This window comes from Paraburkholderia sp. 31.1, from assembly GCF_014397645.1.
GTDB classification, from domain to species: domain Bacteria; phylum Pseudomonadota; class Gammaproteobacteria; order Burkholderiales; family Burkholderiaceae; genus Paraburkholderia; species Paraburkholderia tuberum.
Window position 1 is genome coordinate 1 of record NZ_VZQN01000043.1, and the last position, 57,671, is coordinate 57,671.

Sequence of the window (57,671 nt, forward strand, 5' to 3'; positions counted from 1 at the left end):
ACTCTCCGCTTCTGCAAAGCTGATCTGCCGCTTCATCACTATTGGTCCGTTCCGTGAACTTCCTTCTATAACGTACTCGAACACGTCAGCGATGACGGCCGAGCCTGATAAATCAGTGTTTCCCTAGTCGCATCAATTGCCAGGAGTTAGATTAACAGCAGTGGCATATCGCCCCGACGATACCGACGAGGAACGGTCATGGAATTGAAACGCGCGGGCTTCCAGCCCTCGAAGAAAGGCCCTGAAGAATGGTTTACGGGCACGGTGCGGCTCGACCCGCTGAACGCTCCGCCTCCGCCGGCACGCGTTTCGTGCGCGAGCGTCACTTTTGAGCCGGGAGCGCGGACTAACTGGCATACCCACCCGCTCGGCCAAACTTTGATCGTTACGGCCGGCTGTGGCTGGACCCAGTGCGAAGGCGAGCCGCGCGTCGAAATCCGGGCTGGTGACGTGATCTGGTGCCCGCCTGGCCACACGCATTGGCATGGCGCAACTTCGACGACCGCGATGACACATATCGCCATTCAGGAAGCGCTCGACGGCAAGAACGTCGAATGGCTGGAGAAGGTCACGGACGAGCAGTATGGAAAGGACTGGAAACATGCAAGATCCATTGTCACAAGTTGATCTCACTCTCGTTTCTCCGGCATTCGCGCGTTATACGAGCCAGACCGTGCTCGGCGGCCTCTGGAAGAGGCCGCAACTGTCACCGCGAGACCGGAGCATCGTGACGCTGTCGGTGCTCATCGCCCGCAACCAGACCATCGAGATGCCGTTCTATTTCCGGTTGGCGCTGGATAGCGGTGTGAAGCCTGCCGAGATTTCGGAAATGATCACGCACCTCGCCTTCTATTCCGGCTGGGGAAACGCGACCGCAGCGGCTGTCGTCGCGAAGTGCATCTTCGATGAACGTGGCATCGGTATCGATCAGGTCCCTCGGGCCGAGGTCGAGCCGCTACCACTGAACGAAGTCGCAGAGCAGCAGCGTGCGCAGGCGGTCGAGCAAAGCTTCGGCTCGGTCGCTCCCGGCGTTGTTCAGTACACGACCGATGTGCTTTTCCGCGACCTTTGGCTGCGTCCAGGACTCGCTCCACGCGACCGGAGCCTGGTCACGGTGAGCGCCCTGGTTGCCAGCGCTCAGGTCGCGCAGATTCCGTATCACCTCGGCCGTGCCATGGACAACGGTCTGACGAAGGACGAGGCGTCCGAAATGCTGACGCAGCTCGCCTTTTACGCAGGCTGGCCGAACGTCTTTTCGGCGATGCCCGTGTTCAAGGATGTATTCGCGAAGCGAGCGGCATAAACGTCGATGCCGGATCGTCCACCGGTTGGGAAGCCGCGTTTTTCCAACCGAGGTGGAAGCTCGTCGGCCCGGATGCTGCACTGGCACCGCGGAAGCTCGAACAAACATCAGTTAGGGACCGCGTCTTCACTTCGTCGAGGGCCCTGATGGCCCGGTCGACGACGTCGCGGTTGCGGCGCGCGCCCGCGAAGCGGGGCTCGCCGTTCTGCCGCTCTCGGTCTGGTACGCGAATGCTCGCACGCGAAGCACGCCGCGTGGCGTTGTGATGGGCTTCGCAAACATCGCCAATGCAGGTGAAGCGGGCCACCTCGCGCGGAGCCTGCGCGCCTGTCTGGACGGCTAACGAGCGGCGAAGGTCCAGGTCTCTACCACTCCTCACGCTCGCGCGCGGCGCTGTACCCAAAATGAGGACAGCCGCGCGCGAACGCTGACGCATACTGCACCGATAACGCAAGCAAACTGGAGACACGCATGACCCGCCCGTTCAAGCCCTATCCGTTCGCCCCGCGCCGCTATCCGGCCGTGATGCCGCCGCTCATCGACGGACGCGATCCACAAGCGCGCGCCGTCGCGATCGTCGGCGGCGGTCCGGTCGGCATGACGCTCGCGCTTGCGCTCGCGCGCCAGGGCGTGCGCTCGGTGCTGATCGAGGCGGACGACAGCGTGTGCACCGGCAGCCGCGCGATCTGCATCTCGCGACGCAGCCTCGAAATCTTCAAGCGGCTCGGCGTCGTCGACGGCTTTCTGCAAAAGGGGCTGGCGTGGACCGGCGGGCGCAGTTTCTATCGCGACACCGAGGTGTTCCGCTTCGCGATGCATCAGGACGACGAGCAGTCGCTGCCGCCGATGATCAATATCGCGCAGTATCAGATCGAGCAGTTGCTGCTCGACGAGATCGAACGGCATGCCGATCTGATCGACGTGCGCTGGCAAACGCGTGTGACGGGCCTCGAGCAACGGCCGCAGGGCGGCGCGAGCTTGACCTTGCGCAGCGCCGATCCTGCCGATCCGCAAGGCAAAAGCTGGCAGATGGACGCTGCGTGGGTCGTCGCCTGCGACGGCGGACGCAGCACGATCCGCGACCTGCTCGGGCTGAAGCTCACAGGCACGACCTACGAAGGCCGCTACGTGATCGTCGATATCGAACTCGACAGCACGCGCGCGACCGAACGGCTCGCGTACTTCGATCCGCCGTCGAATCCGGGCTCGACGGTGCTCGTGCACAAGCAGCCTGACAACGTGTGGCGCATCGACTATCAGTTACGCGACGACGAAGACCCCGACGCCGCCGTGCTGCCCGAGAACGTGATACCGCGCGTGCAAAACCTGCTCGACTCGATGGGCGAAGCCGGCGCGTGGTCGCCGATCTGGATCACGATCTACAAGGCCAATGCGCTGACGCTCGAACGCTATCGGCATGGCAGCGTGCTATTCGCGGGCGACGCCGCGCATCTGGTGCCGATCTTCGGCGTGCGCGGCGCGAACTCCGGCATCGACGACGCCGACAATCTCGGCTGGAAGCTCGGCTGCGTGATCAATGGGAGCGCGTCGCCAGCGCTGCTCGATAGCTATAGCGACGAACGTGTGTACGCGGCGCGCGAGAACCTGAGCTACGGCATGAAAAGTACCGAGTTCATGGCGCCGCCGACCTTCGCGTTCGACTTGCTGCGCACGGCCGTGCTCGGGCTCGCCGAGCGGCATGCGGCGGTGCGGCCGCTGATCAATCCGCGCCAGACGCATGCGATCGCGTATCGGCAATCGCCGCTGAACTTCGCAGGCGACGGAGCCGATGCGTTCGATCGCGGCCCCGCGCCGGGTACCGTGCTGCCCGAGGGCAGGCTGCTCAAACAATCGCAAGATGGCGCACGGCTCGGCATTCATCTAACCGATCTGCTCGGACCGTGCTTCGCGGCGCTGCGCTTCGAAGCAGACCACGCGAACGATGGTGACGCGTGGCAGCAACTGCAAAGCACGCTAGCCAGCCGGGGCATTCCGTTCAACGTGATCGATATCGTCACGGCCGAAGCGCAATCGGCAAACAGCCCGCGAGCGATCGACCCAACCGGCCGCCTGCACGACATGCTCGACGCACGGCCCGGCACCGTCTATCTGATCCGCCCCGACGGCCACGTACTCGCGCGCTGGCGCAACGGCAGCGCGGCGGCCATTCTGCGCGCGCTCGATGCCACGCTGGCACAGCAGAACTAACGCGCAAGGACCTTCGACATCATGACCGATTCCGATCTCGACCTCGTCTATACGACGCTGTGCATCACGCTGACCCACGAAGGCGAGGCGCAGGCGTCGCTGTATCTCGCGCGTCTCGCGCTCTTGTGCCTGACCGAACTCGACGACTCGCGGCGCGCGTTGTCGTTGATCGAAGCGGCGAAGCTGCCGGCTGCCGCCACGGCCTGGCGCGGGTAAAAAAACCGCCTCCCTGGAGGCGGTTCGCTAGAGGCGGTAACGGCAATGCCGCAGCAGTGCGAGGGAATTACAGCCATCACAACAAAACGGGCGCGGGCAGACCGACCTCACTGCCTCGGATACAAGCCCAACGTACTCGCATGCAGCCGCGCGAGTCCGAGCAACGCATCCGTATAGGGCGTCGGCACGCGCGTCAGTTGCCCGAGTTCGCGCACCGCGCCGACCAGCGCATCGAGTTCGACCGCCTTGCCGGCCTGCACGTCCTGCAACATCGATGTTTTCATCGCGCCGAGTTTCAGCGTGACCGCGTGACGGTCGTCGGGCGCCTGGTCGATCGGGATGCCGAAGCGCGCGCCGATTTCCTTCGCCTCCAGCATGATGTGCGTGACGAAACCGCGCACGAGTTCGTCGCCGAGGATCCGGTCGGTCGTCGCACCGGTGATCGCGCTGACCGGGTTCATCGTCATGTTGCCCCACAGCTTGAACCACACGTCGCGCTGGATCTGCGCCGAAGCCGTTGCATGGAAGCCCGCCGCCTGCAACAGCGCGGCGAGCAGTTCGACACGCTCGCTCGGCTTGCCCGACGCCTCGCCGACGATCAGTCCGTTGCCCTGGTGATGCCGGACCACGCCGGGCGCGTCGATCAGGCAACTGGCGTGCACGACGCAGCCGACCGTCTGCGCGGCCGGGATCGCGGCGGTGATCGCGCCGTCGGGATCGATCGTCTTCAGGCGCTGGCCGGCGAGTTCGCCGCCCAGGCCGTCGCAGAACCACCACGGCACGCCGTTCATCGCCGTCAGCACGATCGTCTCGGGGCCGAGTAGCGGTTTGATATGCGCGGCCACGGTCGCCATCGCCGGGCCCTTCACCGCGATCACGACGAGTTCCTGCACGCCGAGATCGGCCGGCTTGTCGCTCGCCTTCACCTGCTCGGCGTAGATCACGCCGCCTTCGATCAGCCGCAGACCATGCTGGCGCACCGCGTCGAGCGTCGCGCCGCGCGCGACCACACTGACCCGATGGCCCGCCTGCGCGAGCTTCACTCCCATCCAGCCGCCGATCGAGCCGGCGCCGTAGATCGCTACTTTCATCGCCTGAGTCCTTGCCTGTTGCTGTGATTATTGCAGCGTTGATTGTCCCGCTCTTTTACGCGTGGCTTCAATCATTGCCGGAAACTCGCATCGATCCGGTCGACCCGCCGCACCAGCGCATCGAACACGTCCTGTCCGGCGCCGTGGCGCGGATCGAACTGCAGCGCGTCGCGCGAGCAGCGAATCGCGACCTCCTCCGGCACCGGCCGAGCGCGGCCCATCGAGAACGTCGCCACCTGGACTTCGCACGCGCGATTCAGCGTCCACAGAATCGCGAAGGTCTGCGGCAACGTCCGGCCCCACGATAGCAGACCGTGGTTGCGCAGGATCACCGCCTGCCTGTCGCCGATATGCGCGAGCAGCCGCGGCCCCTCTTCCGCATGAATCGTGATGCCTTCAAAGTCGTGATACGCGATCCGGTCGTGCAACTGCGCGCTATAGAAGTTGGTCTGCTGCAGGCCCTCTTCGAGGCAGGCGACCGCGACGCCCGCCGTCGTATGCGTATGCATCACACAGTGCGCGTCGGGCAAGCCCTCGTGAAGCGCCGCATGCACCACGAAGCCAGCCGGATTCACCGGATACGGCGAGCCGTCGAGCACGCGCCCCTGCGCGTCGATCTTCACCAGATTGCTCGCGGTCACTTCGCTGTAGTGCAGCCCGAACGGATTGATCAGGAACTGGCGCTCGGCGCCGCCGACGCTTTCGGGCACGCGCAGCGTGATGTGGTTGTAGATCATCTCGGTCCAACCGAGCAGATCGAAAATCCGGTAGCACGCGGCAAGTTGCACGCGCGCCTGCCATTCGTCCGGATGGATCGCGGCCGATCTGGGCGGGCTCGCCGGTTGCGCTTCGAGGGTCGTGGCCATCGTCGGTGTCTCCAAAATTGTCGTTGTGACGGCGCGCCCGTGCGCGCCGCCCATCATATTCACGCGTGCCGCAACAGCGGCCCGAGCGCCGGAGCGCTTCAGGCGCCCGACACCACCGCCGCGATCGACGACGCGACATAGTCCGCGTTGCGCGCGTTCAGCCCGGCAACGCACATGCGGCCCGAGCGCAGCACGTACACCGCGTATTCGTTGCGCAGACGCTCGACCTGGCTTTCGGACAGGCCCGTGTACGTGAACATGCCGCGCTGCGCGATATAGCGCGCGCGCATCACTTCATCGACGCGTCCGTCGAGCCCGGCGTGAATCACCTTGCGCATCGCCAGAATGCGCTCGCGCATCGCGCCGAGCTCGGCTTCCCACGACGCGTGCAGCGTCGCATCGGCGAGCACGTTGGCGACGAGGCGCGCGCCGTGCGTCGGCGGATTGCTGTAGTTCGCGCGCACCGCCGACATCAGTTGGCCCGCCACGCGCGCCGCTTCGTCGGCGCTCTTGCAGACCACGCTCAACGCGCCGACGCGCTCGCCGTAAAGCGAGAAATTCTTCGAGAACGAGTTCGCGACGATCAGCGGCACGTTCGCGTCGGCGAGCAGGCGCACCGGCTCGGCGTCTTCTTCGAGGCCCGCGCCGAAACCCTGGTAGGCCATGTCGACGAACGCGATCAGCTTGCGGCGCTGCAAAACCGGCACCAGTTCCGCCCATTGCGACGGGCTCAGATCGACGCCCGTCGGGTTATGGCAGCACGCGTGCAGCAGCACGATGCTCTTTTCCGGCAGCGTGTCGATCGCGGCGAGCATGTCGGCAAAGCGCAGGCCGCCCGTTTGCGCGTCGTAGTACGGATAGGTGTTAACCGTGAGGCCCGCGCCTTCGAACACCACGCGATGGTTTTCCCAGCTCGGATCGCTGATCCACATTTGCGAGCCGGGGAAATAGCGCTTCAGGAAATCGGCGCCGACCTTCAGCGCGCCCGAGCCGCCGAGCGTTTGCAGCGTCGCGATCCGGCCTTCGGCGCGCGCCGCGCTGTGGGCGCCGAACACGAGCGCCTGCGCGGTGTCGCGATAGAGCGGCAGACCCGCCATCGGCAGATACGAGCGCGGGCCGATCGCGTCGAGCAGCGCGGTTTCGGCGCGGCGCACCGCGTCGATCACCGGCAGCTTGCCGGCGTCGTCGAAATAGATGCCGATGCTGAGGTTGACCTTGTTCGGCCGGGGGTCCAGCTGAAAGTCTTCGTTCAGGCTCAGAATCGGGTCGCCCGGATAGGCGGGAATATGGTCGAACATGACGGGTCCTTGAAGACGGCCTCTGCAGGCCTGTTGTAGCGGTCGTCCGCGCGCCGCGGGACGACAGGGCAAACCTTGAGTCTAAGCGGGTTTGCCGGGCCAAGTCGACCCGCACGAGTGTCGGTCGTCGACGCGCCGCGCACAATCATATCCGCAACTGCGCGGCCGGCATCGTGCGCCGCCGCGTGCAGTGGCAGCATCTGCGCGACGTGCCGATCGTCGCGACCGGCCGCGACCACGAGCGCGCGGTCGACCAGATGCTCGCCAATCTGCCGGTCGAGGCGCGCATCATTCCCGTCGATGTCGTCGACAACGTGACCACCGCGTTCGGCCTCGCCGCGCAAGGGCTGGCGGTCACGCTCGCGCCAGCCTATGTCGCACCGCTCGCGCGGACCTTCGGCCTCTTGATGAAGCGCATCGTCGATCCTGAAACGATTCGCGAGGTGTGCGTGTATCGGTCGACCGAGCGTGCGCTGTCGCCATCGGCCGACGGCTTCGCGGATTTCGTGATGCCGTGGTTGAAACGCTGGGATCGGGAGACGCAGGCCGAGGCGCGGGGTAAGCGGAGTTGAAGCGGACTCGAAGCGCGATGTGACGCGCGCTGCGGCGCGAGTTTCGACAGATGTGCAGCTAGGGCTGCATACACAACGCGAACAGTTGCCGCTGATTTGAAATCCCGAGCCGCGCGTACGCGCGCTTCTGGTACGTGACGACGCTCGCTGGCTTCACGCCCATCTGCCCGGCGATCTCGGCCGCGCTCGCGCCATCGAGCGTGCCACGCAACACGTCGAGCTCGCGCGGTGTCAGCGTCGGACATGCGCGCCGCACGCGCGCGAGCATCGCCGCACCGGTGCCCTGCTGATGTTGCCCGTTCAGCGCGTATTGGCCCTTCGCCGCATGCGCGAACAGCGGCGCGACGCTTTCGATCCGCTCCAGTTCGCCCGGCGCGAACACGCCGTACGCGCGGTCGCGATACAGGTTGATCGACAGCCACACGCTATCCGCCGGCTGCACGAGCAACGACAGCCGGTCGGACACGTTCGGCTGCGCGTAGCAGGCCGCGCGGTACGCTTCGTTTTCGATTTCGTCGCCGCGCTGCTGATGCAGCACCAGCGCATCGCGCAAAGCGGTGCGCCGGCTGTGGTTCGATTGACCGATGACCGCGCGATTGCCGTCGAGCGCATAGAAATGCGCGGCGTAGCGTTCGGCGACGTCGCGCAGAAAATGCCCGCCGCGATGGTCGGCCGCCGACACCGTACGGGGCCGCGCGTCGAACTCATACGCGAAGATCGTGCACTGCGAGACGGGCAGCGACAACGATTCGCCAACCGTCAGCAGAATGCTCGCGGCGAGCGCGTCGGCATCCGGGTGGGAGATTGCCATGACGAGGTCGGTGGCGCGCGCGGTGCTGATCTGACCGCTGCGCTGCGGTGATGCGAGGCGCCAGGAACGCATGATGGGGATTCGTGCTTGCGCTGCGTGAATTGGGTTGCGGCAAGCGTAGCACAGCGGGCACGCGGTGGCCCACCGGCGTGATCGCGGGCCTGGCGATGCTTTATCGCCGGGTAAACGACCCCCGCTGCAACGCCACCGTCCTCGGCAATTCGATCGTAAAGGTCGTGCCGGACTCGTCCGTGGATACGACGCTGACGTCGCCGCCATGCATGCGCGCGATCTGCTGCACGATATGCAGACCGAGCCCGAGCCCTTCGCGCGAGCGCGCGCCGTTGCCGTTCGACACGAACGCCTTGAACAGATGCGGAAACAGCTCCGCCGGAATCGTGCCGCGATTGGACACCTTCAGGCGCACGCAATCCTCGGCGTCGCCATCGACCTCCACGCCGATATCGCCCTCCGGCGCGCCATGATGCAGCGCGTTGCTGACGAGATTCGACACCGCCTGCCACACGAGATCGGTATCCCACGCGCCGGCCGTATTGCCGGTGCAGGTGAACACGATCTGCTTGCCGCTCTTCTGCGATGCGAATTCGTCGATGACCGAGCGGCACAGCGTCGCGAGTTCGATCGAGCGCGGCTGCAACGGCAGACGTCCGCCTTGCAGGCGCGCGAGGTTCAGCAGTTGATCGACCATCCGCGCCATGCGCAGGGCGCTGTTCTTCACGCGCGCGGCGACGGTTGCGGCCTGCTCGTCGGCGGCCGTGCGCATCAGGTATTCCGCCGACGCCAGCACCGCGCCGAGCGGCGTGCGCAGATCGTGGCTGAGCACCGCCATCAGCATCTCGTTCGCTTCGAGCATCTGGCGCGTCGTCACCAGTTGCGCGGCGAGCTCGCGCTTCTGCTGCTCCAGCTGCACGAACACGTCGACCTTCGACTGCAGGATGCGCGGATCGAACGGCTTGTACAGAAAGTCGACCGCGCCCGCCTCATAGCCACGGAACGTGCGCGACGCGTCCTGCGCGGTCGCGCTCAGGAAGATGATCGGAACGTGCGACGTGCGCGGGCTGCCGCGCATCAGCGCGGCCAGCTCGAAGCCGTTCATGCCGGGCATATTGACGTCGAGAATCGCCAGCGCGACTTCGTGCTTGAGCAGCAGATCGAGCGCGGCGGTGCCGCAGTCGGCGACCAGCACCGCGACGTCGGGCCGCGCGAGCAACGCTTGCAGCGCGGTGATGTTGTGGACGATGTCGTCGACGATCAGGATGTTCACAGGTGAGTTCGTAATGGCACCGGATCAGAGGGAAGTCGGCAGCGCGGCAAGGCGCTTCGCCAGGGTTGCGGGATTGTAGATCGCGTCGGCCGCGCCGCGCTCGATCGCCGCGCGCGGCATCTCCGGTGCACCGGCGCTGCCGGGATCCTGCACCCACGCGGTGCCGCCGAGCGCGCGCACGCGTTCGAGCCCGTGCGCGCCGTCGTCGTTGGCGCCGGACAGCAGGATCGCGAGCAGCCGCTCGCCGTACACCGCGGCGGCCGATTCGAACAGCACGTCGATCGACGGCCGCGAGAAGCGCACCGCCGCGGCGGTCGACAGCGCGACCGTGCGGTCCACTTCGACGAGCATGTGATAACCGGCCGGCGCGACGTACACGCGGCCCGGCAGAATCAGCTCCCCCGCATCGGGTTCGACCACCGGCAGCGCGCAGCGATGCGCGATCGCCGGCACCAGATAGCTCGGCGAATCGGGCGGCAGATGCGCGACGATCATCACGGCTGCCGCGAAGCGCGCGGGCAGCGCGGCGAGCAGCACCTTGAGCACCTCGATGCCGCCCGCCGACCCGCCGATCACGACCAGTTGATAGCCGCGGCGCGCGTGCGTCCGCGCGGCGCTGGCGTCGGCGGCCTGGGTGGGCGGGGGTTCACTGGTCGAGCGTGGCATCGCGACCTCGCTAACGCTTCTGATAAATGCGTTCGGCCGCGCGAAACTCGTCGAACGCCGGGTAGTGACGTGAAAACCGCAGGGTTTCCTTGCTGCCCAGGCCGAGAAAGCCGCGCCGCACCAGTGCGTTCTCGAACAGCCCCAACGCGCGATCCTGCAAGCCGCGATCGAAATAGATCAGCACGTTGCGGCACGACACCAGATGCGCTTCGAGGAACACTTCGTCGGTGGACAGGCTGTGATCGGCGAACACCACGCGCTCTTTGAGCGAGCCGGCAAAGCGCGCGCCGCCATACGCTGCATGATAGTAGTCCGACAGCGAACGCGTGCCGCCCGCCGCCAGATAGTTCTGCGTGAAGCCCTGGATGCGTTCGAGTGCGTAGATGCCCGCCTCCGCGCGCGCGAGCGCGTCGGGGTTGATGTCGGTCGCGTAGAACAGCGTGCGCTCGGCGAGACCCTCCTCGTCGAACAGGATCTTCAGCGACCACAGCTCCTCGCCGGTGCTGCATCCGGCGACCCACACCTTGATCGACGGGTAGGTGCGCAAACGCGGCAGCACGTGCTCGCGCAGCGCGAGGAAATACGACGGATCGCGAAACATGTCGCTGACCTGCACGGTCAGGTAGCGGAACAGCCGCGAAAACTCGTAGCCGTCGCGCATGATGCGGTCCTGCAATTGCGACAGTGTCTCCACGTTGAATTCATCGAGCGCCTGCGTGAGGCGGCGGCGCAGCGACGACATCGCGTAGTAGCGAAAGTCGTGCTGATACTTCAGATAGATCGCCTCGAGCAGCAGCCGCAGCTCGATGTCGAAATCGCTGATGCGGTGCGGTACCTCAGATGCGGACGGTTTCATCGCGTTGCTCGCTTGCGTGCCAATGCTCGCGCCGTCAGCGCTGCCGCAGCCACACGCGGCACAGCGCGACGAGCTTGTCGACGTCGATCGGTTTCGACACGTAGTCGTCGGCACCCGCTTCGAGGCAGCGCGTGCGATCGTTCGCCATCGCCTTCGCGGTCAGCGCGATGATCGGCAGATGCGCGAAGCGCGGATTGCGGCGAATCTCGCCCATCGCGGTCAGGCCGTCCATCTCGGGCATCATGATGTCCATCAGCACCAGATGCACTTCCGGCCCGTTCTCCAGTTCGTCGAGCGCCTCGCGGCCGTTGCGCGCGATCAGCAGTTTCGCGCCGAGCGGCTCCAGCACGTGCGACAGCGCGAAGATGTTGCGCACGTCGTCTTCGGCGAGCAGGATCGTGCGGCCCTCGAACGCATTGTCGCGTTGCCGCACGGTGCGCAGCATGCGCTGCTGCTCCGGCGCGAGCGACGACTCGACGCTATGCAGAAACAGCGTGACTTCATCGAGCAGACGCTCCGGCGATTTCGCGCCCTTGATGATGATCGACTTCGAGTAGCGGCGCAGCCGGTGCTCCTCTTCGTCGGACAGCATGCGGCCCGTGTAGACGATCACCGGCAGCGATGCATGCGCGCTGTTCGCGGCGAGGCGTTCGAGCAGATCGTAGCCGGTGCCGTCCGGCAGCGCGAGATCGGTGACGACGCAGTCGAACGTCAGCGCCGACAGTTGCTCGAATGCCTCGGCGAGCGTCGCGACCGCGACGATCTCGGTGTTCTCGCTTTGCAGCAGCGCGCGGATGCTCTCGCGCATCGGCGCGTCGTCCTCGATCACCAGCACGCGCTTCAGGCGCTGTTGCAGCCGCGCTTCGAGGCGGCGGATCGCGGCCTCCATCGTCGAGCGCGCGGTCGGCTTCAGCGTGTAGCCGATCGCGCCGAGATGCAGCGCCTTGTCGGCATGATCGGTGGCCGACACGATATGGATCGGAATGTGGCGAGTCAGCGGATCGTTCTTCAGCCATTCGAGCACCGTGAGGCCCGAGCGGTCCGGCAGACCGACGTCGAGCAGCACCGCGGCCGGCCGCATGTCGCGCACCAGCGCGAGGCCGCTCGCGGCATCGCTCGCGTGCACGAAGTCGAAGTCGAGTTCGTGCACGAGATCGCGCAGAATCGCGGCGAACGGCGGATCGTCTTCGACCGCGACGATCAGACGGCCCGCGCGGGTGCGATGGTCGCGATCGTCGGTTATCGACGCGGCGGCGGGCTCGGCGGCGCCGGGCAGCAAGGCTTCGCGCGACGCGGTGGGCGGCGCCCGGCTTGCCAGACCATTCGCTGGCGGGATCACCGCGGCGGGTGCGGTGTCGAGCGGCAGCCACAGCGAAAACACGCTGCCCTTGCCGACTTCGCTCGCCACCGTGATGCGCCCGCCCAGCAACCGCGAGAACTCGCGCGAAATCGACAGCCCGAGGCCGCTGCCCCCATATTGACGGCTCGTCGAGCCATCGGCCTGCTGGAACGCCTCGAAGATCAGGTCGAGCTTGTCGGCCGGAATACCGATGCCCGAATCGCGCACGTCGAAGCGCAGCACGTTGTCCTCGACCCTGGCGACCTCGAGCGTGACCTCGCCGCGCTCGGTGAACTTCACCGCGTTCGACAGCAGGTTGCGCAGGATCTGCGTGAGCCGCTGGCCGTCGGTGACGAACGTATCGGGCGTGCCCGGCAACTTGTCGAAGGCGAGACGCAAGTGCCTGGTCGCCGCGATCGGACGAACCATTTCTTCGAGCGATTGCAGCGTCGCCTCGATCGACACCGTTTCGTGCTCGACCGTCAATTGACCCGCCTCGACCTTCGACAGGTCGAGAATGTCGTTGATCAGCACGAGCAGATCGCTGTTCGACGCGTGGATCGTCTCCGCGTAGCGCACCTGCTCGTCGGTCAGATTGCCGCTGCGATTCTGCTGCAGCAGCTTCGCGAGAATCAGCGAGCTGTTCAGCGGCGTGCGCAATTCGTGCGACATGTTCGCGAGGAACTCGGACTTGTAGCGGCTCGACTGTTCGAGGCGCTCCGCATTGGCCGCCAGATCGTTCTGCACGCGTAGCAGATCCGATTTTTGCCGCTCCAGCCGCAGCGCGTATTCCTCGAGCCGCACGTTGGTCTGTTCGAGCTCGGCCTGCTGCGCTTCGAGGCGCCGTTGCGATTCCAGCAGCGCGCGGCCGCGTTCCTCGAGCCCTTCGTTGGAGACCCGCAACTCCTCCTGCTGGACCTGCAACTCCTCGTTCAGCTGCTGCGTCTCGGCGAGCGCATCCTGCAGGCGTTCGCGATACAGCGCCGCCTCGAGAAAATTGCCCATGCTGTGGCGGATCAGCTCCATGAACTCTTCGTCGCGCGGCGTCACCTCGCGCAGGAAGCCCATTTCGACGACGCCGTTGACCTGGCCGTCGTTGTCGATCGGCAGGATCAGCAGATTGCGCGGCGCGCCGCTGCCCGTCGCCGACACGACCCGCACGTAATCGGCCGGCACGTCGCGCAACACCAGCGTGCGGCGCGAGCGCGCGGCCTGGCCGACCAGCGTTTCACCCTCCTCGAAACTCGGAGCGGCCGTCTGCTCGCTGTCACGGCTATAGCCGTACGCGGCGATGCGGCGCAGCGTGCCGCTCTGCCTGTCGCGCACGTACAGCGCGGCGACGAGCGCATCGAGATATTGGGCGAGAAACTCGAGCATCGCGCGGCCGACGAGCGGCGCGCTCGTCTGCCCGACGACCTTGTCCGCGAGCAGGCGCTGGCCCGATCGCAACCAGACCTGCTGCTCGAGCAGCGCGGTCTGTTCGGCCTGACGGCGCAGCACGTCGTCGTAGGTCCCGGACAGGTCCAGCAGTTCGCGACGGCCTCGCCACGCTAGCAGGCCGCTGACGACGAGGCTGAACAGCAGGAACACGCCGACCAGCGTCGCCGTCACGTTGCGCGTCGCTTCGACGCGCTGCTGGCGCAAGCGCAATTCGACGTCGAGAAAATCGCCGAATTCGCGGCGCGTTTCGTCGAATTCGAGCTTGCCGCGCCCCGCTGCGATCGCGCTCTCATAGTCCTGGTTGCGGCGGCGCGCGTCGATGATCTGTTCGGCGAAGCGGCTCCAACGCTCCTGCGAGGCCTCGATCTGCTTGAGCCGCTCGATTTGCGGCGGGTTGTCGGCGACCTGCTTTTTCAATGCTTCGAGCTGTGCCTTGAATTTCGGGCCGCCGTTTTCATACGGCGCGAGGAAACTCTCGTTACCGGTGATCAGAAAGCCGCGCATCGACGATTCGCGATCCACCGCGAGCCGCAGCAATTCGTTGGCGTCGCCGATCACGCGCCCGGAGTGCTCGGCCCAGTTCATCGTCGACACGAGATACGCGATCAAGCCGACGAACAGCGCCATCGTGACGAGGCCGACGCCCAAAGGCAGCGCGATATTGCGGCGAAGGATGCGGCGGAAACGGAGTTGATCGACGGCCGGCGATGCGGTCATTTTTTCTGTAAGTGGCATGGCGAATCGGGTCGATGCGGAATATCTTTCGGGTCTGCGCACGGTGTCGAGTGCCGCGATGCGACCGCTGTCATCATACAAGGACGACCCGCACGCGCGCGACGCGGAATGCCAAAAAGAGCCTGGCCGGCTAACACCGGCCAGGCTCCTGCATCGACGCGTATCGACGCGCCGCGTTTCAGCTACGCTCAGCACCGTTCAGCGGCTAACGCGGCAGCGCATCAGCGCAACCGGCTCGGCCCGCTCAGGCCGGCACCGATTCCGCCTGCGCCGCGCGCGACCACACGCGATGCTGTCCGGCGGCCTTGATGAACGCCTTCAACACATCGGCGGACTGCGAGTCCTCGCCGGTCGCCACGCCGTCCGGCTGCGCGGGCAACTGCGCGGCCGCGAGCAGGTCGCGCCCCGCGCCGAGCGCCGCGATCGCCTTCAGATGCTTGAACGCTTCGAGCACGAAGTGCCGCGCATCGCCCGATTGCGACAGTGCCTTCGCCCCCTTCTCGCCGCCGACGACGATCACCGCGTCGAACATCACCGATGGCAGCCCGGCGATCGTCGCGTCGGGCGCGAGGCCATCGATCTCGGCGAGCGTCGGCGCGATCAGCATCGGCGTCGCGCCTTCGCCCTTGAGCGCCTGCTGCAACTGTTTGATCGCCGCGCCATCGGAGCCGGGTGCGGCGAGCAGAGCGATCTTGCGGGTCTTGATGCCGGGCTTCACGCGATTGAGCAGACTCAACGCCGGCGACGTCTTCGGCCCGACGAGTTTCGCCGTGCCCTTTTTCGGCGCCGGCAAGCCGAGTCCTTCGGCGACCTTCGCGGCGAGATCGGCGTCGAAGTTCGCGAGAATCTCGTTGACCTGGCGCGCGCGAATCTCGGGCTTCGTCACCTTGCCGAGCTCGAACTGATAGGCCGCCGCGATATGGTCTTTTTCCGGCTGCGACATGCTGTTGTAGAACAACGCGGCCTGCGAGAAATGATCGGCGAACGAGTCGCTGCGCACGCGAATCTTCGTGCCCTCGACGCGTTCCTGATGGCTGTCGAAGCCGCCATCTTCAGCGGCCGGATCGGTTTCCTTCGGCCAGCCCTCGTTCAGCGAGTTCGGCTCGTACGACGCCTGGCCGACATGGATCGCCTGCCGATGCATCGCATCGCGCTGATTGTTGACGGATGGACAGACCGGCCGGTTGATCGGAATCTCGTGAAAGTTCGGGCCACCGAGGCGGCTGATCTGAGTGTCCGTGTACGAGAACAAACGCCCCTGCAGCAACGGATCGTTGGTGAAATCAATGCCCGGCACGATATGCCCCGGATGGAACGCGGCCTGTTCGGTCTCGGCGAAGAAGTTGTCCGGATTGCGATTGAGCGTCATCTTGCCGATGATTTTCACCGGCACCAGCTCTTCCGGAATCAGCTTGGTCGGATCGAGCAGGTCGAAATCGAACTTGTGCTCGTCGGCTTCCTCGACGATCTGCACGCCCAGTTCGTACTCCGGATAATCGCCGCGCTCGATCGCTTCCCATAGATCGCGGCGGTGAAAGTCCGGGTCCTTGCCCGCGAGCTTCTGCGCTTCGTCCCACAGCAGCGAATACGAGCCGAGCACGGGACGCCAGTGGAACTTGACGAAACGAGCTTTGCCCTGCGCATTGACGAAGCGGAACGTATGAACGCCGAAGCCTTCCATCGTCCGAAAGCTGCGCGGAATCGCGCGGTCCGACATCGTCCACAGCACCATGTGCGCCGATTCGGGCACGAGCGAGACGAAGTCCCAGAACGTGTCGTGCGCGGACCCGCCGGTCGGCATTTCGTTCGGTGCTTCCGGTTTCACCGCGTGCACGAAGTCAGGAAACTTGATCGCGTCCTGGATGAAGAACACCGGCATGTTGTTGCCGACCAGATCGAAATTGCCTTCCTGCGTGTAGAACTTCGTCGCGAAGCCGCGCACGTCGCGCACGGTGTCGGCAGAGCCGCGCGGACCTTGCACGGTCGAGAAACGCACATAGACCGGCGTTTCGGCGGCCGGGTCCTGCAAAAACGCGGCCTTGGTGTACTCGCGCATCGATTCGTAGACCTTGAAGACACCATGCGCGGCCGAGCCACGCGCGTGCACGATCCGTTCGGGAATGCGCTCGTGGTCGAAGTGCGTGATCTTTTCACGCATGATGAAATCTTCCAGCAGCGATGGACCGCGCGGTCCCGCCCGCAACGTGTTCTGGTTGTCGGCGATCTTGACGCCCTGATTGGTCCTCAGGGCCTCGCCTTGCGGCTTCACGCGATTGCGTTCGAGATCGTTCGATTTCGCGTCGTTCGACTGCGCGGCCCCGTTTGCCTGGGCCGCGGCCTTCTGGGTATTCGCTTTACCTGCCATGGGGATCGACTCCTTGTGTTCAGGCGCGCGGCGACGGAGGCGTCGCGGCGCGCGATCACAGAGTCAGCAAGGGCTATACCCACCAAGTCACGGCGCAATGGCTGCGCGGCGGCGGTGCGTCAGAACCGGTAGTTGATCGACACGTCGGCGACGCCGGTCGCGCGGCTGCGCGTGATCGGACTGTTGCCCGCGCTGCCGACGAGCTGCTCGAACGCGCCGTCGGCGGTCGCGAACCAGTGCTTGCTGAACAGCCAGATCGCGCTGACGCCGAAACCCACCGACTTGAAGCCCGCGCTCGCGTGGTACTGCGGATACTGCGAGTGCGCGGCCTGCTCCTGATTGACGCCGAACCAGCTGTTCATGTAATTGGAGTCCGCGAGCACCACGTTCGGGCCGGCGAACCAGAAGAACTGCCTGGTGCTGCCGGGCATCGGCATATAGGCGCCGAGATCGCCGATCCAGCCGTTCGATCCGCCGAAATAGCGGCGGATATCGGCGCGCAGGACGAGCGGAAAATCCTTCGACACGACGTACTCGCCCGAAAGCTTCAGACCGGGCGCCGGGTTGATGTTGCCGAGCCCGTTGAGTTCCTGCGGATCGTTCTGGCCGCGTCGCCCGAGGTCGTAGACCGCGGCGAGACTCATGCGCCAGTTCTCGCCCTGCGCGAAATTCACGCCGAAACCTTCGCCGCTCGACAGAAAGAACAGATCCTTGTAGCGCACGTCGATGCTCGGGCCGGCCACCAGGTGATAGCGGTCCGATCCTTCGAAGCGCGGCTGGAACGATGTGGCCACGCCGAAGCGCAGTTGCCAGTCGGGAATGTTCGGCTGCCACATCTTCTGCAGCGGAATGCCCGCCGAATATTGCCATTCGCCGAGCGGCGACGGCGTCTGCGCGAAGACCACACCCGGCACGCAGGCCATCGCGCCCAAGGTCGCGGCGACGAGCGAGCTCGCCGCGATGCCGGTTTGTTTATGGCGAGGCATGGCGCCCCGCTTCTTTCTACGGCTGTTGACCACCGGAAGCCTCCAATTTCGCTCGTCGCGATGAGGTTAGGTTTTCGCCCGGGGTCTAGCGCGGACCCAAACACGCGGACGACCGCCGCGCTGTTACTTACGGCGTGTAATTTTTCCAATCGATGAAGCGGGCAGCGCGATGTGCACGAGGCGCGGCGAGCCCGCATGACCCACGCGCTAGCGTGGTGGCCACTGCGCATAGTCCTTGCGCGCCGCGGTGACGCGGACAGTGGCCAACGGAACATTGCTGCGCAAGATATGCGCCAACCCTGTGGAAGATTGGTGACGAGCGCGACCCAAGGGGTAAGCCGAAGACGGTCCGGCGCTGCGGCGGCGCCGCTGGCGCCGCCGTTCGGAGGGGTTATTGCCCTGCTTCGACGAGCACCGGCTTGTCGCGATACAGGTTGGGGAACAGGCGTTTCAGGTTGGCGATTTTCGGCATGTCATTGAACACGATGTAGGCCGAATCGGGATGCAAGGTCAGATAGTTCTGGTGATACGACTCGGCCGGATAGAAGCCCTTGTAGGGCTCCGTCTTCGTGACGATCGGCGCGGGGAACACGTGCGACTTGTCGAGCTGCGCAATGTAGCTTTGCGCGACGTGCCGTTGCGCGTCGTTCAGCGGAAAGATCGCGGAGCGGTATTGCGTGCCGCTGTCGGGCCCCTGACGATTCAGCTCGGTCGGGTCCTGAACCACCGAGAAATACACCTGCAGCAACTGGCCGTAGGTGACCTTGCCAGGATCGAACGTGACCTGCACCGATTCGGCGTGCCCCGTCTCGCCGCCGCTGACGGTCTCGTACTGCGCGGTGTCGCGTGAGCCGCCCGAGTAGCCGGACACCGCGCGTGTGACACCGCGCACATGCTGGAACACCCCCTGGACGCCCCAGAAGCAGCCACCCGCGAACACCGCGGTTTCCTCGTGCGCGGTGCTGGCCGGGATCGGTTCGTCGAGCGCGGGCGGCGCGATCACGACGGCGCTCTCCGCCGCGAACGCGACGCGCTGCGCGAGCGGCAACGCGAGCGCGGCCGCGCCTAGCAGCAACGACAACACGGCCGCGCGTGTGCGTTTCGAGCTGCCGCCGAACGATGTAAGGAATTGCGGTCTGTTGCGAGTCATGATGGTCGCTCCGGAAAAGTGCCGGCGCCCGCCCGCGTTGGCACGGTGCTGCCACGGCCGCATGCGGGTGCGCCGAAGCTTGGTCGCGCGGGCGCGGCGTTTATGACAGCATGCGCGCTTTCGCGGCCGGCGGCGCGGCCGCGCGGCTCACAGCGGAAATTTCGTGGTCGACAGGATTTCCTTCAGCACCATGAATGAGCGGATCTGCCGTACGCCCGGCAGATACAGCAACTGCTCGGCGTGGAGTCGATTGAAGCTGTCGCTGTCGCGCGTGCGGATCACCATGAAATAGTCGAACTCGCCGGTCACCACGTGGCACTCCATGCAGCCGGCCACTTTCTGCGCGGCCTTCTCGAACTCGGCGAACGACTCGGGCGTCGAGCGATCCAGTACCACGCCGATGATCACGAGCATGCCCGCGCCGGCCGCCTTTGGATCGAGCAGCGCGACCACGCCGCGAATCAGCCCCGATTCCCTCAAGCGTTCGACGCGCCGCAAACACGCCGGCGCGCTCAGCTTCACTTTCGCGGCGAGCGCCACGTTCGAAATCGACGCGTCGGTTTGCAACTGCCGCAGGATCGCGCGATCGATGCGATCGAGCGGGTGGTGAATCGCGCCGATGCCCGAAGGTGGCGCTCCAGCACGAACTTTCGTTGCGCTCATGACCATGTGTACGAAGTTTTGTTAGGAAACTGACATTCTTTGATTTCGAAAAATACGTCTAAGCGATTTTTTTCGCAAGCTCATTTCTGGCGGTTTTTCCTAACATGTACTCACGGAAATCACCCCACCACGGAGCCGCGATGAACCTGCAACGATTCCCCCGCTACCCGCTCACCTTCGGACCGACGCCAATTCAACCGCTCAAGCGTCTGAGCGAGCATCTCGGCGGCAAGGTCGAGCTGTATGCCAAGCGCGAGGACTGCAATAGCGGCCTCGCGTTCGGCGGCAACAAGACCCGCAAGCTCGAATATCTGATCCCCGACGCGCTCGCGCAGGGCTGCGACACGCTCGTGTCGATCGGCGGCATCCAGTCGAACCAGACGCGCCAGGTCGCGGCGGTTGCCGCGCATCTGGGCCTGAAGTGCGTGCTCGTGCAGGAGAACTGGGTCAACTACTCGGATGCGGTGTACGACCGCGTCGGCAACATCCAGATGTCGCGCATGATGGGTGCCGACGTGCGGCTCGTGCCGGACGGCTTCGACATCGGCTTTCGCAAGAGCTGGGAAGACGCGCTCGACAGCGTGCGCGCGGCCGGCGGCAAGCCGTACGCGATTCCGGCCGGCTGCTCGGACCATCCGCTCGGCGGCCTCGGCTTCGTCGGCTTTGCCGAAGAGGTGCGTCAGCAGGAAGCCGAACTAGGCTTCAGGTTCGACTACGTCGTCGTGTGCTCGGTGACGGGCAGCACGCAGGCTGGCATGGTCGTCGGTTTCGCCGCCGACGGCCGCGCCGATCGGGTTATCGGCATCGACGCATCGGCGAAACCGGCGCAGACACGCGAGCAGATCACGCGCATCGCGAAGCGGACCGCCGAGAGCGTCGAACTGGGCCGCGACATCACCGCGAAGGACATCGTCCTCGACGAGCGCTACGGCGGCCCGGAATACGGTCTGCCGAACGACGGCACGCTCGAGGCGATCCGTCTGTGCGCGCGGCTCGAAGGCATGCTGACCGATCCGGTGTACGAGGGAAAGTCGATGCACGGCATGATCGACAAGGTGCGTAACGGCGAATTTCCGGCCGGCTCGCGCGTACTTTATGCGCACCTGGGCGGCGTGCCGGCGTTGAGCGCGTATAGCTTTATCTTCCGCAACGGTTGATAGGGTTTAGGGGATTAGCCGACGGGCGTCCGCGGTTCGGTCGCGAGCTTCTTCCTTAGATGCCTGCGCAGAAACTCGACGAATGCCCGGATCGTGACCGAGCTTTGCCGATGCTGCGGATACACGGCATAGACGCCCGTCGCCGACGGCAGGAACGCTTCGAGCACGGGCACGAGTTGTCCGCTTGCGAGCGCATCGGCGACGATGAAATCCGGCAGCCGAACGATTCCAAGTCCCGCGACGGCCGCATCGCGAATCAGATCGCCGTTATTGGCGCGTAACGGCCCGCGCACCTCGACGCTCTTCACCACGCCCTCGACGCTGAAGTCCCAGCTCACCGCGCCGCCGTGGCCGTACAGCAGACATTCGTGGTTCGCGAGATCGCCAGGCACGGCCGGGCTGCCACGCCGGCGCAGATAACCGGGGCTGCAGCACGCCACCATCTTCACATCGATCAGCTTTTGCGCGATCAGCGACGAATCCGCCAGCGTGCCGATACGGATCGCCATATCGAAGCCTTCGCCGACCACATCGACGGCGCGGTCGCTCAGTTCCATGTCGAAGCGCACGTCGCGATGCTCGCGCAGAAACGCCGCGACGAGCGGAGACAGATGCATCATGCCGAACGACATCGGCGCGCTCACGCGTAGCAGCCCGCGCGGCCCGGCGCGGCGCAGCGACATGGCCTGCTCGGCGTCCTCGACCTCGCCGAGGATGCGCTTCGCGCGCTCGTAGAACTCCTGACCCAGATCGGTCACCGCCAGCTTGCGCGTGTTGCGGATCAGCAGTTGCACACCGAGTGCTTCCTCGAGCGCCATCACACGGCGGCTCACGAACTGTTTCGACAGCGACAGCCGGTTCGCCGCGGCGGTGAAATTGTGGGCGTCGACGGTCGCGACGAAGATGCGCATGTCATCGAGTTGCATCGTATTGTCCACTCCAATGCGACAGTGTTTCCGGTTTTATCATGATTATAGCCATCCGGATTGACTTAAACTGTCGTTCATGGATCGCAGCCAAACATCTGGCCCGGATCGCACGACAAAACTCAAGGAGAAAGAGCATGCTCGAAATCAGACACGCCAACCAACGTGGCCGCGCGGAACACGGCTGGCTCAGTTCGCGTCATACGTTTTCGTTCGCGAACTATCACGATCCGAAGCAGAACGGCTTCTCCGACCTGCTCGTGATCAACGACGACCGTGTGGCGCCGGCGCAGGGCTTCGGCAAGCATCCGCATCGCGACATGGAGATCCTTTCGTACGTGCTCGAAGGCGCGCTCGAACACAAGGACACGATGGGCACGGGCTCGGTGATCGTGCCGGGCGACATCCAGTTGATGAGCGCGGGCACCGGTGTGGCGCACAGCGAATACAACCATTCGAAGAGCGAGCCGGTGCACTTTCTGCAGATCTGGATCGCGCCGGCCCAGCAAGGCACGAAGCCGCGCTATCAGCAACTGCACTTCGGCGCGGCCGACAAGCGCGGTGTGCTGCGGCTCGTGCTGTCGCCGGACGGTGCGAACGGTTCGCTGCAGTTGCAACAGGATGCGCGCGTGTATGCCGGTCTGTTCGACGGCGAGGAAACCGCGCGGCTCGAACTCGCGAAGGACCGCTATGCATATGTTCAGGTGGCGCGCGGCAGCGTCACGGTGAATGGCGTCGAGCTTGGCGAGGGTGACGGCGCGCGGGTGCGGGGTGAAGAAGCGCTGACGTTCACGCAGGGCCGCGATGCGGAAGTGCTCGTGTTCGACCTGCGTAATATCGAAACCTCGGCGTTGTGGGCATAAGCGCTCCGCTTGCGCCGCTATTGACTCAAACCTGAACGCGGCTCGCTGGACGACGATTTCCAGCGAGCTTCATCGCTCGACCCTATCGGGAAAAATCATGCGCTACACACTGTTTGAAAACCAGAAAGACTTCGTCGTTCTCGTCGCTCGAATCCTGCTGATGGTGCTGTTCGTGATGTTCGGCTGGTCGAAGCTGACCGGCTTTGCCGGCACCGTCGCTTATATGACGTCGACCGGCGCGCCCGTGCCGGAGTTGTCGGCTGTTATCGCGGTGGTGATGGAGCTTGTGGTGGGCGTCGCGCTGTTAGTGGGATTTTTCACGCGACCGCTGGCGCTGCTGCTTGCGGTGTATACGCTCGGCACCGCGATCATCGGCCATCACTACTGGAACATGACCGGCGCGATGCAGTACGACAATATGATTCATTTCTACAAGAACATCGGCATCATCGGCGGGTTGCTGCTGTTGTGCGTGACCGGCCCCGGCAAGTATTCGTTCGACCGGCGGTGATACCGATTCCCGTGCTTTAACGACAAAGGCCCGCACGAATGCGGGCCTTTGTTGCATGCGCAAACTGAAACGGCGGCCCGCGGGCCGCCGTTTGCCTCTCTGAGCTACCGAATCAAACCGCTGCTTCGGCTTCCGCTTCCGCTTCGCTGACCGCCGCGACTTCTTCGCTGTTGCGGATCAGGTGATCGAATGCGGACAGCGATGCCTTCGCACCCTCGCCCACCGCGATCACGATCTGCTTGAACGGCACCGTGGTCACGTCGCCGGCGGCGAACACGCCCGGCACCGACGTCGCGCCGCGCGCATCGACGACGATCTCGCCATGCTTCGACAGCTCGACCGTGCCCTTCAGCCATTCGGTGTTCGGCACGAGACCGATCTGCACGAACACGCCTTCGAGTTCGACCGTCTTCACTTCGCCCGAAGCGAGGTCCTTGTAGACCAGACCGTTGACCTTCTTGCCGTCGCCGGTGATTTCCGTGGTCTGCGCCTGCGTGACGACCGTCACGTTCGGCAGGCTGCGCAGCTTGCGTTGCAGCACCTCGTCGGCACGCAGCGTCGCACCGAATTCGAGCAGCGTCACTTCGCGCACGAGACCCGCGAGGTCGATCGCGGCCTCGACGCCCGAGTTGCCGCCGCCGATCACCGCGACGCGCTTGCCCTTGAACAAGGGGCCATCGCAGTGCGGGCAGTACGCGACGCCATGATTGCGATACTCGCGCTCGCCCGGCACGTTGATTTCGCGCCAGCGCGCACCGGTCGCGAGGATGATCGTCTTCGCCTTCAGCACCGCGCCGTTGGCCAGACGTACTTCGATGATGCGCCCCGGAATCAGCGCTTCGGCGCGTTGCACGTCCATGATGTCGACGTCATAGGTCTTCACGTGCTGTTCGAGCGCGGTCGCGAACTTCGGTCCTTCGGTTTCGGTCACGGAGACGAAGTTCTCGATCGCCAGCGTGTCGAGCACCTGGCCACCGAAACGCTCGGCCACGACACCGGTCGCAATGCCCTTGCGCGCCGAGTAGATCGCCGCCGCCGCGCCCGCCGGGCCGCCGCCGACGATCAGCGTGTCGAACACCGGCTTGTTCTCCAGTTGCTTCGCGGCGCGCGCACCGGCGTTGGTATCGAGCTTCGCGAGGATTTCCTTCACGCCGCTGCGGCCCTGGCCGAAGGTTTCGCCGTTCAGGAACATCGTCGGTACCGCCATGATCTGGCGCGCGTCGACTTCGTTCTGGAACAGCGCGCCGTCGATCGCGACGTGACGGATGCGCGGATTGATCAACGCCATCACGTTCAGCGCCTGCACGACTTCCGGACAGTTCTGGCACGACAGCGAGAAATACGTTTCGAATTGATAGTCGCCGTCGAGGCTGCGGATCTGTTCGATCACCGCATCGTCGAGTTTGACCGGATGGCCGCCGACCTGCAGCAGTGCGAGGACGAGCGACGTGAATTCATGCCCCATCGGAATGCCGGCGAAACGGATGCCGGTTTCCTTGCCCGCTTCGCCAATCGAGAACGACGGCTTGCGTTCGTCGTCGCCGCGACGCTCGATCACCGTGACGCGCTCCGACAAGGTCGCGATGTCGTTCAGCAGGGCCAGCAGCTCCTGGGACTTCGCGCTGTCATCGATCGACGCGACGAGCTCGATAGGCCTGCTAACTTTTTCGAGGTACGACTTCAGTTGAGTCTTGAGATTGACGTCGAGCATGGCGTTGCGATTCCGTGACGAGGGGTGTGGGTGTCCCGGCGCCGCACGCATCCGGATAGGACGTGTTGGGCCCGGGGACGCGCGAAGCGCCGTATCAGGCGATTCGCGCGGTGAAGCGCCGGGAAGATCCCGGCAGATGCAGACTGCGGGGTGCAGCGTGAGCTGCGCGGACCTTAGATCTTGCCGATCAGGTCGAGCGACGGGGTCAGCGTTTGCGCGCCCGGCGTCCACTTGGCAGGGCACACTTCGCCCGGGTGCTTGGCGATGTACTGAGCGGCCTGAACCTTGCGCAGCAGTTCGCCAGCGTCACGGCCGATGCCGTTGTCGTGGATTTCGCACAGCTTGATCTCGCCTTCCGGGTTGATCACGAACGTGCCACGCAGCGCGAGGCCTTCTTCTTCGATCAGCACGTCGAAGTTGCGCGAGATAGCGAGCGTCGGGTCAGCCAGCATCGGGTACTTGATCTTGCGGATCGTATCCGACGTGTCGTGCCAGGCCTTGTGCGTGAAGTGCGTATCGGTCGACACGCTGTAGATTTCCACGCCCAGCTTCTTGAAATCTTCATAACGATCGGCCAGGTCACCGAGTTCGGTCGGGCACACGAACGTGAAGTCGGCCGGGTAGAACACGAAAACCGACCACTTGCCCTTCAGGCTTTCTTCAGTGACGGTCTGGAAATCGCCGTTGTGAAAAGCCTGTGCTTTGAACGGTTTGACTTGACTGTTGATGATCGGCATTTGCTAAATCCTCTCTTTGAGGGGGTTGGAAAGTAGAGCCAGTATGTCAGACTGCGCTTAATAGGTAAAGCGGATTGTGTTAATGAGTTCGATAGTCTCGCGCTATTCATTTCCTCAGTCGAAACTATCGGACTATTTGCCGGGCGTTTCAGCCCTTCAGAAGCCGCCACAGCGTGGTTCTGCCGATGCCGAGCGCTCGGCTCGCGGCGGCGCGATTGCCGCCCGATTGTTCGAGAGCGCGCAGCGCAGCCTCACGGCTGGGGGTAGCGCGGGGCGCCGTACTGCCGGGCGCAGGGCCCGGAGGCGCCTGGGTGATCTGCTCGACCTCGACCGCGCTGATCCGGAAGAACTCGGGAAACACGGCCTGCCGGTCTGGCAAGGCGTCGGCAATCAAGTTCCCGGACATCTCGTTGGTTGGCTCACCGATATAAATCGCCGCGCGGGCCAGGAGATTTTCCAGTTCACGGACGTTACCGGGCCACGCGTAATCCGCAAAAAGCGGGGCGAGAAACACGAGCACCCGCTCGAGCCCCGCCGCCGACAAGCCGTACTGCAGCGCGCTGCGCTCCAGCAGATGCCGCGCCAGCGGCGCGATGTCGGCACGGCGTTCGCGCAGCGGCGGCAATTTTATCTGAAGCAGATTTAATCTGAAATACAGGTCCGCGCGAAACGCGCCCTCCTCGACGAGCGCGTGCAGATCGCGGTGCGTCGCGGCGATTACCCTCACGTCGACCGGCGTCGCGCGGCCCGCGCCGAGCTTCATCACCTCGCGCTCCTGCAGCACGCGCAATAGCCGGCTTTGCAGCGCGGCCGGCATTTCGCCGATCTCATCGAGAAAAATAGTGCCGGTGTGCGCGATTTCAAACAACCCCGGCTTGCCGCCGCGCCGCGCACCCGTGAACGCCCCTTCCTCGTGTCCGAACAGTTCGCTTTCGATCAGCCCCTCGGGCACCGCCGCGCAGTTGAACGCGACGAACGGATTGCCGCGCCGCCGGCTCGCGTTGTGGATGCCCTGTGCGACCAGTTCCTTGCCGGTGCCGCTTTCGCCGCTCAGGAGCACGGTCGCGTCGTGAGCGGCGCCGGCGCGCGCGAGCCGGCGCACGCGCTCGAGCGCCGCCGACGCGCCGATCAGATCGTCGAGCCGGTGCCGCGCGACCAGATGCCTCGGCCGCTGGCTGGTGCGCAGCGAACGGTCGATCCGCTGCGCAACGAGCGCGTCCTGCGCCGTCACGACGAAACCGGCGCGCGCGCCCTGCTCGACGATCGGCACACAGCCGACGATCAGTGCGCGGCCGCCGATCTGTTCGATGCGTTCGTCGACCGGCTGGTCGGCGGCGCGCGTCTCGCGCAGCAGCGGCGCGAGCGCGCGCGCGACTCGTGCGGGGGTGTCCTCGTCGTCGTTTGGGACCGCCTGCGCGGCGCCTAGACCGAGCAGTTCGAGCATTGCCGGGTTGACGGCTTCGAGCTGGGCTGCTTCGTCGAACGCGGCGACGCCGTCGCGCAGATGCGCGACGATCGTGTTCAGGCGCACCCGCTTCGATTCCTTCTGGCGGCTCACCCGCGCCAGTTCGACCGAGCGCTCGAACGCTTCCTCGACCGCGGCAAGCGAATACAGGAACACGCTTTCCATGCCGGCCTGCTGCGCCAGATCGCAGGCCATGCCAGCGCCGACCACCACGTGGCAGCCCTGCGCGGCGAGTTCATCGACTGCGAGCCGCACTTCGTCGATCGACCGATACGCGCGCTGCCGCAGATCGACGTTCAAGAGCGGGCTCAGGTCGGCCAATTCCTGCGCGATTGCTTCGTGCAGCACGAGCCCGATGCGCGCCTGCGGCCATGTGGCGGTCGCGCGCGTGATCGCGCTCAGCACGTCGAAGCCATTCACCTTGACCATTACCACCGGCACGCTGAGGTTCTCGCGCAGGTACGCGCCGTTCGAGCCGGCGGACAGTACGACGTCGACCGAACCTGCGTCCACGTAAGCCTGCAACGCGGCGACGGCCGCGCCGTAGCCCTCCCGCACCGTGAAGAACTTCGCCCGGCCCGCGTAGCGCGGCGCCACCGCCTCGCAAAGCGACTGCAGTCGGCTGATACTGACGAGTGCGACACCGGGCCGCCCGGTATCGACGGCGGGGCCAGGATTGGCGACAAATGGGGTGAACGTGGACACGCGGCTCTCCTTGATTGAAACGTTCCTCGAAACGTTTCATGAAACGTTTCACCGATTGTGCCATGAACGTCCAGGCAGGAGTTCATATCGCGCAAACCCTTGTTCCAGCGGCACGACCGGCGAACTGCCGTTCAATGGCACGCTTCCTGCAGAATGTCGGCCGCGTTCCCTTACCGATTTCCCTTCTGGAGACCTGCATCATGACCACCACTTCCGCCACCCGCCGCGCCGCGTTCCGCGCCAAGGTCAATCAGCGTCAGGGCCTGCTCGTGCCCGGCGCGTTCAACGCGATGAGCGCGCGCGTGATCGAGGACGCCGGCTTCGAGGCGGTCTACATCACCGGCGCGGGCGTCACCAACATGTCGCTCGGTCTACCCGACCTGGGCTTCATCGGCCTTGCCGAAGTCGCAGAGCACACCGCGCGCATCCGCGACGCGGTCGCGCTGCCGCTGATCGTCGATGCCGACACCGGCTTCGGCAACGCGCTGAACGTGCGCCAGACCGTGCGCGTGCTGGAGCGCAGCGGTGCCGACGTGATCCAGTTCGAAGATCAGGTGATGCCGAAAAAATGCGGCCACTTCTCGGGCAAGGAAGTCGTCGCGGCGAGCGAGATGGTCGGCAAGATCCGCGCGGCTGTCGACGCGCGCGAAGACGCGAACCTGCAGATCATGGCGCGCACCGACGCGGCCGCGGTCCACGGCATCGAGGACGCGATCGAGCGCGGTCATCGCTTCATCGAGGCGGGCGCCGACATCCTGTTCATCGAGGCGACCGAATCGCTCGCCGACATCGAGCGTCTGCCGGGGCTGTTCAATGTGCCGCAACTGATCAACATCGTGATCGGCGGCAAGACGCCGGTGCAGTCGCGCGACGCGCTCGCGAAGCTCGGCTACGGCATCGTGCTGTACGCGAATGCGGCGCTGCAGGGCGCGGTGCTCGGCATGCAGCGCGCGCTCGGCACGCTGCAAAGCAACGGCCGCCTCGACGAGGACGCGACGATCGTCGCGCCGTTCAGCGAGCGCCAGCGGCTCGTCAACAAGCCGCTGTATGACCGGCTGGACAAGGAGTACGCGGGGAAGGACTGACGCTCGGGCGGCGGCGCGGCGGTGCGACGCGCTGCATGCCTGCGCGATGTGGAACCCTTTATTGCGTTAGGATTCAGGGCTGGCAATCGGGCACGCTGATGTTCGCGGCGCCGGCCTCGTCCGCGGGGCCGCTCTCCCGGCTGCCGGCAGAAGCACAAAAACGCAAACGAAAGGTAGTCGCAAGCACCATGAAGTCAAACTCTTCACGCGCCCCGCGCGGGCTCGTCAATTGTCTTTCAGCGCGCACGCGCGCAGCACGGGAGCTCGCCCGATGAGCGGCACCCGCACCGCGCACGTCGGCTGGCTGCCGTACATCGTCGCGGCTACCTTCTTCATGGAGTACCTCGACACCACGGTGATCGCCACCGCGCTGCCGCAGATGGCGCGTTCGTTCGGCGTCGGCCCGAACAGCCTGAGTCTCGGCATGACCGCCTACATGCTCGCGCTCGCGATCTTCATCCCGGCGAGCGGCTGGGTCGCCGACCGCTGCGGCGCGCGCACCGTGTTCGTCAGCGCGATCGGCGTGTTCACGGTCGCGTCGGTGCTGTGCGGACTGTCGCAGAACGTGCCCGAGTTCACGGCCGCGCGGCTGCTGCAAGGCATCGGCGGCGCGATGATGGTGCCGGTCGGCCGTCTCATCGTGGTCCGCAGCACCGAGAAAGCTCGCATGATGCAGGCGATCTCGACGATCACATGGCCGGCCATCGCGGCGCCGGTGGTCGGCCCGCCGATCGGCGGCTTCATCACGACCTACGCATCGTGGCGCTGGATCTTCCTGCTGAACGTGCCGTTCGGCCTCGCGGCGATTGCCGTCGCGCTCGCCATCGTGCCGAACCTGCGCGGCACCGAACGCAAGCCGCTCGACGTCGTCGGCCTGCTGCTGAGCGGCGTCGCGCTGACCGCGATTCTGTACGGCGCGGAACTCGCGAGCCAGCCGGCCACCAATCCGTGGCTCGCGGTCTCGATCGTGGCGGGCGGCCTGCTGGTCGGCGCGCTCGCGTTCCAGCATGCGAAGCGTCATCCGTATCCGCTCGTCGACGTATCGACGCTGAAGGTGCCGACGTTTTCCGTGACGGTCATTACCGGTTCGTTCACGCGCATTGGCATTGGCGCGGTGCCCTATCTGATGCCGCTGCTGTTCCAGGTCGGTTTCGGGCTGTCGGCGTTCCGCTCGGGGCTGCTGCTGCTCGCGAGCGCGCTCGGCAATCTCGGCATGAAGGCGCTGACCACGCGCATCCTGCAGCGCTATGGATTCCGGATGGTGTCGATCGTCGATGTGGCGGTGGCCGGCATTTTCATCATCGCGTGCGGACTGCTGACGCCGGACGCGCCGCTCGTGTTCGTGCTGATCGTCGTGTTCGTGTACGGCGTCGCGCGCTCGATGCAGTTCTCGACGCTCGCGACGCTCGCCTATGCCGACATCCCGCAGCCGCAGATGAGCGCGGCGAGTACGCTGTGGAGCGCGGCGGCGCAGATGACGATCGGTCTCGGCATCGCGTTCGGCGCGGTGTCGCTGCGCGTCGCGGCGCTGTTCAACGGCGAGACGACCGGCCACGTGTTCACGCTCGACGATTTCCGCCTCGCGTTCCTGTTCGCGGGCGTGCTGACGCTGCTGTCCGTGCTTGGATATATGGGGCTCGCCCGCAATGCTGGGCAGAGTATCGGTGGGGGTTCGCGCGGCGGTGAAACTCCGGCGAAGAGCTAGGGGACGCGCAAGCGCAGCGCGATCAAAAGGAGACGTGCCGTGCAAGCAGGCGAACTGACGATTTCCAGCCGCATCGACGATCTCGACCTCGACTTCGTCTACACATTCCTGTCGCAGGAAACGCCGTGGGCGCGAGGCATGCCACGCGCGACCTTCAAGCGCGCCGTCGCCGGGTCGCTCTGCTTCGGCGGGTTTGTCGACGGCAAGCAGATGGTGTTCGCGCGCCTCGTCACCGACGAGGCGACCTTCGCCTACCTATGCGACGTGTTCGTGCTGCCCGCGTATCGCGGCCAGGGCTATGCGTCGGCGTTGATGAAACATATCTTTGCGAGCCCTTCGCTCGTCACGCTGCGCAGAATCATGTTGGTCACGACCGACGCGCATCACGTCTATGCGCCGCATGGGTTCACGTCGCTCGAGAACCCCGAGCGGTATATGGAGCTGCATCGACCGGATGTTTACAAAGCGGCCGAATAGGCCCCGCCTCGGCACGCCTCCCACTGATGTGACCCAGCCTCAGCCGTACGCGCGCTCGCGCATCCACTTCGTCATGATCCACTTATCGCCGGCAAGCACCGGCGCGCCGCCGTGCAGAGTCGACGGATCGAGCTGGCGCTGGCCGTTCATGTCGCGGAAATACACCGCGCCGCCCGCACGCGCCTAGTCGTGCGTCAACTGCCCGCGATAGTGCAGCAGCCCTCGGCGCGCCTGCTGCCGGAGCATCCGCTGCACGAACGGCGACCAGCCGAACAGCGTGCCGCGCACGCCCATCGCCTGGCGCATCCACAGCCACAGATCGAAGCGGTCGCGATGCTCGACGATGAGCCCATCGCGGAACACGAAACGCGCCTCGATCCGGTTCACGACGTCGCGCCCCGTCTGGACGAAACGGTAGCGCGCCACCCACTGCGCGCGGCCGGTATGGTCGTCCGCCTCGATGTCGCTGAAGCTCAGCGTGAAGTCTTGCGCATGCTTGACGAGCATGCGCCACATGTCGCGCGCTTCGTCGCCGACCAGCTCGCCGAAAGCGGGGTCGCTGAAGACGACGTCGTCGGCATAACAGGCGACCATGGTCTCGGCGTCGCGTTGCTGGAAGGCGGTGTAGAAACGTTCGATCAGCTCGGTGTTGGGATGGCTCATTGATGTCGTATGGTGTATTGCGGGAGCGCGTCATGCACGCGCAGCGTCGCGCCGCGCACCGGAAAAACAGCCCGCGCGCGGTAGGCGGCGGGGATGGCGCACACGATATCGGAAAACGGCGTGAAAGGGGGGCCGGCGCGAGCCGACGACGGCTTTTACCCTTCCGATATCGCTCCCTTGAAGCGCACCACCTCCGCCCGCCCGGCGAGCTTCCACACCACCGCCGCCACCGACGCCGCGACGAGCGCCGCTACCCCCAGCGCCGCCGCAAAACCCGTGGCGAAGCTGCATTTCGCGTGTGCCGCGCAGCGCGCGTTGCTCGCCGGACGCGGCGAGGTGGGACGCATCGAGATCGGCTATGTGGCGTCGGCCGCGTACGCGGGCGTGTTGCAGAAGGCGGTCGGCGGCTTTCGTGGCACGCATGCGGGCGTCGAGGTATCGATCCGCGAGGTGCCGATGGACGCGGTCGCCGTGATGCTCGGCAACGGACTGCTCGACGCGGCCTACGTGCGTCCGCCGATGCCGCTCGCAACCGGCATTTAGGCCACGACTGTGCATCGCGACCGCTTCGTGCTCGCGCTGCCAGCCGATTCGCCACTCGCGGACTCGGCCTGCGTGCGACCCTCGCAACTGCGCGACCAGTGTTTCGTGCTGCCCGAACAGGAGTCAGGCACCTTCGAAGTCGCGCGGCGCGGGCGCTTCTCACCTCGGCTCGGGCCGCGTCCGGGTACGCTCGCGGCCGTGCTCGCCTGCGTGTCGCTCGGCGGTTACGTGTCGGCCGTGCCGCATACGCTCGCCGATTGCATTGCGCTGCCGGGCGTCGTCTACCGTGACATCGCCGGTCAGCCGATTGCGTCCGAAATCGCGCTCGCGTTTCGTCGGCACGAGCGAGCGCCCGCCGTCAAGGCGTTCCTGCGCTTCGCGCGCGATGGTAAACATTCACGCTGACGGCAGCGTCGCTACGTTGATCGGGGTCGGCGTCCGGTCGGATATTGCGGTAGGTCTGCCCTTCATGCAGCACTGGGCGCTGATGACCCACCCGCTCGTGACCATGCCGATGCGTCAGAAAGCTGGATCAACCTTCGTCCGCATAGGCGCGGCCTCGAATCTCGGCCAGCGACGTATCGACCAGCAAGCGGCCCGCATCGAACACCGTCTCGAGCGCTTCGTCCCACTCGCCCTCCACCGTGCTCTCTTCCCACGCGATCGGCAACGTGACCGTCCGGTACTCGCCGGTGCGGCGATGGCGCAGCAAGGTGAGCCGGCCTTTCATCGAGCGCTTGCCGTGATCCGTGACTGGATCCTTCGACACATCGTGCCACGTGTCGCCTAGCCGGATCGCCGAGCACTTCATCGCGAAGCGCTGCGTATCGCGGTTGATCTGCTGCAACAGCGCACCGCCCATGCCGAACACGATGTTGTCGGTGGCGAAGCCGGCCTCGTCCATCGCGGCGAGGATCGCGACGATCGAATCCGGGTTCACGCCGTCACCCTGAATCACGCGCACATGGTCGAGCACGCGCCGCCCCTTGCTGTTGGTCTGCGACCCGAACGAAGCCTCCAGCGAGCGCAGCGTGTGCAGGACGATCGTGCACGGATCGCCGGAGTCCGGGCGAATCACGAGCATGCCGCCGGAATCGAGCACGGCCTGCTTCAGCTCGCCGCCCCATGCGTTGAGCGCGGCGAACAGGTCGTAAGAGTCGGACACCACCGAAACGATCGCGCCCGGCTTGCCGAAGCGGGCGATCATGTTGCGATACGCGTCGACTTCGCGCTCGCGGCCCCACGACGTGATCGTACTGTGCTCTGCCGCCGGCACCGAGAACGCGGCCATGCGGTCGCGGTAGTAGTGATTCGCCGCAACCACGCCGAGCACCGTATCCGAGCCCATGAAGCTGACGAGATGTGCCGCGCCGCCGATCGCCGCCGACTCCGCGCTCGACACGCCGCGCGCGCCGAAATCATGCAGCTTGAACGGTAGCTGCGAGAGATCGTCGCTGCTTTTCAGCAGATACGCGCGGATCGTCTGGCGCAGATGCCAGCTTTGCGTCGCGACCGTGATCGGATACCACACCCGCATCAGCATCGTCTCCAGATACGACGTGAGCCAGAACACCTGCGGATCGTCGCATTCGACGGTGACGAGCACGTTGTGCGTGGGCACGACCGAGCCTTCGGGCGCCGCGCGAATCCGCACCGGCAGATGGCCGCCGTATCGCTGCACGACGTAGCGCCAGCCCGCCTCGTTGAACGGCTCGCCGTGCGCGCTGAAAAAGGTCCGCGCCTGGTCGATCATCGCGCCGGTAACCGGCCGGCACAGATACTCCTTCAGCAGCATCTGCAAGCCGAAGAACAGCGTGCGGCCGTAACGTCCGCCGCGCGATTCGATGTACGAGAACATCGCCGTCGCGTCGGGCGGATATTGCAGATAGTGCGATGCCTTGTACGAATCCGTATTCAGAATCGGATTGGACAGGATCGACGCGAGGTCGCTGAAACCCTGCGCGTTTTGCATGGACGGTGCTGCGCTCACGTGATTTTCTCGCTGGAGTGACCGGACGGCGCGAGCCTGCCCGACGCTTTCGAAACTCTGCGGCCGCGGCTCTACCCCTACAGACTATGCCGGGGATGACCCTGTACCTCACCTTACTACGGTATGTGCGATAGCGCTCGTCGTCGGACTGTAGCTTCTCTTCGCGCAGGATGAGTCTGGCCCGCAGCGCCAACTGCAGCCGCAGACGATCATGTTCCGATCTCGAGGTTCACCAGTAGAAGACCGGGCTAGAGCAGCGAGTAGACGTCGTCCTAGCCCCCCGGCTTCAATTGCGGCGGCAGATTCGGCCACGTCGCGAGCAACCTGCCGAGCATGCTCCTGCGGCGCTCCGCACCCGCGGGCCACAGCATGTTCGCGAGCAGCACGATACCTTGCGCGAGCCCGCTGTCGCGCGCGCACGCGACGAGCGGCACGCCGCGGCTGAGCGCATCGTTGACGTGCTGATCGTCGCGCGGCAGTTGATGCGCGACCCTCGCGCCGAGCGTGCGTTCGAGCATCGGCAGATTGATCTGCGCGTCCTTGTCGTACTGGTTGACGACGACCCGCACCTTGCTGGACGGATGCCCCAGTTCGCGAAAGATATCGAGCATGCGGCGCGCGCCATGCAGGTACAGCGGGTTCTGCCGCACCACCATGCAGATCGCGTCGCTATGCGCGAGCGCGCGGATCGTCGACGGATTCAGGCTCGGGCCGACGTCGATCAGCACCGCGTCGTAGCGCTCGCGCACCAGCGTCAGAATCCGGTCCAGCTGAGCGGGCAGCAGTTCGGCGGCCTTCAACGGATCGCCGGCGCCGGCGAGCAGATCCAGGTTCGGGCACACGTGCATCGCGCACGCGTCGAACAGCGCCGGGTCGAGTTGCTCGTTGCGCGAGCACAGATCGACGAGCGTCATGGGCGGGGGGCGATTCGCCATCAGCAGGCTCGCGTCGGCGAATTGCTGGCTCAGGTCGATCAGCAGCACGCGCCGCTCACGCCGCGCGGCGAGCGCGCACGCGAGGTTGACCGCGATCAGCGTGGTGCCGCTACCGCCCTTGCTCGACGCCAGGGTGACCACGCGCGCGTGGCGGCGTTCGGGCTCGCGGCGCCGCGCTTCGATCTGCGCAAACGCATCGACGACGGCCTGACGATCGAGCGGCCACGACAGCACCTGCCGCACGCCGACGCGCAGCGCCGCGCCGATCAGCGCGGTGGACGGCGCCGGCGTCACCAGCATGCAATGGAGCGTCGGCGCGCAGGCGAGCGTTTCCTCGATGCCGTCTAATCCGCGGACGCTCAGATTGGCGTCGTCGACGATCAGCAGGTCGGCGCCGCGGACCACGCGCGCGTGCATCGGCAGTTGCCGGGCCGGGCCGAACGCGGTGCGCAGCCGGTAACGCACGCCGCTCTCTTCGAGCCGCACGACGATTCGCTGCGCGTTTTCGATGCTCGCGGCAATCAGGAAGATGTCGATCATGGCAGCTCTGCGGCGCTTGGCGCGTCATGCGCGGGCTTTTATTCCACTCGTCTGTTCACGATTGACGACGCAGGCTTCGGCGCGAGTTCCTTACCGCGACGCTCCCCCGTGAAAACCATGAGCCGGCAAACGGTGTTATCGAATTCCTGCGCGGTCGCTGCGAGCCGACGAGCGGCAAGCGTCAGACGTCGGTTTCATCGTCGTCGCGCCGCTGCGCCGCGCTGCGTTCAGCGCGCACCGGCATGGCGTACAGCGCGTCGCGCAGCAGGTCGCGGCGGATCTCGGCTTGCGCTCGGCGCTCGAGCGCCTCGGCGACGACGAGCGTCAGCAGATCGACCGACGAGCCCGCCGCCTGCGCGAAAAAGCGCGCGCGCGATGCCGCGACATACCGCCGGTAAGTGCTTCTGGTTCCTCCCGAAGCGGCCGGCCTGCGAATCAGTTGTGGTTTCATGTCAGCCCCCGATGTCGAGCAGATTTGCGCCAGGTCACGCCGTCTGGTCTCAGCGCCCCGGCCGTTGGGCCAGGTCGCCGTGTCCGTGCCAACCCACGGACACGGCCCCTGGTTCACCTCGTACATTCGTCTCTCTGTGGAGACTAGCGTCTCTCCCCGCTTCATCGCGCCGGCCGATCCTGATCCGGCGCTGCCCCTTCCCTTTGCGGCGCGTCGCTCGCGAACGTTGCCAGCGCGTTGCCTGTCGTTATCGCCACCCTTTTCGCGTCGTGAGGACAAAAAGTCGAAAAGGAAAAACGGCGAAGTCGTTGCCCTTTTTCGTCCGGTTTTGAATGGCCGCCAAACCGGTCCGCCACTCACCCGTTTGCTAACGTATTTAGAAGGCCCCGCCGCGCTCCCGCAAACGCCTGATGGCTTCCCCGACCATGTCTGCGAGTGACTTTTTTACCGCCGGTCTTTTTTAATCCGGTTTTCCCCGTACCGTCGACCTGGCGGCAAAACATTTTTCTGTGCAGACCTTATTGCAATGGTTATGCCAACACGCATTCGAATTTGTAAGGCACCCGCCAAAGCTTCACTCTGGCGAGAAATCGGTTTGCTTTTGACGCAGTGCGAACCGGCCCGATTTTTGGCGTGGCGCGCATTGATTCGTTTCTGACACGCCAATTCGCCGCGCGCTGGCCGCAAAGCGCGCCTCCCGCTTCCGTCTCGCCAGCCTGCTGACTGGCCGCGGGGCCGGCCACACGCGGCTTCGCCGCTCCTTCCGGTTGGCAAAGCGCCCCACCCGGCGCGGTAAAGCGCATTCGACTCGCGCTGTCCAATCTGTCGCAACTGTGAAACACGACTGCTCGCGCTCCGTCCGTTTTAGTCACGCCTTAATACCCGGGCAATTGCTACGCAATGTGCGATTGCGCGCATAACCGGCCTTGACCGCTTATTCATAAGTGATCCGTGTTAATCCGAAAATCCAACCCGCATACTTCATCCATGTTTCTTTGTCTGGCGCTTTCAGGCGCTTTCGCTTATCGTTAGGCCATGCGCCAATCAGAGCGCTTCTATCAGGTCAACGAGGCAAGCCACGGTTCAAGTGGTTTTCACGGTTCGGGGAAAAAATCGCCGGGCAGTTTCAGCAATGAACGACAAGGTCGCCGCCATTGCATGAATCGGTCCGCCATGCAGCGCGTTCCGGTTCGCGCCGCGCTTGAAGCGTGTCCCTTGTTCGTGATTGCTGCTGTCGTGAATGCGTCGCAGCCGGAGTGCAGCAACTGGCCGCCTGAATCTCACAACGTCGCACGGCAGTCCTGAGGATCGAACGGGGGGAACCATGACTACGACTTGCACGCCGGCCGATATGGAACGCACGGTTCTGTACGTGGCGAACGCGCCCGACCAGATACTCGTCGAGTTTCTGGCCGCGTCGGGATGGCAAGCCGTGCACGCAAAAAGCACGGCCGTAGCGGAACGCATGATCGAACGCGGCAACATCAAGGTCGGTCTCGTTCAGTTGCCCGAAGATTGCACGTCACAGCAGCTGTCCGCGCTCGCGCTGTGCATGCGCCGCGTCGAAACCAACTGGGTCGCGCAGATCGTGCCGGGCCAGGCCGACAACGAGCTGGTCAGCCGTTTCATCCTCGATTACTGCTTCGACTTCGTCACGCAGCCGTGGCTCAACGAGCGGCTCGTGTTCGCGCTCGGCCACGCGCATGGGCTGTCGAGCCTGCGTCAGCCGCGCGTCGTGCCGGAGCCGTCGCTCGGCCGCCACGGCATGGTCGGGCAATGCGAGCCGATGCAGCAGCTCTACCGGCGCATCGACAAATGCGGCGTGACCGATGCGCCGGTGTTCATCGCGGGCGAATCGGGCACCGGCAAGGAGCTGACCGCTCGTGCTATTCACGACCGCTCGCCGCGCGCGGGCCGCACGTTCGTCGCGATCAATTGCGCGGCGATTCCGCCGAGCCTGTTGCAGGCCGAACTGTTCGGCCACGAGCGCGGCGCTTTTACCGGCGCGGTGCAACGCAAGCTCGGCCGGATCGAGAGCGCGCATGAAGGCACGCTGTTTCTCGACGAAATCGGCGACATGCCGCACGAATGCCAGGCGGTGCTGCTGCGCTTCCTGCAGGAAGGCACGATCGAGCGGCTTGGCGGCAACGGTCCGATCAGCGTCGACGTGCGCGTGATCTCGGCCACCCACGTCGATCTGGAGCGCGCCGTCGAAGACAGGCGTTTCCGTTCCGACCTCTATCACCGGCTGTGCGTGCTGCGCCTCGTCGAGCCGCCATTGCGCGAGCGCGGCGGCGACATCAAGCTACTCGCCAATTACGCGCTCAGCATGTACAAGCAGGACGGCGCGCGCAAGCTGCGCGGCCTGTCGAGCGACGCGATCGTCGCGATGTCGAACTATCCGTGGCCCGGCAACGTGCGCGAGCTGATCAACTGCGTGCGCCGCGCGGTCGTGATGAGCGAGGGCCGCTTCATCACCGCGAGCGACCTCGGCCTACCCGAAGCTGACAATGGCCCGGCGGTCACGCTGGCGGAAATCCGCAGCAAGGCCGAAAAGGATGCGATCGAGAACGCGCTGCTGCGGCACGGCTACAAGCTGTCCGATGCGGCGGCCGAACTCGGCATTTCGCGCGCGACGCTGTACCGGCTGATGCACGCGAACCGGCTGCATCAGGAGCCGGCCGGACGCGGCGCAAGCAGCGGCCCCCATGCCGATGACGAAGCAGAGCGCCAGACCTCTTCAGTGGCATAAGCGCGGATTTAAGCGTTTTTTGTAGTGAACGCTTAGCAGCGCACGGTCACGGCGATTGAGCATTCCCGACTTTCCGCGCTCTGCCCGCACGTAGCGTGGTCGTCGAGAACATCCTCGCGCCGCCGCCAGCATGGCCGCCCGGCAAGCGGCCTCCTACCTCCTGCGCCGCCCCGCCCACGGGGCTTTCCGGGCAAGCTTTCTGCTGCCTTCGACAGGCCTGCCGGCCAGCATCGGCTATCCTGTCGGGTCAACGCCCCGCCCGACGGGCGCCGCTCTCGCGGCGCTTTCGCCCGTCCGGCGGGCCTCCGCCGCAGGAACTTCAGCGCCCCGCCCCGTGTCGGTCCCGGGTCACCCCGCTGAAACAGCCCATATTCCGGCACAATCGTCCGCACTGGCTTCATCCCGCTTTACACCCTATGCAAAAATTTCTGCGTATCTGTTTTTTCATTTTTCTGCTCGCAGGCGCGGCGCCCGTCTTCGCCGCCGCGCCTGAGCCTGCCCATCCCACGCCCGCGACACCCGCTTCCGCCGCCGTCGCGCTGACACCTCAGCAGGCCCGCGACGCGCTCGCTGTCCTGAACGACCCCAAACGCCGCGCGCAAGTCGCCGATACGCTGCAAGCGATCGCCGCGGCCGGCGCGTTGAGCGCGCCGCCCGCATCCGCGCCGGCGGCGGCGTCGGCGCCCGCCGCCGCAAGCGGCGCAGCCGCGCTCGTGCCGGACGCGTTCAAATCCAATGGCCTCGCCTCGCAACTCGCGCGCGAGGGCGCGCATTACGCCGGCCATCTCGCGACCTCGCTGCGCGGCTCGATCGCCGCGCTGCTCGACGTCGCGTCGGTGCGCGCATGGTGGAACTGGCAGTTCGCCAATCCGCACGCGCGCGCGGTGCTGTTCGAGGTGCTGTGGTCGCTGCTGGCCGCGCTGATCCCCGCTCTGGTGCTCGAATGGCTGGCGCGGCGGCTGCTGCGGCGCGTCTATCGGGCGATCGCCGCGCGCCGCGAAGCCGCGCTGCAGGATGACAACGACAACTCACCGCCGCCCGCGCACGCCGCCGGCGCCGCGCCGGCCGGTCATCCGCCGACCAGCACGCCGCCGCTGCCCCCGCTGTCATCGGTGCCGTCAGTGCTCGAAGCGCAGGCGCAAGCCGTCACGACTGGCCCGGCCGCGCCGTACGCGACGCCATCCGCCAAAGGCCGCGCCATCGAAGCCGAAGGCAAGCGCAACGCGACGCACCACTGGACGCTGCTGCAACGTCTGCCGCGCGCGTTGCTGATCACGCTGGCGCGGCTCGTGCCGATCGCGGTGTTCCTCGGCGCGGCGAGCGCGCTGATGTCGATCTTCACCGGCAACGGCACGCCGCAGGATCGCGCGCTCGATTCGCTGATCGACGTCTATGTGGTGTGCCGCTGCGTCGTGATCGTCGGCGCGTTCTTCCTGCAGCCGAGCGCACCGCGTCTGCGGCTGCTGCGCATGGGCGATGCGTGGGCCGCGTTCGTGCTCGGCTGGATCGTGCGAATCGTCAGCGTGGTCGGCGCCGGCGTCGCGCTAGCCGAAGTCGCGCAGGCGCTTGGCATGAACGACGCCGCGCATCTCGCGCTGCTGAAAGTGGTCGCACTCGCCGGTCACGTGATGATCTCGATCCTCGTGCTGCACTGCGCGAAACCGGTCGCCAACCGGATCCGCAATCGCTTCGCCGCTCACGAGTCGTTAGAGATGTTCGGCAACGCGTTCGCGGACGCGTGGGCCGTGGTGACCGTGGTCATCGTGATGGGCCTGTGGTTCGTCTGGGCCTTCGACGTACGGAACGGCTATCACGCGCTCGTGAATATCGGCGGCATGACGCTCGCGATACTGATCGGCGCGCGGCTCGTGTCGATCGTGATCTTCGGCGCGCTCGCGCGCATCTTCAATGTGCAGGACGATGCGTCACACTCGCTCGTGCATCAGCACGCCTACCGATACTATCCGGCGCTGCGGCGCGTGATCGGCTGGATCATCGGCAGCGTCACCGCGCTGGTGCTGTTGCAGGCGTGGGGCGTCGACGTCGTCGATCTGTTCCGCAGCGGCACGATCGGCCACCGGCTCGCCTCGGCGCTCGCGACGATCGCCGTCGCCGCGATCATCGCGCTGGTGGTGTGGGAGATCGTCAACGTGTCGGCCGAACGTCGCCTCGATAACTGGACGAGCAGCGGCGATCTGGTGCGCGCCGCGCGTCTGCGCACCTTGATGCCGATGCTGCGCACCGCGCTGTTCTGCGTGATCGCGCTCGTCGTCGTGCTGACCGGCCTGAGCCAACTCGGCGTGAACATCGGCCCGCTGATCGCGGGCGCGAGCATCTTCGGCGTCGCGCTCGGCTTCGGCTCGCAGAAGCTCGTGCAGGACTTCATCACCGGCATCTTTCTGCTGATGGAAAACGCGATGCAGGTCGGCGACTGGGTCACGCTCGCGGGCGTGTCGGGCACCGTCGAATATCTGTCGATTCGCACCGTGCGGCTGCGCGGCGGCGACGGCTCGCTGTTTACGGTGCCGTTCAGCTCGGTGTCGACCGTGAACAACACGAATCGCGGCATCGGCAACGCGGCGGTGCGCGTGAATATCGTGTTCGGCCAGGACGTCGAGCGCGCGATCGAGACGCTGAAGGAAATCGGCGCATCGCTGCGCACGGACGACAACTTCAAGGACGGCATCCTGGCGGACTTCTCGTTCTGGGGCGTCGATGCGGTCGACGGTTCGGCGATCACGCTGGCCGGGCAGATGCAATGCCGCGATACGTCGCGCTGGGGCGTGCAACGCGAATTCAACCGACGCATCCTCGAACGCTTCAGCGAACTCGGCATCGAGATCGCGAATCCGCAGCGTCATCTGCTCACGTGGGACCCGGCGAGCAAGGCCAGGTTCGATACGGCCCCGCCGCGCGAACGCCATGGCAACCGGCCGGACGGCGACGCCGCGGGGGACGGTCACGCTCCGCACAAGGGCGACGCGCCGCTCGACGACCAGATCCCGGTTGATCCGAGCCCGGCCGGCGGCCCTGGTACGCCCGGCAATCCGGGCTCGACCTCGCCGCACGCGTGACGCGTCGCGCGCGTAAAGGTTCGCTGGCGCGGCGCTAGCGAACCTGCCACCAGCGCGGCAACAGGCGCCGCACTTCCGGCCTGCGAAAGCGGTCGTCGATCAGATGCACGACGCCGCGGTCCTCTTCGGTGCGGATCACGCGCCCTGCCGCCTGCACGACTTTCTGCAAACCCGGATACAGGTACATGTAGTCGTAGCCATTGCCGAAGCGCGCATCGAGCGCGCGGCGCATCTGCTCGTTGACGTCGTTGATCTGCGGCAGACCGAGCGTCGCGACGAACGCGCCGATCAGTTGCTGCCCGGTCAGATCGATACCCTCCGAAAACGCGCCGCCGAGCACCGCGAAGCCGATGCCCTGATTCATCGTCCTGAAGCGCGCGAGAAACGCATCGCGCGCGGCTTCGTCCATGCCGGGTTCCTGCGCCCACACCGGCAAGCCGGGGTGCCGCTCGCGCAGCAGCGCGACCACGCGTTGCAGATAGTCGAAACTGCTCAGGAACCCGAGATAATTGCCGGGCTGCATGTCGTACTGCTTCGCGATCAGCTCCACGATCGGCGCGAGCGAGCGTTCGCGGTCACGCCAGCGCGTCGACACATGAGCGGCCACGTGCACCTGCAACTGCTCCGCGCGAAACGGTCCCTCGACGTCGAGCCATTGCGTGTCCTCGGCTAGCCCAAGTGTGTCGCGATAGAAATGCTGCGGATTCAGCGTGCCGGAGAACATCACCGTGGTACGCGCGGCCGCATAGCGTGGCGCGAGGAACGGCGCGGGGATCACGTTGCGCACGCAGAGCGTCGCACTGGTTTTGTCGCGCGGCGCGTAGCGCTCGGCGCTCAATGTCACGTCGAACATCGAGTGCTCGCCGAACTGCTCGGCGAGCGCGACGAAGTGCATCGCGTCGAAGAAAACGCGCAGCGCATGTTCGTCGATCGACAACGGCGCGTCGGCGAGCTGATCCGTTACCGCGCCGATCAGATTCTGCGCGGCGCACAGCAATTTGCCTGGCACCTCCGCGTACACCTGATAGCTGGACGTCTGCGTGCGCTTCACCACATTCCACTCGCGCTGCAAGCGTTCGAGCGGCTTCTTCAGCGCCGCCGGCGCGCTCTTGCGCGCGAGCCGGAACGCGCTTTGATCTAGCGACGCGGTATACATGCGCCGCGCGCGTTCGAGCAGGTTGTGCGCTTCGTCGACCAGCACGCCGACGCGCCACTGGTTGATCTGCGTGAGCGCATGCAGCATCGCGCTCCCGTCGTAGTAGTAGTTGTAATCGCCGACGATCACGTCGGCCCAGCGCGCGAGCTCCTGCGACAGATAGTACGGACAGGTATTGTGCGTGAGCGCAGCCTCGCGCACCGCCGCGCGATCGAGCCGTGGCGTCGCCAACGCGGCGGCGCGCGCCGCATCGAGACGGTCGTAAAAGCCGCGCGCGAGCGGACAGGACTCGCCGTTGCAGGCTTTGTCCGGATGCTCGCAGGCTTTGTCGCGCGCGACGAGTTCGAGCGTTCTGAGCGGCAACGGCGCGCTCTGGTGCAGCGAGTCGATCGCATCGAACGCGAGCGCGCGGCCCGGCGTCTTCGCGGTCAAAAAGAACACGCGATCGAGCCGGTCTTCGCCGCAGGCTTTCAGCAACGGAAAAATCGTCGCCAGCGTCTTACCGATACCGGTCGGCGCCTGCGCCATCAACGGCTTGCCGTCGCGTGCCGCGCGATACACAGCCACCGCGAGCTCACGCTGCCCGCGCCGAAACCGCCCATACGGAAACTGCAACGCGACGAGCGCCGCGTTGCGCGCGACGCGATGCGCGTCTTCCTGCACGGCCCAATCGAGAAATCGTTCACACTGGTCGACGAAGAAGATTTCGAGTTCGCGCGCGCTGTGCTGCTGCGTCAGCACGGTTTCCTTCTGACTGCCGATATCGAAGTACACGAGTGCGATCGTCAGCTCGCCGAGCCCGCGCGCCCGGCACAGCAGATGCCCATACACGAGTGCCTGCGCCCAATGCAGCACGCGATGATTCGCGGGCATACGCGCGAGATCGCCGCGATACGTCTTCACTTCTTCGAGCCGGTTCGCGATTCCGTCGTAGCCGTCCGCGCGGCCACGCACGGTCAGACTGCGATGCGTGCCCGTCAGCGTGAGTTCGGTTTCGTAGCCGCTCGCGCGACGGCCGGCGACCATCTGATGACCCGCGATGCCTTCGAGCGAAGTCGGCGCGGGCGTGAAGCGCAGATCGAGATCGCCGCGCCGAGCGGTGAATTCGCACATCGCGCGGACGGCCACCACGTAGCTCATACGACGCGCTCCGCTGCGGCTTGCGTCGCGGCGTCCGCTTCGCTCTGCGCCTCTTGCCCGGCCCAGCGCACGTCGACGACGCGCACCGGCATGCCGTGCTGCGCGCAGTACGCGAGCCAGCGGATCTGGTTGTCCTGCAGACGATCGCCGGGGCCTTTCACCTCGATCAGTTCATAGCGACGCTCGGCCGGCCAGAACCGGATCAGGTCGGGCAAGCCCGAACGATTGCCGCGAATGTCGCGCAGCAAGCGCTCGAAGCACAGCTTCAGATGCGCGGCGGGCAGACAGTCGAGCGCGAGCGCGATGAGCTCGGGCGTCAGCAGTCCCCAGAACACGAACGGCGACTGCATGCCGGCCTTGTCGTGCAGGTGCCGCAGAATCGTGTCGCGATAGACGCCGCTATCGAGCTGCGCGAAGCACGCGGCGAACTCCGTGGCGCGACGCGCGTGAAAGTCCGGCGCGTGCAGATCGGCCGGTCCGCGTTGGAACGGATGAAAAAACGCGCCGGGCAACGCCGTGAACACCGGCTCCCAGCACAGCAGGCCGAACAGCGAATTGATCAGCGCGTTCTCGACGTAGTGCACCGGCGCGGCGTCGCTGCTCAAATGATCGCGCACCAGGTACTCGACGGCCACCGGCGTATCAGGCTTCGGCAGCACCAGCGTGCCGCGCTCCACAGGCCTCGCCGCTGCTGCGCGCGGCACCGGCTCGCCGCACTTGCGCCGCAAGCGCGGCAACATCCGGGCGACGCGCTGCGCCTCTTCTTCGCTCTCAGGCGCGACATCGGCCTGCGAGGCCAGCGCCAGCGCTTCGCCGTAACGCTCGCTGCGCTCGAGCACGCGCATGCGTCGAAGACGCGCGCCGGGCCAAGTGCACGCGTCGTACACCGCGAGCGCGGTGTCCCACTGCCCGCGCCGCTCGCAATCCTGGCCGATCCGGAACAGTAGTTTCGCGCGACGCATTTCGAGCCACGGATTCGCGGTGCCGATCGAGCGGACGGTCGCGATCAGTTCGTGAAGGTTGGGGGTGTCGGTGCCGACCGGTAGCCATTCGAGCGCTTCGCGGCACGCGTGCAGCGCGAGATAAACGTCGACGTCCGCGCGTTGCTGGAACGCGCGCGACAAACGGCCGAACGCGACCTTCTCGTACTGGAACACGCCAAGATCGGCGAGCACGAACTCCGACCAGTCCTGATGCAGATTGCCGAAGAACATCAGGCGCAAGCGATCGCACAACGGCGCGATCGCGACGTGCAGCACGCGGTCCGTAGAAGCGTCGTGCCAGGCGGCGAGCGGACGTGATGTGCACGCTTGCGCGTCGCCGCTTGCGGTTTCGTAAGACTCGCGCAGCGTTTCGAACAGATCCGGTTTGCGCAAAGCCTTTGCGCCGGGAATCCGCGCGATCGCGTCCGCGAAGATGTCCAGCAATTGCGCACGCGTGCTGAGCGCAAACAGGTCGTCGAGAAACAGGGCCGGCTCGGTGTCGATCCAGCGATGCACCGTCATCGGCATCGCCGCCTGCAACGGACAGCCGATTTCGTCGTAAGCCAGGCGGCTCGCGCGGAACAGCATGCCTTTGCGCATCAGCATGCGCACCAGCAGCGCACGCGATGCCTGCGGCAACGTCGCGAAAGTTTCCAGAAAAGCGTGCTCTTCGTCGTCGAGCAGATCGTCGTAACGCGCGGCGAGCCACGCAAGCGCGCGCTCGAAATTCAGCAGGTAGTAAGGGGCTTCAGAGCGGATCTCTGAGCGAGCATCGGTTGCCACGGACTTTGTGCGGGACCTGTATGTTTATACAGTGATGATAGCAAAGTCCGGCGCTGCAACCGCCGCGCATCAGCCCGCGAGCCACACGACCGTCAGCGAGCGCACGCCCTGCGCGCCGCGAATCAGTACGCCCTCGATATCGGCGGTGGCCGAAGGGCCGGTAACGAGCGCCGCGTAGCGCGCCCTGCGGAAATCGTCGCGACGATAGACGTCTTGCAGTCCATCGAGCAATTGCGCCGGATCGAGCAGCACGACCAGATGCTGGACGATGTAGCCCAATGCATTGACCACATATTCGCGCTCGCTAAACCACACCGAGCCGGTTTCGGCGACGCCAAAGCGCGCACGGACCAACCCGACGTCGACGTCCTGCAGCGATGCGGGGTCCGTATCCGCGCCGATCACGCGCGTGCCCGGCACTTCGGCGCTCGCCGATGCGATCGATGCCGCCGCGCCAAAACGCTCGCGAATCAGATCGCTGACGTCGCTCGCGCTGGCCGCTTCGACGCACGTGCCGCCCATCGTTTGCAACGCCGCCGTGAAGCGCGCCCGCAGATCGCCGCCAACCGCCTCGAACAGCGGCACGTCGGGACGCGGCCGCGCGGCCGGTTGCGCGGCACGCACCTTGGCGAGAAAAGCCTCACGCGTTGTCATCGCCGCCTCCGCGATTCTTTTTGTACCAGGCATGAAAAGTCATCTTCGGCGCCTCCGGCAATTCGCGCTGCCGGCCCCAGATATTCAGAGGGTTGTACAGCACGAAATTCGGCAGCCGCCGCAACGCGCTGCCCATCGACGACACCGTCGCGCGATACAAGGTCGGACTCGATAGCAGACGCCCCGCCATCTTCAGGACTTCCTGCTTCACGAACGGCACTTCGTGCCGCTCGGCGATCACCGCGCGCCACTTATAGATCTGCTCGTGAATGTTGATCTTCACCGGACACACATTCGTGCAACTGCCATTGAGTGTCGATGCGAACGGCAACGCGCTATAGCGTTTCAGATCGAACGTCGGATTGATGATCGCGCCGATCGGCCCCGAATAGGTGCCGCCATACGACAGGCCGCCGCTGCGCCGATAGACCGGACACGTATTCATGCACGCGCCGCAGCGTATGCATTTGAGCGAGTACCAGAAGTCCTCCATCGCGAGCCGTTCGGAGCGGCCATGATCGACGAGGATGAAATGCATCTCGGTGCCCGGCCGCGGCGCACGAAAATGCGACGTGTACTGCGTGATCGGCGAACCCAATGCGCTGCGCGACAGCATGCGCACGAACACGCCGAGATCCGACACCTTCGGTATCAGCTTCTCGATTCCGATCGATGCGATATGCAGCGGCGGCACGTTCGCCGAAAGATCGGCATTGCCTTCGTTCGTGCAGACGACGACCGTGCCCGTTTCCGCCACCGCGAAATTGCAGCCGGTCATGCCAGCCGTTTTCTCGCGCACGAAATACGGCCGCGTATTCATGCGCTGGCTTTCGGCCAGATAGTGGATATCGCTATTGGTCGGATCGGTGCCGATGGTCCGGCCGAACAGCTCGGCCACGTCCGCGCGCAGCTTGTGCACGGCCGGCACGACCATATGACTCGGGTCCTGATGATCGAGCTGCTGGATGCGCTCGCCGAGGTCCGTTTCCATCACGGTAACGCCGCGCGGTTCGAGATACTCGCGCATCCGGCATTCGTCGGTCAGCATCGACTTGCTCTTCACGAGCGTCGTCATGCCGCGCTCGGACATCAGCTTGTGGACGATCGCGTTGTGCTCTTCCGCGCTCGCTGCCCAATGCACGACCACGCCATTGGCCTCGGCCGCCGCCGCGAACTGCTCCAGGTAGTCGGCCAGATGCGACAGCGTGTGTTCCTTGATGCCCGACGCCAGCGAGCGCAACGTTTCCCATTCGGCAATGCCGTGCGCCTGCGCGTCGCGTTTCTCGCGCAGGTCCCACAGACGCTTGTCGTGAAACGCGACATGCTCGGTCTTGCTGATGAAAGAACCCGCGGCTTTGGCGTGATCGATGCGGTGATGGTCGCCGTTCATGCGCGTGCTCCATTGAGAACCTGCGCGATATGAATGAAGCGCGCGTCGGCTTTCATGCGTTCCGCGCAACCCTGCTGGTGCATCAGGCACGACATGTCGCCCGAAACGATGTACTCGGCGCCCGCATTCAGATGGTCGCGCACCTTGTCCTGCCCCATGCGCACCGACACCGCCTCTTCGGTGACCGAGAACGTGCCGCCAAAACCGCAACATTCGTCGGGCCTCGCCGGCTTGACGAACTCGATGCCCTTCACGCCTTCGAGCAACGCGCGCGGCTTCGAAAACGGCGTGCCGGCGATTTCCGACGCCGACGCCTGCTTCAGATGACGCAGCGCGCTGCAACTGGTGTGTAGACCGACGCGGTGCGGAAACTCGGCCCACGGAAATTCGCGCGCGCCGATCACGTCGTGCAGAAACTCCACCAGTTCGTAAGCGCCTGCGCGTACTTTCTTCACTTCGTCGGTCTGCTCGAGCGCGGTCAGATGTTCGCGCACGTGATGAATGCAACTCGCGGACGGCCCGACGATGTAGTCGTAACCCGCGAAGTTGCGCGCGAATAGTCGCTCCGTGGCGGCGGCGTCCGCATGCGCGCCGCTATTGGCCATCGGCTGGCCGCAGCAGGTCTGCTGCTGCGGATAGTCGACCTCGATGCCGAAACGTTCGAGCAGTTCGAGCGTCGCGATACCGACCTCCGGATAGAACGCGTCGATAAAGCACGGGATAAACAGCGCGACTTTCATAGGCTCTTCAGGAAAAGCGGCGGGAACGATGTCTGTTGACCGGTGTGGTCGGCGATCGCGAGATGAAACGCCGCATCGAGTTCGGCGAGATTCGCGCGATCGCGCGAGAGCGACGCGGCCTTCAACGCCTCGAACGCCGCGCGGATTTTCTTCAAATCGGTGGCGGTTGCGCGCTGCGCGGCATAGACCGTCGAAATCGCTTCGAGCCCCTGGCGCAACTCCAGAATGTCGGCACTGGTGCGCGGATTCTGCAGCAACAGTTCGGCAAGCGGCTTCGAGATGATGGGCGCGGTCACGTCGACCACCGTGAAACCGCCGCGCCCCGACGTTTCGATGTAACCGTCCGCCTCCAGCCGGATCAGCGCCTCGCGCAGCGATGGTCGCGACACGCCGATCTGCGCCGCGAGATCGCGCTCGGCCGGCAGACGGTCGCCGGGCATCAGCGTGCCCTCCGAGATCAGTTGCTTGATCTGGTCGGACACCACGTCGGAAATGCGCTTGCGCGCGAAGGACGGAATCGGGGTGAATGGCATAAGCGGCGAACGATGAAGCCGGTTGACAGAGCGCGCGGCTACTCCACGGTGCGGGAATTATACCGTTCGACACCATGCGACGATTCGCCGATCTCAACGCGGCTGCCCCGTATAAAAGCTCACGAGGTCACGCTTCATCGCGTGCAGCGCGGCATCGTCGAGATACACCATATGGCCGGTCGGATAGTAGGCGATGCGCACGTTCTCGCGCAGCGACCGATCGAGGCCGAGATGTGCGAGCGCATATTCGGTCGCATAGAACGGCGTGGCGAGATCGAAGTAGCCGTTCAGCGATAACACCCGCAACTGCGGATTCTGCCGCATCGCTTCGGCCAGATCGCCGCCCGCGTAGGGCAGCTCCAGCCGTTCGCCCCACCATTCGCGATGTTTCCAGTCCCATTGCTTCAACGCGTCGTCGCTGAACACCAGGTAACGGTCGGTTGGCGTGTAGTGCAGGTCGTCCGACAGATGCTGATGAAGCGCCGCATTGAACGCATTCGACACGCTGCTCACCGACGCATCGAAGTCCGGATGCTCCGACGCATCGTCGTAGTTCAGGCCTTCGAAACGCGCATCGTAGCGGCCCACGCTGCGCGACTCGTTGCGCAGCAACTCGTTTCGAAAACGCGACGGATAAAGACGCAGACGGTTACGCTTCACGAACCCCACGTCCAATCCGGTGAAGTACGCGATGCGCGCGGCGATCGCGTCGCGCTGATCGTCGGGCAGCGCATCGCCCTGTTCGAGCGCCTGCGCATAGGGTCCGCGGGCGAACGCGCGTGCTTCGTCGAGAAAGGCCGGCAGGCTCGCGGGCTTCGGCGTGACCTTGTCGTGATACCACGCGATCGCCGCGAAACTCGGCAGATAACTCTCGCTCCTGAAATCGTTGCCGGGCGCGAACGCCGCGGAATTGAGCACCGACGACAGCAGGATCACGCCGTTCAGCGCGATATTGTTCTGCCCCAACTGATAAGCGAGCATCGCGGCGCGCGCGGTCCCATACGATTCGCCGAGCAGGTACTTCGGCGAATTCCAGCGCTGATTCACCGTCAGATAACGGTCGATGAATTGCGCAAACGCACGGACGTCCTGATCGACGCCCCAGAAGTCCTTGCCCGTGCCATGCCCGACCGGTCTCGACAGGCCCGCGCCGACCGCGTCGATGAACACGAGGTCGCTGGTGTCGAGGAGGCTGTCGGGGTTGTCGTCGAGCGTGTACGGCGCGGGCGGCGTGCTCGCGGGGCTCGCGGTGCGCACGCGTTTCGGGCCGACCGAGCCCATCATCAGGAATACGCTGCCGGCGCCTGGGCCGCCGTTGAACAGAAAGGTGATCGGACGCGTCGCAGGCGTCCTGGTCGGCACCGTGTACGCGACATAGAACACGCTCGCGTTCGGCGCGCCGGTCTTATCGTGCAGCAACAGATTGCCCGCGCTCGCCGTGTAGTCGAGCTTGCGGCCGTTCAGGCGCAGCGAATGCGTGGTGACGCTGGTGGTTTCGGGCGGCACGGGAATCGCGGGCGTCGAAGTCCTGTCGTTGCGAGGCGTTGCCGTCGCGTCGGCCGAGTCCGGTGCATTCGATGCAGCCTGCGTGTCGCCACGCGCAGCCGTCCGCTTGCGCGGCTCGCCGTTCGGGCGCGCCGTCATCGCGTGCGGCTCGCTCGATTCGCCGACCGGCGACGCGTTCGCCTCCGGCCCCTGGGGTGGTGCGATCGGCGCGAATGCGGCGGCGTCCGTGCTTCCCCCCGTCGCCGTGCTTTCCGAGGTGCTCGACGCATCGGCCTGGGCGGCTGCCATGCACCGTTCGCCGAACGGCACCACACCAGCGACAGAAAGCGTCACCGTCAGCGCGGCGGCCGGTAATCCGGCTGTCAGCAAGCGGCGCAATGAAGAAGAGAAGCGATGGATCATGAAGTTTTCCGCGACGAGTCGAAACGCGCTGGAATCGGGCTAGCCGGGTTCGGGAGCACACCCGGCGCTCGATTCTTGACGCAAGTTTGCGCGGCGTCAACCGTCGGCGTCACAGCACGCCGAACATTACAAAACGCTTTTTGCTCGACGTGGCGCAGACCTGCGCAGTCATGGCAGAATCGACAGCGCCTTCGTCGCCTTGTCGAGAATACCCAATGGACCAACTGGTACTGGATGCATTCGACGCTGCCGCGCTGATCCCCGGCTTTCGCGCGCCGCAACTGCCGCACGAGCAGCCCGACGCCTCGACCCTCGACGCCGCCGACCACGCGATGCGGCACTGGACTAGCACCGTCAACGGACCGCTGGCGCCCGGCTCCGACGTGCACCGGCAGGAAATGTGCCGCATGTTTCGCGAGACCTTCAATCCGTATCGCCCGTCCGTGCTCGCGTGGCCGCAGCTCGAAGCCGCGACGCTCAAGCGCATCGTCGATCTGCCGATCTGGGACATCGCCGTGCAAACCGAAGGCAGGGCGCGCCTGCGCATGGCCGCCTACGCGGCCTCGCTCGACACCCCGGAGCTGCGCGACGCACTTGCGCTGAACGCGTGGGAAGAGAACCGCCATAAGGAAGTGCTGTCGCGCATGGTGCATGCGTATGGCATCGCGCTCGCGACCGAGCCGTCGTACGTCTATCCGAAAGACACGGAACGGGCTTACCTCGTGACCGGCTATAGCGAATGTATCGACAGCTTCTTCGCGTTCGGTCTGTTCGAGGTGGCGCGGCGCTCGGGCCTGTTCCCGCCGGCACTGACCGAGACATTCGAGCCGGTGATGCAGGAAGAGTGTCGCCATATTCTGCTGTTCGCGAACTGGGTCGCGTGGCATCGCGCGCAGCTTTCATGGTGGCAGCGCATCCGCTTCGAGCTCAAGGTGGCGGGCGTGTGGGCGTTTCTGGTGTGGGAGCGCATTGGGCTCGCACGTGCGATGGATGCTGACGGCAACGTCCATGAGCACGATAACAACTTCACGGTAAACGGCGCGCAGTCGGTAACGGATGTCGATATCAGCGTGCCCGAATTGATGCAACTGTGTCTTCAGGAAAACGAACGTCGATTCGCTGGGTATGACCCACGGCTGTTGCGGCCCGAAACGATGCCTCGGCTGGTGCGCTTCGGCTTGAAATTCGTGCGCAGGAAAAAGTAAGCCGCGTCGAACGCACTGCCCAGCCACCTTCGGCTGGCCGTGGTGCCCACCGACCGGATCGTCGCAATCTACAACCCACCGCCCTCTCGGCCCCGCCCCCCTTCCACGAACCGCGCGATCCTCTCGCACGCCTCGATCAATCGATCCTCGCCCACCACCAGCCCCAACCTCACGAAGCCGTTCGCCGTCTCCCCGAACGCACTCGCGTCGAGCACGGCCACGCCTTGTGCGCGAAACAGCTGCCATGTGAACTCGGTCGTATCGAGCCCGGTCCCGCTGACGTCGACCATCATGAACATGCCCGCTTCGGGCAACAGGCACCGCAAGCCCGGCACACGATGCAAGCGCTCGAACACGACGTCGCGCCGCCGCCGGTAGATCTCGCGAATATCGGCGACGATCTCCGCCCTGTTCTCCAAAGCCGTCAACGCGGCCTGCTGGATGAAACCCGGCAGGCCGTACAGCATCGCGAGCGCGAGCCGCGCCATGTGCTCGATCAGCGTCGCGGGCCCGATTGCCCAGCCGACGCGCCACCCCGCCATCGCATGCGACTTCGACAGACTGCCGAGCGTGACCGTGCGCTCCGCCATGCCGGACAGCGACGCAATGCTCACGTGATCGCGTTCGAACGTGAGTTCCGCATAGACCTCGTCGGACAGCACCCACAGGTCGTGCTCGCACGCGAGCCGCGCGATGCGTTCGAGATCGGCGCGCTGCATCACCACGCCGGTCGGGTTGCACGGCGTCGCGAAGAATATCGCCTTCGTGCGCGGCGTGATCGCCGCTTCGAGCGCGTCGCAGTCGACGTGAAACGCGCGCGCCGGATCGACCGGCACCGCGACGAGCGTCGCACCCGCCGCGCGCACGCAAGCCTCGTAGGTCAGGTACATCGGCTCGGGAACGATCACTTCGTCGCCCGCTTCGAGCAGGCACAGCGACACCGCGAACACGCCGTTTTGCGCGCCGGCGGTCAGCACCACGTTGGCGGCGCTCACGTCGCAGCCCGTCGTGCGCGCGTGCTCGGCGGCGATCGCGGCGCGCAGCGGCTCGCGACCGGCCATCGCCGTATAGTGCGTATCGCCGGCCCGCAACGCATCGATGGCGCGCTCGACGATCGGCACGGGCGTCGAGAACTCGGGATCGCCAACGCTCAGCACGATCACGTCTTCGCCCCTGGCAGCCGCCTGCTGCGCGACCCGATGAATTTCCCACGCCGACGTGCGCCGCCCTTGCAGTCGCTCGACCAGATTCGAATACTTCATTGCGCTCACCCGTTGTTGTGCGGCCCGTTCCGCCGATCTCTTTCCAATTGACCCGCCAATGTAAAGGCATGCCGGCGAAACGTCCAGATACGAAAAAGGGTCATGCGAGCGGACGATCTCGCATGACCCTGTGCGCAATGTACTGCTGTTTGCATGACTGCTTTGCTTCAAACCCCCGCCAGGTTTATTTCAACCCCCGTTAAAACTTCGGCGCGTCAAAGCTGCCGGCGCAGTTCAGCCGGCGGCACCTTCATCAGATGCCGGTATTTCGCCACCGTGCGTCGCGCGACCAGCACGCCCTGATCCGCGAGCATCTTCGCGAGCGTCACGTCCGACAGTGGATCACGCGTATTTTCCGCGGCGATCATCTCCTTGAGCAGCGCGCGCACCGCGGCGGCCGAGCAGGTTCCGCCGCTTTCGGTGCCGAGCTCGCGCGGGAAGAAATGCTTGAACTCGAAGATGCCGCGCGGCGTCGCCATATATTTGTTGCCCGTCGCGCGCGAGATCGTGGATTCGTGCAGGCCCAGCTCGTCAGCCACGTCACGCAGCACCATCGGCTTCAGCGCGATCTCGCCGTACAGGAAGAATGCCTTCTGATGCGCGACGATGCATTCGGCAACCCGCTGGATCGTATCGAAGCGCTGTTGCGCGTTGCGGATCAGCCAGCGCGCCTCCTGCAGTTGCTGCGCGAGCGGCGAACGGCTCGCGCCGGCCGACTGCGCGAACAGCTGCGCATACATGCGATGGATTCGCGCCCGCGGCTGCACCGCCGGATTGATCGACACGACCCACTTGTTGCGCACCTGACGCACGATCACGTCGGGCACGACATAGTTATCCTCGGTGCGGCCGTAGCAATTGCCGGGCTTCGGATCGAGCTTGCGCACCAACGCGCAAGCCACACGCAATTCCTCCGCGCTGCAGCCGATCTGTTTTTGCAACTCGGCCTGCTCGCGGCGCGCGAGCCTTTCCAGATGATGCTCGGCAATCTGCCGCGCGACGTCGCGTCCCGGCGTATTGGCGGGTAGCGCATTGATCTGCAGCGCGAGGCATTCCGATAGCGAACGCGCGCCGAGCCCCGGACGATCGAGCGCCTGCACGAGGCGCAACGCCACCAGCAGTTCTTCCTCGGTCAGCGTGGGTTCCAGATCGACGCTATCGGCCAGGTCGGCCAGCGATTGCCGCAGATAGCCGTCGTCGTCGAGCGCCTCGATGATGAAACGGGCCACCGCGCGATCGCGGTCGTCTAGCCGGTACAGGCGCAACGCGTCGTGCAACTGTTCGCGCAGCGTGGGTTGCGAGCGAGCCCAATCGGCCGGGTCGCTGCCGTCCGCGTCGCCGTTCTGGCGCATCGAGTTGCGCGAACCGTAGTCGCCGGAAAAATCGGCGGGCATGTCGTCCTGGCCCGCGCTTTCGAGCGTATCGCTACCGGCGCTTTCCGCCGGCAGTCCGTCCGGCTCGGCGGCGGCAAGCGTATCGACGGCGGGCGGCGCGTTGGCGTCTTCACCTTCGCCTGGCGTCGTGCCGGCGAGCGCGACGTCTTCCGCTTCGGATGAGTCGTATTCGAGGAACGGATTGGTATCGAGCGCCGTGCGCAATTCCTGCTGGAACTCGAGCGCCGACAATTGCAAGAGCCGCACCGACTGCTGAAGACGAGGCGTCAGTGCGAGAGACTGCCTTGTACGAAGTTCGATTGAAGGCATTGGAATGATCCCGTTCGTTAATAGCCTCAGACTCAACGAGCCGAGTTCACTGACCAATGCAACGTCCGTACCAGATCGCGCAAGACGCTGTTTTGATTGCGCTTTGTTTATTCAGGCGGATGAATTGCCCTGACCGGGCGCGCCGGTTTTTACAAACGGCAGGCAATTTCCGGTCCCTTTCTTCACGTCTCCGGCGGCCTCGCGCATGGTCGCACTGCAACCGTATTCGTCAGTCGAAACTCCCCGGTGCATGCGGCTTTCGCGAGCGGCATGGATTGGCTCGCAGCCGGCAGGCACGATGGTTGCGAAGCAACGGTGTGTGGACGGACGCCGCCCTTCGCAAACGCCTCGATCGAGCGCGGATGCGAGTACAGCGTCCGGTGTCGAGAAACGGGCCCCTGACGGTACCGTAGCGGCGACGACCCCACGTGTGTCATCAGCGGCTTCGGCCGCGATCGGCCACCGGCCAACAAGACCGCCATTTTCATTACCACCTGATGGAGAGAACCATGAAGACGATCCAGCTTCTGAAGACCGCAGGCAGCATCGCCGTCGTCGCGTTCGCGCTGAACGCGAACGCCCAGACCAGCGCTTCGGCCCCGCCAGCGTCGTCGGAAAGCATCGGCCAGCATATCGACGATGGCACCATCACGACCAAGGTCAAGGCTGATCTGCTTGCCGCGAAGAACGTCAAATCGACGCATATCCACGTGAAGACCCGCAAGGGCGTCGTGTGGCTCACGGGTTCGGTGCCTTCGGCGGACGACAAGTCCGCCGCCGAAGATGTCGTGCAAAGCGTGAAGGGCGTGACCAGCGTGAAGAACCATCTGAAGGTCGCGGCTGACTGATATCCGCGCGATTGGTTCGCACCGATTCGACTGAACAGAACGTAATAGAGCCGGCTGGCAGAGCCGGCTCTTCCTTATTGCACTGACGCGTCGGTCAATGCTTCATTGCCGCATACTGGTCGCGCAGATCGCGCACGCGGTCATGCGTTTGCAGCACGCCCTGGTACTGCCGCTCGACGATTGCCCGCACGTCCGCCGGCAAATCCTTCTCCAGCGCGTCGTGATAGCGTTTCTTCGCGACGTCCTCGCCTTTTTCGCACTCGGCAAGAATCGCATGGTCGCTGCGATTCGCTACCGCCGATTTCACGTCGACCCAGCCGCGATGCAGCGCACCGCTCATGCTGCCGCCGGTTTCGGGCTTGCCGCCCAGGGTCTGAACGGCATCCTGCAACTCACGCGCGCCGCGCGAGCAGTCCTCGGCACTCGAACGGAACAGCATCTTCAGCTGGTCGTCGTGCGCATCCTCGGCTGCCTTCATAAAGCCCTTTTCGCCATCCTTCGACGTTTCGACCAGATCATTCAATACGGAAACAACGTTGGTAGCCATTCAATACCTCCAAGGGTTTCGTTCATCGCGGAATCCGCCGCGCGGGGCTTTTTATGCGCCTCGCGATGAATCGGTTCGACGCGCGGCGGGCTGCATTTGATAGCACGCATCACGCGTGCCCGGCACCTCGCGCGAGCCGATGCATAGCGAAAGGCAGCTCGAACGAGCGCAGCCGCCGCGCCGATGCGCGGCAACCGCGGGTGTCGCGCGACGTCGAAACAGCGCGGTAAACGGAAAACGGAAAACGGCCCGATGATCGTCATCGGGCCGTTTTTGTTGGTATGCCGCGTCGCTCATATCACGCGCGCTTCTCCGCGAATTCCTTGATCGGCTCAGGAGTCTTCAGCGGATCGAAATCGGCCCAGCGTCCCTGCTGCCAGCGGCCGGTCGCCTTCTCGATCGACACGCCGCCCGCTTCACGCAGCACGCGCGCGGCGTCCAGCTGATTGTCGGGCGACACGTGCACGGCGACGAGCACGCCCGAATCGCGCGACTCCTCGTGATACGGCACGCGATGGTCCGATTTGCCGCGCTCCGTGGTGCGCGACATCGCGCCGACCAGCGAGCCGACATACGCGCCGACGCCGGCCGCGATCAGCGACACCAGCAGCGGCGCGGAAAACACCGCGAAGATCGCCACGCCAATCACCGCGCCAATCACCGCGCCGATCGTCACGCC

The 57,671-nt window shown here is 65.3% G+C and carries 46 protein-coding genes and 5 pseudogenes (1 of these 51 running past the window's edge); 19 read left to right on the plus strand and 32 right to left on the minus strand.

Annotation, left to right across the window (positions count from 1 at the left end; all coding sequences use genetic code 11):
• Positions 1-198: 198 nt before the first annotated feature.
• From F6X37_RS27980 to F6X37_RS27995, 5 genes and pseudogenes are all read left to right on the plus strand, one after another.
• Positions 199-627, plus strand: a complete 429-nt coding sequence (locus tag F6X37_RS27980; RefSeq protein ID WP_187613541.1) for a cupin domain-containing protein — start codon at positions 199-201, stop codon at positions 625-627.
• Positions 602-1,303 (plus strand): carboxymuconolactone decarboxylase family protein, encoded by a 702-nt coding sequence (locus F6X37_RS27985; RefSeq protein ID WP_187613542.1) that lies wholly within the window; start codon positions 602-604, stop codon positions 1,301-1,303. The genes F6X37_RS27980 and F6X37_RS27985 overlap by 26 nt, the downstream gene beginning before the upstream one ends.
• A 124-nt stretch (positions 1,304-1,427) precedes the next feature.
• A pseudogene (locus tag F6X37_RS37195) lies at positions 1,428-1,646 on the plus strand (PLP-dependent aminotransferase family protein); the annotation flags it as partial.
• 128 nt (positions 1,647-1,774) lie between these two features.
• On the plus strand, positions 1,775-3,511 hold the full coding sequence (locus F6X37_RS27990; RefSeq protein WP_187613543.1) for an FAD-dependent oxidoreductase: 1,737 nt from the start codon (positions 1,775-1,777) through the stop codon (positions 3,509-3,511).
• 21 nt (positions 3,512-3,532) lie between these two features.
• Complete coding sequence (locus F6X37_RS27995) at positions 3,533-3,727, plus strand: hypothetical protein (RefSeq protein ID WP_187613544.1); 195 nt, start codon at positions 3,533-3,535, stop codon at positions 3,725-3,727.
• A gap of 107 nt (positions 3,728-3,834) precedes the next feature.
• Here the strand turns inward: F6X37_RS27995 and F6X37_RS28000 are convergent, their stop codons facing one another.
• The 3 genes from F6X37_RS28000 to F6X37_RS28010 all read right to left on the minus strand — a co-directional run bounded on the left by F6X37_RS28000 (position 3,835) and on the right by F6X37_RS28010 (position 6,982).
• A complete protein-coding gene (locus F6X37_RS28000; RefSeq protein WP_184060025.1) occupies positions 3,835-4,818 on the minus strand; it encodes a 2-dehydropantoate 2-reductase in 984 nt (327 codons plus the stop codon).
• Positions 4,819-4,889: 71 nt separating this feature from the next.
• Positions 4,890-5,684: a class II aldolase/adducin family protein gene (locus F6X37_RS28005; protein ID WP_187613545.1), complete on the minus strand. Its 795-nt coding sequence runs from the start codon at positions 5,682-5,684 to the stop codon at positions 4,890-4,892.
• A gap of 98 nt (positions 5,685-5,782) precedes the next feature.
• A complete protein-coding gene (locus F6X37_RS28010; protein ID WP_187613546.1) occupies positions 5,783-6,982 on the minus strand; it encodes an amino acid aminotransferase in 1,200 nt (399 codons plus the stop codon).
• A 176-nt stretch (positions 6,983-7,158) separates the two neighbouring features.
• On the opposite strand from F6X37_RS28010, the pseudogene F6X37_RS28015 reads away from it, so the two are divergent.
• Positions 7,159-7,554 (plus strand): annotated as a pseudogene (locus F6X37_RS28015) (LysR substrate-binding domain-containing protein); the annotation flags it as partial.
• Between the two features lie 58 nt (positions 7,555-7,612).
• Here F6X37_RS28015 and F6X37_RS28020 read toward each other — a convergent pair.
• From F6X37_RS28020 to F6X37_RS28060, 9 genes and pseudogenes are all read right to left on the minus strand, one after another.
• On the minus strand, positions 7,613-8,437 hold the full coding sequence (locus tag F6X37_RS28020) for a helix-turn-helix transcriptional regulator (RefSeq protein WP_187613547.1): 825 nt from the start codon (positions 8,435-8,437) through the stop codon (positions 7,613-7,615).
• A 100-nt stretch (positions 8,438-8,537) separates the two neighbouring features.
• A complete protein-coding gene (locus F6X37_RS28025; RefSeq protein ID WP_187613583.1) occupies positions 8,538-9,665 on the minus strand; it encodes a response regulator in 1,128 nt (375 codons plus the stop codon).
• A gap of 9 nt (positions 9,666-9,674) precedes the next feature.
• Entirely contained in the window at positions 9,675-10,316 is a 642-nt protein-coding gene (locus F6X37_RS28030) for a chemotaxis protein CheB (RefSeq protein ID WP_090809808.1), read from the minus strand.
• Positions 10,317-10,326: 10 nt separating this feature from the next.
• Complete coding sequence (locus F6X37_RS28035) at positions 10,327-11,172, minus strand: CheR family methyltransferase (RefSeq protein ID WP_187613548.1); 846 nt, start codon at positions 11,170-11,172, stop codon at positions 10,327-10,329.
• Between the two features lie 34 nt (positions 11,173-11,206).
• Positions 11,207-14,668, minus strand: coding sequence for a response regulator (locus F6X37_RS28040; protein WP_187613584.1), 3,462 nt, complete (start codon positions 14,666-14,668; stop codon positions 11,207-11,209).
• Positions 14,669-14,930: 262 nt separating this feature from the next.
• Positions 14,931-17,063, minus strand: a pseudogene (gene katE / locus F6X37_RS28045) (catalase HPII); the annotation flags it as partial.
• Between the two features lie 107 nt (positions 17,064-17,170).
• Positions 17,171-18,070 (minus strand): MipA/OmpV family protein, encoded by a 900-nt coding sequence (locus tag F6X37_RS28050; RefSeq protein WP_187613550.1) that lies wholly within the window; start codon positions 18,068-18,070, stop codon positions 17,171-17,173.
• Between the two features lie 358 nt (positions 18,071-18,428).
• Positions 18,429-19,187 (minus strand): peptide-methionine (S)-S-oxide reductase MsrA, encoded by a 759-nt coding sequence (gene msrA / locus F6X37_RS28055; RefSeq protein ID WP_187613551.1) that lies wholly within the window; start codon positions 19,185-19,187, stop codon positions 18,429-18,431.
• A gap of 147 nt (positions 19,188-19,334) precedes the next feature.
• On the minus strand, positions 19,335-19,850 hold the full coding sequence (locus F6X37_RS28060; RefSeq protein ID WP_187613552.1) for an Lrp/AsnC family transcriptional regulator: 516 nt from the start codon (positions 19,848-19,850) through the stop codon (positions 19,335-19,337).
• 140 nt (positions 19,851-19,990) lie between these two features.
• On the opposite strand from F6X37_RS28060, the gene F6X37_RS28065 reads away from it, so the two are divergent.
• Positions 19,991-21,007: a 1-aminocyclopropane-1-carboxylate deaminase gene (locus F6X37_RS28065; protein WP_187613553.1), complete on the plus strand. Its 1,017-nt coding sequence runs from the start codon at positions 19,991-19,993 to the stop codon at positions 21,005-21,007.
• A gap of 14 nt (positions 21,008-21,021) precedes the next feature.
• Here F6X37_RS28065 and F6X37_RS28070 read toward each other — a convergent pair whose 3' ends face one another.
• On the minus strand, positions 21,022-21,933 hold the full coding sequence (locus F6X37_RS28070) for a LysR family transcriptional regulator (protein WP_184060001.1): 912 nt from the start codon (positions 21,931-21,933) through the stop codon (positions 21,022-21,024).
• A gap of 137 nt (positions 21,934-22,070) precedes the next feature.
• Here F6X37_RS28070 and F6X37_RS28075 point away from each other — a divergent pair, with 137 nt between their 5' ends.
• Positions 22,071-22,796 carry a pirin family protein gene (locus F6X37_RS28075; RefSeq protein WP_187613554.1) on the plus strand — a complete coding sequence of 242 codons (726 nt, stop codon included), beginning with the start codon at positions 22,071-22,073 and terminating at the stop codon, positions 22,794-22,796.
• 97 nt (positions 22,797-22,893) lie between these two features.
• A complete protein-coding gene (locus F6X37_RS28080; RefSeq protein WP_187613555.1) occupies positions 22,894-23,307 on the plus strand; it encodes a DoxX family protein in 414 nt (137 codons plus the stop codon).
• 112 nt (positions 23,308-23,419) lie between these two features.
• Here the strand turns inward: F6X37_RS28080 and ahpF are convergent, their stop codons facing one another.
• The 3 genes from ahpF to prpR form a co-directional block, all read right to left on the minus strand.
• Positions 23,420-25,018 carry an alkyl hydroperoxide reductase subunit F gene (gene ahpF, locus F6X37_RS28085; protein ID WP_187613556.1) on the minus strand — a complete coding sequence of 533 codons (1,599 nt, stop codon included), beginning with the start codon at positions 25,016-25,018 and terminating at the stop codon, positions 23,420-23,422.
• A gap of 173 nt (positions 25,019-25,191) precedes the next feature.
• Entirely contained in the window at positions 25,192-25,755 is a 564-nt protein-coding gene (ahpC, locus tag F6X37_RS28090) for an alkyl hydroperoxide reductase subunit C (protein WP_090809789.1), read from the minus strand.
• A gap of 148 nt (positions 25,756-25,903) precedes the next feature.
• Positions 25,904-27,925 carry a propionate catabolism operon regulatory protein PrpR gene (prpR, locus tag F6X37_RS28095; protein WP_187613557.1) on the minus strand — a complete coding sequence of 674 codons (2,022 nt, stop codon included), beginning with the start codon at positions 27,923-27,925 and terminating at the stop codon, positions 25,904-25,906.
• 200 nt (positions 27,926-28,125) lie between these two features.
• Between prpR and F6X37_RS28100 the strand changes: the two genes are divergently transcribed.
• The 3 genes from F6X37_RS28100 (at position 28,126) to F6X37_RS28110 (ending at position 31,192) form a co-directional block, all read left to right on the plus strand.
• On the plus strand, positions 28,126-29,010 hold the full coding sequence (locus tag F6X37_RS28100) for an oxaloacetate decarboxylase (protein WP_090810512.1): 885 nt from the start codon (positions 28,126-28,128) through the stop codon (positions 29,008-29,010).
• A 271-nt stretch (positions 29,011-29,281) separates the two neighbouring features.
• Entirely contained in the window at positions 29,282-30,715 is a 1,434-nt protein-coding gene (locus tag F6X37_RS28105; RefSeq protein ID WP_187613558.1) for an MFS transporter, read from the plus strand.
• A 39-nt stretch (positions 30,716-30,754) separates the two neighbouring features.
• Positions 30,755-31,192 (plus strand): GNAT family N-acetyltransferase, encoded by a 438-nt coding sequence (locus F6X37_RS28110; RefSeq protein ID WP_187613559.1) that lies wholly within the window; start codon positions 30,755-30,757, stop codon positions 31,190-31,192.
• A 39-nt stretch (positions 31,193-31,231) separates the two neighbouring features.
• Here F6X37_RS28110 and F6X37_RS28115 read toward each other — a convergent pair.
• A pseudogene (locus F6X37_RS28115) lies at positions 31,232-31,375 on the minus strand (2-oxoglutarate-dependent dioxygenase); the annotation flags it as partial.
• A complete protein-coding gene (locus F6X37_RS28120) occupies positions 31,376-31,855 on the minus strand; it encodes a nuclear transport factor 2 family protein (RefSeq protein ID WP_187613560.1) in 480 nt (159 codons plus the stop codon).
• A gap of 93 nt (positions 31,856-31,948) precedes the next feature.
• On the opposite strand from F6X37_RS28120, the gene F6X37_RS38035 reads away from it, so the two are divergent.
• Entirely contained in the window at positions 31,949-32,398 is a 450-nt protein-coding gene (locus F6X37_RS38035) for a hypothetical protein (protein WP_410451433.1), read from the plus strand.
• Positions 32,399-32,407: 9 nt separating this feature from the next.
• Complete coding sequence (locus F6X37_RS38040) at positions 32,408-32,803, plus strand: LysR family substrate-binding domain-containing protein (RefSeq protein WP_410451434.1); 396 nt, start codon at positions 32,408-32,410, stop codon at positions 32,801-32,803.
• Between the two features lie 127 nt (positions 32,804-32,930).
• Here the strand turns inward: F6X37_RS38040 and F6X37_RS28130 are convergent, their stop codons facing one another.
• The 3 genes from F6X37_RS28130 to F6X37_RS28140 all read right to left on the minus strand — a co-directional run bounded on the left by F6X37_RS28130 (position 32,931) and on the right by F6X37_RS28140 (position 36,314).
• Complete coding sequence (locus tag F6X37_RS28130; RefSeq protein ID WP_187613561.1) at positions 32,931-34,370, minus strand: nicotinate phosphoribosyltransferase; 1,440 nt, start codon at positions 34,368-34,370, stop codon at positions 32,931-32,933.
• A gap of 290 nt (positions 34,371-34,660) precedes the next feature.
• Entirely contained in the window at positions 34,661-35,863 is a 1,203-nt protein-coding gene (locus F6X37_RS28135; protein WP_187613562.1) for a CpaE family protein, read from the minus strand.
• Positions 35,864-36,044: 181 nt separating this feature from the next.
• On the minus strand, positions 36,045-36,314 hold the full coding sequence (locus F6X37_RS28140; protein ID WP_184059979.1) for a hypothetical protein: 270 nt from the start codon (positions 36,312-36,314) through the stop codon (positions 36,045-36,047).
• A 1,035-nt stretch (positions 36,315-37,349) separates the two neighbouring features.
• On the opposite strand from F6X37_RS28140, the gene F6X37_RS28145 reads away from it, so the two are divergent.
• From F6X37_RS28145 to F6X37_RS28155, 3 genes are all read left to right on the plus strand, one after another.
• Positions 37,350-37,619, plus strand: coding sequence for a hypothetical protein (locus F6X37_RS28145; RefSeq protein WP_143037282.1), 270 nt, complete (start codon positions 37,350-37,352; stop codon positions 37,617-37,619).
• 19 nt (positions 37,620-37,638) lie between these two features.
• On the plus strand, positions 37,639-39,066 hold the full coding sequence (locus tag F6X37_RS28150; RefSeq protein WP_187613563.1) for a sigma-54-dependent transcriptional regulator: 1,428 nt from the start codon (positions 37,639-37,641) through the stop codon (positions 39,064-39,066).
• A gap of 416 nt (positions 39,067-39,482) precedes the next feature.
• A complete protein-coding gene (locus tag F6X37_RS28155) occupies positions 39,483-42,140 on the plus strand; it encodes a mechanosensitive ion channel domain-containing protein (RefSeq protein ID WP_187613564.1) in 2,658 nt (885 codons plus the stop codon).
• A gap of 34 nt (positions 42,141-42,174) precedes the next feature.
• Here F6X37_RS28155 and F6X37_RS28160 read toward each other — a convergent pair whose 3' ends face one another.
• The 7 genes and pseudogenes from F6X37_RS28160 to F6X37_RS28190 form a co-directional block, all read right to left on the minus strand.
• A complete protein-coding gene (locus tag F6X37_RS28160; protein WP_187613565.1) occupies positions 42,175-44,436 on the minus strand; it encodes an ATP-dependent DNA helicase in 2,262 nt (753 codons plus the stop codon).
• On the minus strand, positions 44,433-46,202 hold the full coding sequence (locus F6X37_RS28165) for a VRR-NUC domain-containing protein (protein WP_187613566.1): 1,770 nt from the start codon (positions 46,200-46,202) through the stop codon (positions 44,433-44,435). Before F6X37_RS28165 ends, F6X37_RS28160 begins: the two co-directional genes overlap by 4 nt.
• A 69-nt stretch (positions 46,203-46,271) precedes the next feature.
• Positions 46,272-46,856, minus strand: coding sequence for a lactate utilization protein C (locus tag F6X37_RS28170; protein ID WP_090809767.1), 585 nt, complete (start codon positions 46,854-46,856; stop codon positions 46,272-46,274).
• Entirely contained in the window at positions 46,843-48,246 is a 1,404-nt protein-coding gene (locus F6X37_RS28175) for a lactate utilization protein B (RefSeq protein ID WP_187613567.1), read from the minus strand. The genes F6X37_RS28170 and F6X37_RS28175 overlap by 14 nt, the downstream gene beginning before the upstream one ends.
• Positions 48,243-48,986: a (Fe-S)-binding protein gene (locus F6X37_RS28180; protein WP_187613568.1), complete on the minus strand. Its 744-nt coding sequence runs from the start codon at positions 48,984-48,986 to the stop codon at positions 48,243-48,245. The genes F6X37_RS28175 and F6X37_RS28180 overlap by 4 nt, the downstream gene beginning before the upstream one ends.
• A gap of 41 nt (positions 48,987-49,027) precedes the next feature.
• Positions 49,028-49,519, minus strand: a pseudogene (locus F6X37_RS28185) (FadR/GntR family transcriptional regulator); the annotation flags it as partial.
• A gap of 93 nt (positions 49,520-49,612) precedes the next feature.
• A complete protein-coding gene (locus tag F6X37_RS28190; RefSeq protein WP_090809761.1) occupies positions 49,613-51,427 on the minus strand; it encodes a S10 family peptidase in 1,815 nt (604 codons plus the stop codon).
• Positions 51,428-51,642: 215 nt separating this feature from the next.
• On the opposite strand from F6X37_RS28190, the gene F6X37_RS28195 reads away from it, so the two are divergent.
• A complete protein-coding gene (locus F6X37_RS28195; RefSeq protein ID WP_187613569.1) occupies positions 51,643-52,632 on the plus strand; it encodes a ferritin-like domain-containing protein in 990 nt (329 codons plus the stop codon).
• A gap of 68 nt (positions 52,633-52,700) precedes the next feature.
• On the opposite strand, the gene F6X37_RS28200 is transcribed toward F6X37_RS28195, so the two are convergent.
• Together F6X37_RS28200 and F6X37_RS28205 are read right to left on the minus strand one after the other, a co-directional pair.
• A complete protein-coding gene (locus F6X37_RS28200) occupies positions 52,701-53,894 on the minus strand; it encodes a pyridoxal phosphate-dependent aminotransferase (protein WP_187613570.1) in 1,194 nt (397 codons plus the stop codon).
• Positions 53,895-54,109: 215 nt separating this feature from the next.
• On the minus strand, positions 54,110-55,597 hold the full coding sequence (locus tag F6X37_RS28205) for an RNA polymerase factor sigma-54 (RefSeq protein WP_187613571.1): 1,488 nt from the start codon (positions 55,595-55,597) through the stop codon (positions 54,110-54,112).
• A gap of 509 nt (positions 55,598-56,106) precedes the next feature.
• Here F6X37_RS28205 and F6X37_RS28210 point away from each other — a divergent pair.
• Positions 56,107-56,445 carry a BON domain-containing protein gene (locus F6X37_RS28210; RefSeq protein ID WP_184059957.1) on the plus strand — a complete coding sequence of 113 codons (339 nt, stop codon included), beginning with the start codon at positions 56,107-56,109 and terminating at the stop codon, positions 56,443-56,445.
• Positions 56,446-56,539: 94 nt separating this feature from the next.
• Here F6X37_RS28210 and F6X37_RS28215 read toward each other — a convergent pair whose 3' ends face one another.
• Entirely contained in the window at positions 56,540-56,992 is a 453-nt protein-coding gene (locus F6X37_RS28215) for a PA2169 family four-helix-bundle protein (RefSeq protein ID WP_187613572.1), read from the minus strand.
• A 298-nt stretch (positions 56,993-57,290) separates the two neighbouring features.
• On the minus strand, positions 57,291-57,671 hold the 3' portion of the coding sequence (locus F6X37_RS28220) for a hypothetical protein (RefSeq protein WP_184039756.1). It continues 201 nt past the right edge of the window; only the last 381 of its 582 coding nucleotides appear in the window; its start codon lies off the right edge, out of view; it ends in the stop codon at positions 57,291-57,293.

Excerpts from the sequence above, each read along its gene's own strand:
- F6X37_RS28010 (WP_187613546.1), bottom strand. The coding sequence starts at position 6,982 with ATGTTCGACCATATTCCCGCCTATCCGGGCGACCCGATTCTGAGCCTG.
- F6X37_RS28000 (WP_184060025.1), bottom strand. The coding sequence starts at position 4,818 with ATGAAAGTAGCGATCTACGGCGCCGGCTCGATCGGCGGCTGGATGGGA.
- F6X37_RS28060 (WP_187613552.1), bottom strand. The coding sequence starts at position 19,850 with ATGAGCGCAACGAAAGTTCGTGCTGGAGCGCCACCTTCGGGCATCGGC.
- msrA (WP_187613551.1), bottom strand. The coding sequence starts at position 19,187 with ATGACTCGCAACAGACCGCAATTCCTTACATCGTTCGGCGGCAGCTCG.
- F6X37_RS28195 (WP_187613569.1), top strand. The coding sequence starts at position 51,643 with ATGGACCAACTGGTACTGGATGCATTCGACGCTGCCGCGCTGATCCCC.
- F6X37_RS28175 (WP_187613567.1), bottom strand. The coding sequence starts at position 48,246 with ATGAACGGCGACCATCACCGCATCGATCACGCCAAAGCCGCGGGTTCT.
- F6X37_RS28020 (WP_187613547.1), bottom strand. The coding sequence starts at position 8,437 with ATGCGTTCCTGGCGCCTCGCATCACCGCAGCGCAGCGGTCAGATCAGC.
- F6X37_RS38035 (WP_410451433.1), top strand. The coding sequence starts at position 31,949 with ATGGCGCACACGATATCGGAAAACGGCGTGAAAGGGGGGCCGGCGCGA.
- F6X37_RS28120 (WP_187613560.1), bottom strand. The coding sequence starts at position 31,855 with ATGAGCCATCCCAACACCGAGCTGATCGAACGTTTCTACACCGCCTTC.
- F6X37_RS28155 (WP_187613564.1), top strand. The coding sequence starts at position 39,483 with ATGCAAAAATTTCTGCGTATCTGTTTTTTCATTTTTCTGCTCGCAGGC.
- F6X37_RS28080 (WP_187613555.1), top strand. The coding sequence starts at position 22,894 with ATGCGCTACACACTGTTTGAAAACCAGAAAGACTTCGTCGTTCTCGTC.
- F6X37_RS28005 (WP_187613545.1), bottom strand. The coding sequence starts at position 5,684 with ATGGCCACGACCCTCGAAGCGCAACCGGCGAGCCCGCCCAGATCGGCC.
- F6X37_RS28200 (WP_187613570.1), bottom strand. The coding sequence starts at position 53,894 with ATGAAGTATTCGAATCTGGTCGAGCGACTGCAAGGGCGGCGCACGTCG.
- F6X37_RS28035 (WP_187613548.1), bottom strand. The coding sequence starts at position 11,172 with ATGAAACCGTCCGCATCTGAGGTACCGCACCGCATCAGCGATTTCGAC.
- F6X37_RS28075 (WP_187613554.1), top strand. The coding sequence starts at position 22,071 with ATGCTCGAAATCAGACACGCCAACCAACGTGGCCGCGCGGAACACGGC.
- F6X37_RS28105 (WP_187613558.1), top strand. The coding sequence starts at position 29,282 with ATGAGCGGCACCCGCACCGCGCACGTCGGCTGGCTGCCGTACATCGTC.
- F6X37_RS28070 (WP_184060001.1), bottom strand. The coding sequence starts at position 21,933 with ATGCAACTCGATGACATGCGCATCTTCGTCGCGACCGTCGACGCCCAC.
- F6X37_RS27995 (WP_187613544.1), top strand. The coding sequence starts at position 3,533 with ATGACCGATTCCGATCTCGACCTCGTCTATACGACGCTGTGCATCACG.
- F6X37_RS28160 (WP_187613565.1), bottom strand. The coding sequence starts at position 44,436 with ATGAGCTACGTGGTGGCCGTCCGCGCGATGTGCGAATTCACCGCTCGG.
- F6X37_RS28215 (WP_187613572.1), bottom strand. The coding sequence starts at position 56,992 with ATGGCTACCAACGTTGTTTCCGTATTGAATGATCTGGTCGAAACGTCG.
- F6X37_RS28180 (WP_187613568.1), bottom strand. The coding sequence starts at position 48,986 with ATGAAAGTCGCGCTGTTTATCCCGTGCTTTATCGACGCGTTCTATCCG.
- F6X37_RS28145 (WP_143037282.1), top strand. The coding sequence starts at position 37,350 with ATGCGCCAATCAGAGCGCTTCTATCAGGTCAACGAGGCAAGCCACGGT.
- F6X37_RS28040 (WP_187613584.1), bottom strand. The coding sequence starts at position 14,668 with ATGACCGCATCGCCGGCCGTCGATCAACTCCGTTTCCGCCGCATCCTT.
- F6X37_RS28100 (WP_090810512.1), top strand. The coding sequence starts at position 28,126 with ATGACCACCACTTCCGCCACCCGCCGCGCCGCGTTCCGCGCCAAGGTC.
- F6X37_RS27985 (WP_187613542.1), top strand. The coding sequence starts at position 602 with ATGCAAGATCCATTGTCACAAGTTGATCTCACTCTCGTTTCTCCGGCA.
- F6X37_RS28210 (WP_184059957.1), top strand. The coding sequence starts at position 56,107 with ATGAAGACGATCCAGCTTCTGAAGACCGCAGGCAGCATCGCCGTCGTC.
- ahpF (WP_187613556.1), bottom strand. The coding sequence starts at position 25,018 with ATGCTCGACGTCAATCTCAAGACTCAACTGAAGTCGTACCTCGAAAAA.
- F6X37_RS28030 (WP_090809808.1), bottom strand. The coding sequence starts at position 10,316 with ATGCCACGCTCGACCAGTGAACCCCCGCCCACCCAGGCCGCCGACGCC.
- F6X37_RS28135 (WP_187613562.1), bottom strand. The coding sequence starts at position 35,863 with ATGATCGACATCTTCCTGATTGCCGCGAGCATCGAAAACGCGCAGCGA.
- ahpC (WP_090809789.1), bottom strand. The coding sequence starts at position 25,755 with ATGCCGATCATCAACAGTCAAGTCAAACCGTTCAAAGCACAGGCTTTT.
- F6X37_RS28065 (WP_187613553.1), top strand. The coding sequence starts at position 19,991 with ATGAACCTGCAACGATTCCCCCGCTACCCGCTCACCTTCGGACCGACG.
- F6X37_RS28170 (WP_090809767.1), bottom strand. The coding sequence starts at position 46,856 with ATGACAACGCGTGAGGCTTTTCTCGCCAAGGTGCGTGCCGCGCAACCG.
- F6X37_RS27990 (WP_187613543.1), top strand. The coding sequence starts at position 1,775 with ATGACCCGCCCGTTCAAGCCCTATCCGTTCGCCCCGCGCCGCTATCCG.
- F6X37_RS28150 (WP_187613563.1), top strand. The coding sequence starts at position 37,639 with ATGACTACGACTTGCACGCCGGCCGATATGGAACGCACGGTTCTGTAC.
- F6X37_RS28190 (WP_090809761.1), bottom strand. The coding sequence starts at position 51,427 with ATGATCCATCGCTTCTCTTCTTCATTGCGCCGCTTGCTGACAGCCGGA.
- F6X37_RS27980 (WP_187613541.1), top strand. The coding sequence starts at position 199 with ATGGAATTGAAACGCGCGGGCTTCCAGCCCTCGAAGAAAGGCCCTGAA.
- F6X37_RS28140 (WP_184059979.1), bottom strand. The coding sequence starts at position 36,314 with ATGAAACCACAACTGATTCGCAGGCCGGCCGCTTCGGGAGGAACCAGA.
- F6X37_RS28130 (WP_187613561.1), bottom strand. The coding sequence starts at position 34,370 with ATGCAAAACGCGCAGGGTTTCAGCGACCTCGCGTCGATCCTGTCCAAT.
- F6X37_RS28205 (WP_187613571.1), bottom strand. The coding sequence starts at position 55,597 with ATGCCTTCAATCGAACTTCGTACAAGGCAGTCTCTCGCACTGACGCCT.